Genomic DNA, 56781 nt, shown 5'->3' with positions numbered 1-56781 from the left:
AACTGGTATCAGCGCTATGTCTCGATGGCCTCGCCCAACCAGTTCCTGTTTGGCGACGACGGCAAGCCGATGATCAATTCCGAGCAAGGCATTGCCGCCACCAACGAATATGTCGCGTCGCTCGCGCATCATTCGCCGGATGCGATCTCCTGGGGCTGGCCGGAGCAGTACGGCAATTTCGCCAAGGGCGGCGCGGCGATGACCTGCGCCTTCTCCAACCTGCCGAAATTCCTCGACAATGCCGGCAACAAGGACTCGGCTGTCACGGGCAAGATCGGCTCGATGCTGCCGCCCGGCCGCGAGATCGACGGCAAGCTGATCAGCCGTTCCGTGCTGTGGTTCTCGTTGACCGGCATGGTCTCGTCGCAGTCGAAAAACCAGGAGGTCGCCTATCTCCTGCTGCAATGGCTGGGTTCCGCCCGCATCTACGCCTGGATGAGCGCCAACCCCGGTGGTTATCTGGACCCGTTCCGGCTGTCGGATTTCTCCGATCCGCTGGTGCGCCAGACCTATCACGCCTACCACATGGACGTGGTGCGCGAGACGGTGGCACGCACCGTGCCGACCATCAACTATCCCGGCGCAACCGCCTTCCACAATGCGCTCGACGAGAACCTCATGGCGGCGCTGACCAAGGCAAAGACATCAGAGCAGGCGATGGCCGATACCGAGGCCGAGTGGAAGAAGATCGCCCGGCGCACCGGCGAGGACAAATTGCTCGAAGCCATCAAGACCAACAAGGAGGCCTGGCCGACAGTTCTCGATCCAATCGTCTGATCCTTCTCCCTGGATCACACCGAAGGAGGGGAGGAGCTTGCTTCTCCCCTCCGCCCACAACGCCACCAGCAAAGCCGCCAGATGAAGCGTTCGATTCCTTTCGAGATATTCCGCTACGCCGCGATCTTCGCAGCCATGGCGGTGACGCTGGTGCCAATCCTGTGGATGGTATCGATGGCGTTCAAGCCGATCGCGGAATGGTCAGCGACCGGTGCCGACCTGACATGGTGGCCGAAGAACCCGACGCTCAGCAATTTCCGTTTCGTCTTCGGCGAGTCGACCAACAATCTGATCGTCGCGCTCGACCGTACCGCACTGAAGCCGATCCTCTCATCGCTGCTGTCGGCGGTTTTCGGCACGGTGATCGCCATGTCGGCGGGTACTGCCGCGGCTTATGGACTGTCGCGTTTCGGCTCCGGCCAGAACCTGCCGCTGGCGTTGATCCAGCTCAGGCTGTTTCCGCCGATGGCGGTCATGATCCCGGTGATGATCATGTGGGCCTTTCTCAACTTCACCGACAGCTGGTGGGGGCTGGCGCTGATCTACGGCATCGTCACCTTGCCCTTCGCCTTCTGGCTGATGAAGACTTTCTTCGACGACATGCCGCGCGAGATCGAAGAGGCGGCGCTTGTCGAAGGCTGTTCGCGGCTGCGCGTCTTCACCCGCATCACGCTGCCGATGATGCGCGCGCCGCTGGCCAGTGCAGCGCTCTTCGTCTTCATCCTCAACTGGTCGGATTATCTGATCGCGCTGCTTCTGACGACGCGCGAATGGGTGACGATCCCGGTCTACATGGCTTCGCTGTCGTCCTCGATGACCGGGCAGCTCTATGGCGCCAAGGCAGCGCTCGGCCTGATCGCTGCCGTGCCGCCGGTCATCATGGGCATCGCCATCCAGCGCCATCTGGTGCGCGGGCTGACTTTCGGGGCACTCAAGCAATGAGCGCGGTGACTGCCATGATTTCAGGGGACAAGATGAATGCCGTCGGAGCAAGGCCGGTTTCGCGCGACGACGGCGCAAGGCTGGGTTTCCGGCTGACGCTGCCGGCGCAAATCCTGGTGCTGTTCATCTCGGCCTTCCCGCTGTTGATGCAACTGTACATCAGCGTGACTGATTGGTCGCCGCTCTCAGGCCTTGGCTGGTGGAACGCCTGGTCGCTGTGGAACAGCTTTGCCAACTACACCGACCTTGCCGCCGATGCGCGCTTCTGGAGCGCGCTGAAGCGCACGGCCATCGTCATGATCGTCTGCGTGCCGGCGGAGTTCCTGCTGGGGCTGGCGCTGGCGACGCTGTTTGCCGACGATTTTCCGGGCAAGCGCATATTCTACTCGGTCCTGCTGATGCCGATGATGGTGGTGCCGGCGGTGGCCGGCTACATGTTCTTCATGCTGTTCCAGTCGGGTGGTCCGGTGAACGACATATTGTCGGCGCTCACCGGCTCGACTGTCACCATCGCCTGGCTGTCGGATCCGACCTTGGCGCTGATCGCGGTCATGGTCGCCGACATCTGGCAGTGGACGCCGCTGATGTTCCTCATCCTGCTCGCCGGCCTGGTCGGCGTGCCGGAGGACCAGATCAAGGCGGCGACGCTGCTCGGCGCCAATCCGTGGCAACGCTTCGTCACCATCGTGCTGCCGAAGATGAAGACGATCATCATCATCGCGCTGGCGATCAGGGTGATCGAGAACTTCAAGATCTTCGATACGCTCTACATCATGACCGGCGGCGGTCCCGGCGTCGCCACCGAGACCATATCCGTCTACATCTACAAGCTCACCACGCAGGATCTGATCTGGGGTTATGTGGCGGCGATCGCGCTGGCCATATTGATCGTGCTCTCGATCGTCGCGGTGTTCGCCATGAAGCGCATGGCGCGGGCACGCGAGGTGACGGCATGAGCGCGATCCACCTGCAGAACCTGGTCAAGAAATTCGGCGACTTCACCGCGCTGAAGACGATGGACCTGGCAATATCAGACGGCGAGTTCATGGCGCTGCTCGGGCCGTCGGGCTGCGGCAAATCAACGACGATGAACATGATCGCTGGCATGGAGGAACCGACCGGCGGCAAGATCCTGTTTGGCGAGCGCGACATGGCCGGCGTGCCGATGGGGCGGCGGGGCGTCGGCTTCGTATTCCAGAACTATGCCATCTTCACCCATATGACGGTGCGCCAGAACCTCGCCTACGGGCCGAAGATGCACGGCACAGCGAAAGCCGAGATCGACCGCCGTGTTGGTGCGATCGCCGAAATGCTGCAGCTGGCACCGCTGCTCGACCGCAAGGCCGACCGGCTGTCGGTTAATATATTGCAGCGGGTGGCGATCGGCCGATCCGCAATCATGGAGCCGGCGATCTTCCTGCTCGACGAGCCGCTGTCCAATGTCGACGCCGCTTTCCGGGCTGTCATGCGCACCGAACTGAAGCAGCTGCAGCGTCAGTTCCGCCAGACCATGGTCTACGTCACCCACGATCAGCTCGAGGCGATGACCATGGCCGACCGCATCGCGGTCATGGATCATGGCGTGCTGCAGCAGGTCGGCACGCCGCTCGAGGTCTACAACGATCCGGCCAATGTCTTCGTCGCCCGCTTCATCGGCGCGCCGGGCATGAACCTGCTCAAGGGAAGACCCGCGGAAAGCGACCGCGGGCTGGTCATCGATCTCGGGCCGTTGGGCATCACCCCGCCGCTACCGAGTGATCTCGCGGTGGCTATGCGCGGCGCGCGCGGCGAAGTGCTTTACGGATTCCGGCCGGAACAGGCGACGCTGGTGGAGAATGGTCAGGGTCTCGCCATGCAGGTCACCTTCGTCGAACGGATCGGCGCGCGCACCATCGTTCACCTCGGGCAGAGCGAGGCTGCCGTAAAAACGGTGTTCGACAATGATGTCGGCCTGGCGATCGGCGACACCGCCATCGTCGCACCCACCGTGTCGTCGGTGCGCGTCTTCGACGCCGCTACCGGCCTTGCGATCAAGGCAGGTTGAGATGGCCGATATCGTCTTTCGCAATGTGACCAAGCGCTACGGCAATACGCTCGCCGTCGACGACGCTTCATTCACGGTCAACGACAATGAGTTCTTCTGCTTCTTCGGGCCGCCGCTGTCGGGCAAGTCGACCATCCTGCGTCTGGTGCTAGGGCTGGAGACGCCAGACTCGGGAGAAATCCTGATCGGCGGCAGACCGGTCAACACGGTGTCGCCGGCCGAGCGAAACGTGGCAATGGTTTTCCAGAACCTGGCGCTGTTCCCGCATATGAGTGCGCTCGACAATGTCCGCTTCCCCCTTGTCGAACGCCGGATCGCCGAGGTCGAGATCAAAAGGCGGGTCGCCGACGTCGCGGCGAAGCTGCATATCGGCCATATCCTGCACAAGCCGCCGGGACAGCTTTCTGGCGGCGAGCGTCAGCGCGTGGCGATCGCGCGTGCGCTGGTGCGCGATCCCAACGCCTATCTGATGGACGATCCGATCTCGGCGCTCGACGCCAGGCTACGCGAAGAGACGCGAGTCGAGCTGAAGCGCATCCAGCGCGAGCTCGGCAAGACGCTGATCTATGTCACGCACGACCAGGAAGAGGCCATGTCGGTCGCCGACCGCATCGCCATCCTTGAGGATGGCAGGATCATGCAGATCGGTGCGCCGGCCGAGATCTATGACCGTCCGGCCAGCACTTATGTGGCGCGGCTGCTCGGCTCGCCGATGATGAACATCCTGAAATCGGCGCGCGGCGAGGGCGGTGTCGAGGCGGCCGAAGGCACGATCCGCATTGCCGACAAGGCGGCTCCCGCCGATGCCGTCGAGATTGGGCTCAGGCCGGAAGATATCAAGGTTACACCGTGGGCGGATGGGGGCTCGGGCCGCCCGGCGCGGGTGTTCGAGGTCGAGCCGCTTGGCGGCTATACCGTGGTGACGCTCGCTGCCGGGCAGGCGCGGCTAAAGGCAGTGCTGCGCGGCCAGCCCGACATCCGGCCCGACGCCATGGTGGCGATATCCTGCGAGCCGGCCCGCGTGCATTATTTCGGACAGAGCGGGGGAGCGCTGGCACGATGACGGCGGCCGCAAGAAACGAGCTTCGGGAGGATCAGATGGTACACAAGGGCTTCGAGCCGGACGTGAAGGTCCGCACGAAGGAATATAGGATCGGCTGCGTCGGTGCTGGCATGATCATGGCCGAGTGCCATCTCGCTGCCTACAAGGAAGCTGGATTCCCGGTGGTGGCAATCGCCTCGCGCACCAAAGCCAGTGCCGAAAAAGTGGCGGCACGCTGGGCCATCCCGACCGTGCACGATACACCGGAACAGCTGATCGAGGACGAAAATGTCGAGATCATCGATCTTGCCTTTCCGCCCGACCTCCAGCCGGCGCTGATCCGTCACGCGCTGAAGCAGAAGCACATCAAGGCGATCCTGGCGCAGAAGCCATTGGCGCTGTCGGTCGAGGAGGCGGTCAAGCTGCGCGACGACGCGGCGAAAGTCGGCAAGATCCTCTCGGTCAACCAGAACATGCGCTACGACCAGTCGATGCGCGTGCTGAAGCAGATCATCGACAGTGGCGCGCTGGGCGACATCGTCTTCGCGCAGATCGACATGCATGCCATCCCGCACTGGCAGAGCTTCCTCGAGGATTACGATCGGCTCACGCTTGCCAATATGAGCGTGCACCATCTCGACGTGCTGCGCTTCCTGTTCGGCGACCCGGATGAAATCACCACGCTGACGCGCAAGGATCCGCGCACGAAATTCGACCATTCGGACGGCATTACCGTGTCGACGCTGCGCTTCCCTTCCGGCGTTCTCGCCGTGTCGCTGGAGGATGTCTGGTCCGGTCCGCGCCAGGACGGCTACAAGGACGACCAGCATATCAACTGGCGCGTCGACGGCACCAAGGGGGTCGCCAAGGGCACCATCGGCTGGCCGACGGGAGCGGCCTCGACGCTGACCTACGCCTCGACCGAGACCACAGGCGGCGAGTGGGTCAGCCCAAGCTGGGGCACGATGTGGTTCCCACATGCCTTTATCGGCGTGATGGAACAGCTCCAGCACGCGGTGAAGACCGGCACGCCGCCGGCGCTGTCGGTGGCCGACAATGTCAAGACCATGGCGCTGGTCGAGGCGGGCTACCGCTCGATCGACGAAGGCCGCACGGTCAAGCTTTCAGAAATCGCTACCTGATCACCGCAACTGAAACACCAGACAACTGAATCGCTTACAGGGAGGAATTCACATCATGATGCAGGCAGGTATTTTCACGGGTTATTTCCCGTACGGCCTCGAAGAGACGGCGAAGAAGATCCGCGGGCTCGGTTTCAACACGGTGCAGCTCGACCTCCACTTCAAGGATATCGACCTGTCGGCCGGTCAGATCACCAGGGACAAGGCGAAGACGGTGCGCGACGTCTTCCGCGACCACAATCTGCCGGTCTGCTGCGTGTCGGGCTATACCAACATCATCCACCCGGACAAGGCGGAGCGCGACAAGCGCGTTGGCTATCTCAAGGAGATCATCCGCAACGCTCGCCATTTCGGCTCGCCTTACGTGATCTCGGAAACCGGCACCTACAACACCGAGTCCGACTGGGTGCATCACCCCAAGAACAAGACCGAGGAAGGCTTCGAGGAATGCCGCAAGGTGATCGCTGATCTTGCCCAGACGGCCTATGACCATGGCGCGGTCTTCCTGCTCGAAACCTATGTCAACAACGTTGTCGGTTCGGTCGAGGAGACGGTCAAGATGTTCGCGCAGGTCGATCATCCCGGCCTCGGCCTCTTGATGGACCCGACCAATTATTTCGAGACGCACAACATCGACAGGATGGACCAGATCCTGAACCAGGTGTTCGACACGCTGACCGACAAGATCAAGATTGCCCACGCCAAGGACGTCAAGCGTTCGGGCGGCGACAAGTCCGAGAAGCACGCCGATATTGGCGACGAGGATGCGCTTGAAAGCCACACGTTCCGTGGCGTCGGTGAGATCGAACTGCCGGCCCCTGGCCTCGGTTCGCTGAACTACGACCTCTATCTCCAGCGGCTGGCGGAAAAGCATCCGAACATTCCTGTCATCATCGAGCATCTCTCGGAAGACGACGTGCCGCGCGCCAAGAAATTCCTCGACGGGAAGTTTCGCGCCAACGGTCTGTGACGGTCACCGCGCGCCGTCGGTTTGCGGCGGCGCGGCTGCAAGCAAGGGAGGAAGAAAAATGTTGAAATTCGCATTGAAGCTGACGGCTGCCGCAGCGCTGCTCGCCGGTATCGCGCTGAGCTCGCCGGCGATGGCGCAGGATGGCCAGAAGACCTTCTATCTTCTGTCGCATGGCGGTCCGTCGGATGCGTTCTGGCTTGACTGGAATGCCGGCGCCACCAAGGCCTGCGACCAGCTCAAGGTGACCTGCAAGATCTCTTTCAGCGGCGGCGACATGGCGGCGCAGAAGGAAGCCTTCAACTCCGCCCTTGCAGCCAAACCAGACGGCATCGCCACCACCTCGGCGCAGCCGGGTCTGTGGACGGAAGAGGTGAAGGCGGCCAAGGCGGCCGGCATCCCGATCGTGTTCTTCAACACCGACGATCCGGCGACCGGACGGCAGGCCTATGTCGGCGCCGATCTCAAGGAGGCCGGCGTCATTTGGGCCAAGTATCTCGTCGACCACAAGATGGTGAAGCAGGGCGACAAGGTGTTCCTGCCGGTGGAGGTGCCTGGCGCCAGCTACCAGCAGCTGGAGACCGAGGGCATCGCCAATGTCTTCGATCCGCTCGGCATCAAATATGATGTGGTCGATTGCGGCACCGACCCGGCCGGAATCATCGCCAAGATGACCGACTACATGGTCGCCAACAATCCGCCGGCGATCATCGCGCTCGGCGATTCCGTGGCGGCCAGCGTCAAGCGGGTGTTCGACGGCGCCGGTGTTCCTGCCGGCAAGATCCCGGTCGTCGGCTGGGGCAATTCCAAGGAGACCGCGGAAGCCGTCAAGTCCGGCTTCGTCAATGCGGCCGCCTGGCAGTTCCCTTCGGCGCAAGGCTTCATGCCCGTGGCACTGCTCGGGCTCGCCGCGTCGGGCGAGCCGATCGGCTACGACATCCACACGTTCAGCCTCTACGACGCCTCGAGCGTCGAACCGATCCTGAAACTCTACAACACGAAGTGAAAAACCGGTGTCCGCGGCGCAAGCCGCGGGCGTCTCTTCAAAGCATGGTTCAAGCAGTCATGACGATCGCAGCAGAAGACGAAATGCCTGTCGGGAAACGCAGATCGAGCCTCTTGCGCTCGCCGCAATTCTCCTCGCTCGTCATCCTCATTGTCCTCCTTGCGGTGTTCGCCATCGCCGACGCCAATTTCCTGTCGCCGCTCAACATCTCCAACATGATGGCGTTCCTGCCCGAACTCGGCATCATCGCGCTCGGCATGACGCTGCTGTTGACGGCGGGCGAGTTCGACCTGTCGGTCGGCGCGGTGTTCGGGCTGGCACCCGTGGTAGTGATGCTTCTGGTGCAGAACGGCGGCGTGGATATCGGTGTCGCTCTTCTGGCCGGGCTTCTGCTGTGCATCGCGATCGGCGCCATCAACGGGCTGATCGTCACCAAGATCGGCATTTCGTCCTTCCTGGTCACGCTGTCGATGCTGCTCGTCGTGCGCGGGGCGGCGCTGTATATCACGCAGGGCTTTCCGCTGAAATCCTGGGATCAGCCGGGCTTCTTCGTCACGCTGCTGGCCGGCAGCTTCAATGTCGGTTCTTTCCGGTTTTACACTTCGCTGTGGTGGTTCATCGGCCTGTCGCTGTTGGCGATCTATATCCTGCGCTATGCCAAGCTCGGCAACTGGATCAGCGCCATCGGCAGCAATCGCAATGCGGCAGTAGCGCGCGGCGTGCCGGCCGACGCCGTCAAGGTCTGGCTGTTCATCCTGACCTCGGTTCTGGCGGGACTGGCCGGCATGATCAGCGCCTTCCGCATCTCGGCCGCCTCGCCGGTGGCCGGCACCGGCTACGAGCTCGAAGTGATCGCCATGGTCGTGGTCGGCGGCACGGCGCTGACCGGCGGGCGCGGCACCATCCTAGGCACCATCGTCGGTGCGCTGATGCTGCGCGCCATCCGCAACGGCATCGTGCTGATCGGTGTGCCTGGCCTGGCCTACAACATCTTCGTCGGCGTCATCATCCTGGCGATGCTCATCCTGCACGCTTTGCTGCAGAAGAACGCCGCAAGGAGCTAATGATGGAAGTGCTTCGGCTGCAGAACCTGCAAAAATCCTTCGGTAGCGTGCGCGCGCTGAAGAACGCGTCCTTTGCCCTCAACGAGGGCGAGGTGGTGGCCTTGCTCGGCGACAATGGCGCCGGCAAATCGACCCTTATCAAGACGATCTCCGGCGTGTTTCCCGTCGACCGTGGCGATATCTTTGTGCGTGGCGAGAAGGTCTCGATCCGCTCGACGCGCGATGCAATGGATCTCGGCATCGAGACCATCCATCAGGACACGTCGCTGGCGCCGGACCTCAGCATCGCCCGCAATCTGTTTCTCGGCCGTGAGCCGGTCAAGCTGAAATGGCTGGGCGTGTTCGCGCCGCTCGATCTCGCCAAATTACGCGATGCCGCCTCGGCACTGCTGAAGCGCGTCGGCATCTCGAAAAAGCTCGATGCCGATGCGCTGGTCTCAACGCTGTCGGGCGGCGAGCGCCAGTCGATCGCGATTTCGCGCGCCATGCAGTTCGCCGCCAAGGTCATCATCCTCGACGAACCGACCAACAATCTCGGTGTCGAGGAAACCCATGGCGTGCTGCGCTTCGTCAAGGAGGTGCGTGACGCCGGCCATTCCGTGCTTTTGATCACCCACAACATCCATCACGTGTTCCAGGTCGCCGACCGCATCATCGTCATGCGCAGGGGCGAGATCGTCGCCGAGCAGACGGTTGCCGATACTGATCTTCTGACCGTGGAAAGCATCATCACCGGTGCCGACATGTCGGCCCTGCTGAAAGAGACGAGAGCGAAGTGAAGAAGTTGGCCGTCACATGGTAGAACTTTACGGCAAGACGCTTTCGCGCCGGCAGGTGTCGGAACGTTCGGGCATGCTGTCGCAATTTGCCGGCGTGCGGCTGATGACGCTTGGTGACGGGGTGGAACGCGGCATCCGCATGCTGGAGTTCCGCACCGGCTCGGGCCTGCGCTTCACGGCGCTGGTCGACCGGGCGCTCGATATCGCCGACTGCGACTATAGGGGACAGGCGATCGGCTGGCATTCGCCGAGCGGCTTTCGAAACCCCGGCCTGCACGATTACGAGGGGGAAGGCGGGCTGGCCTGGGCGCGCTCGTTTTCCGGGCTGCTGGTCACCTGCGGCCTCGATCACATATTGGGCCGGGAGGAAGTGCCGGTCGATAGCTACAATTATCCGGGCAGGAAGACCGTGGTGCATTCGCTGCACGGCCGCGTCGGCACCATTCCGGCGCGGCTGACCGGTTATGGCGAGGCCTGGGACGGCGACCGCTGCGTGCTGTGGGCCGAAGGCATCGTCCAGCAATCGGCGGTGTTCGGCGAGGACCTGCATTTGTTGCGGCGCATCGAGGCCGATGTCGGCGGCAACGAGATCCGGCTGTCGGACCGCGTCGTCAATCACGGCTTCAACCGTACGCCGCACATGTATTTCTACCATGTCAATGTCAGCCACCCCTTGCTCGATGAGGGCGCACGCTATCTGGCGCCGATCCGCGACGTCGTCTGGGCCGGCCATGATGGCGAGCGCTACGAGGCGCAGAAGGTCGGCTACCGCACAGTGCCCGCGCCGCGACTGGGTTTCAGCGAACAGGTTTGGCAGCACGACATGGCGGCGGACGGCAATGGCGAGGTGCCAGTGGCTGTTGTCAACGACCGTCTCGGACTTGGCTTCGAGGTCGTGACCCGCAAAGAGCAGCTGCCTTGCGCCTATCAATGGCAGAATTTCCAGGCCGGGCAATATGCGCTGGGCATCGAACCCTCGACGCATCATGTGCTCGGCAATCTCGCGGCGCGCGAGCGCGGCGAGATGATCTGGCTGGAGCATGGCGAAGGCCGCTCTTATGATGCGGTATTCCGGGTGATCGACGGAGCCAGCGCGATCGCTGCTGCCGAACGGAGGATCGTCTCGATCGCCAGGCAACCGCAACAGGATTATCCTGCGCCGTCGCGCAACTTTCCGAGACTGGCAGGCAGGGCATGATGCGAAACGAATGCTCCGGCTGGCGGGTCGGATATCGGAGGTCGATGTGATGGGAAAAAAGCGCGACTACAGCCTGGTCGGCGAAAGCACACGCATCGCTATCGAGACCGGATTGGCCTCGGCGGAGTGGTACCACACCGACGTTCCTCGCAAGGCGATGAAGGAGCTGATGCAGCGCTCGGACGGGCCGGCGATCCGCGACACGATCATCTGGATATCAACCATACTGGGCTCCGCCGCCGGTATGATCTGGTTCTGGGGCACGTGGTGGGTGGTGCCGTTCCTGGTCGTCTACGGCGTGCTCTACGGGTCCTCCAGCGACTCGCGCTGGCACGAGTGCGGTCACGGTACCGCCTTCCGCACCCGCTGGATGAGCGATGTCGTCTACCAGATCGCCAGTTTCATGCTGATGCGCAATCCGGTGACCTGGCGCTGGAGCCATGCCCGCCACCACACCGACACGATCATCGTCGGCCGCGATGCCGAGATCGCTGTGATGCGTCCGCCGGACCTCTTGCGCGCCGCGCTTGCCTTCACCGGCATTCTCGATTTCCGCTATTCGCTGCCCACACTGGTGCGCAATGCGTTCGGCAGCATCTCGCCCGACGAGAAGAGTTTTATCCCCGAGATGGAGCTGCGCAAGGTGGTCACCGCCGCGCGCTGGCATATCGCCATCTATGTCGCGGCGATCGCGCTGGCGCTCTATTTGTGGTCGTTCCTGCCGCTGGTGCTGATCGGCTTGCCGCGCCTCTACGGCAGCTGGCACATGGTACTGACCGGCCTGCTGCAGCATATCGGGCTGGCCGACAACGTCACCGACCACCGGCTGAACACGCGCACCGTCTACATGAACCCGATCAGCCGCTTCATCTATTGGAACATGAACTACCATGTCGAACATCACATGTTCCCGATGGTGCCCTATCACGCGCTGCCGAAGCTGCACGAACTGATCAAGCATGACCTGCCGGAGCCCAATCCATCGATGTGGCATGCCTATCGCGAGGTCTGGCCGGTGCTGATCAAGCAGCTCCAGTACGAGGACTACTTCCTCAAGCGCGAATTGCCGCCGACGGCGCGGCCGTACCGCGAGGAGTTCCACGCGCTGACCGTTCCGGCGGCGGCGGAATAGAGCTGCAGGAGACAGAGATGGGCGACTGGGTTGAAGCGTGCGCCGTCGACGATATCGAGGAAGAGGACGTCATCCGTTTCGACCACGGCGGACGCACTTTCGCCATCTATCGCAGCCCGGATGACGAGTACTTTGCCACCGACGGCTATTGCACGCATGAGAAGGCGCATCTGGCCGACGGGCTGGTGATGGACGACATCATCGAATGCCCCAAGCACAATGGCCGCTTCAACTACAAGACAGGTGTCGCCAAAGGCGCGCCGGTGTGCGTCAATCTCAAGATCTATCCAGTGCGCATCGAAGCTGGCAAGGTCATGATCGAGATCGGCTGACCTGCCGCACCAAGTAACAGAGGGAACCCCTTTCGATGAGCCGAAAAAGACCGACCGTCGCCGACCTGCGCGCCATGAAGGGCAAGCGCCAGTTGACCATGCTACGCGTGCTGACGATGGACGAGGCCGAGGCCGCCGAGCGGGCAGGTGTGGACATCGTCTCGGTGCCGCCCGAACTGGTGCTAAACCCGCAATACCGCGATGCAGCACCCAGCCTGTTCACCATGCCGGGAGACAATTTCTACGAGATCGGCACATCGGATGATTTCCTACGCTGGGCCTTCCGGCTCTACAGGGCTGGTGCCGACGCGGTCTATTGCAGCGCCGGCTATGCCACGATCAAGCGGATGGCGGATGATGCCATTCCGGTTATCGGCCATGTCGGCCTGATCCCGTCGCGGGCCACCTGGACCGGTGGCTTCAAGGCGGTCGGCAAGACAGCCGACACCGCCATCCAGATATTCGAAGCGGTAAAGCAGCTGGAGGCCGCCGGCGCCATCGGCGCCGAAATCGAGGTGGTGCCGGTCGAGGTGGCGAAAGCGATCTCGGAGCGGACATCACTGATCATGCTGTCGATGGGGGCGGGCACCGGCTGCGACGCGCAGTATCTGTTCGCCGACGACATTCTCGGTCAGAACAGGGGCCACATGCCCCGCCACTCCAAGGTCTATCGCAACTTCGCCGCCGAATATGACCGGCTGCAGGCCGAGCGCATCGCCGCGTTCTCGGAATATGTCGCCGACGTCAACAGCTTGGCCTATCCCGAGGACAGGCATGTCGTGCATATGGATCCGGGCGAACTACGCCTGTTCCTGGACAAGGTCGGCCGGGCTTGAGGCCGTCTGCCAATTTCCACCCGCGAGCACCGCGTAGAGCGCTTCGGCGTCGATGCCGAGCGGCCGATCCTCCTTCAGGGTCGGGATCAGCTTACGTATCGCCGCGTGAATAGCGGCGGTGCGTGGCGCCAGGGCGAGCCCTTCACGCAGGTCAACCGCCTGTGCCGCTGCCATCAATTCGAAGGCGATCAGCCGCCGCCACAGCACGATCATCCCGGCGCATTTCGCAACCGCCAACGGCGTCTGCGTGGCGTGATCCTCTACGCCTTCCGACACTGGCAGGAAATCGAGCATGACCGGATTGGCCTTGTGGCGGATGGCGGCCAGAATCGATGTCGCCGTCTTCTGCAGCGGCACGAAGCCGGCCGAAGCGCCGCCGATCGGCGACAGATATTTCGGCAGGCCGTTGCGGCCCGAGCCAGTGAGCTGAATGAAGCGGGCGGCACTGGCGGCGGCACATTGCGCGATTGCCAGGCCGAGTGTCTCGAAGGCGAGCGAGAGTGCGGCGGTGTGGAAATTGCCGGTCGACAGCACCAGCTCGTCGTCGCCAAGCACCAGCGGGTTGTCGGCGGCGGCGTTGAGTTCGATTTCGACGGCATGTCTCGCCTGACCGATTGCCTCGATCAGGGCGCCGTGGATCGACGGCATGCAGCGGATCGACAGCGGGTCCTGCAAGGTGGTCGGCGCTGGCGCCTCGTCGCGGGCGAGCAGATCGTGAAGCGCCTTGGCGGCTTCAGCTTGTCCGGCTGCCGGGCGAGCTACCTGCAGGCGCGGATCGAGGATGGTGCGGTTGGCACCAAAACCTTCCATGGTCAGGGCGCCGGCCTGCTGCTGCTGGGCAAGGGCCGACAGCGCGGCCGTCATCGCAAGCGCGCCGCTGCCGGCGGATACAGCCGAAGCGTTGATCAGCGACAGCCCGTCCTTGGGCGCCAGGCTGACGGGGGCGAGGCGGGCCATCATCAACGCCTTGGCCGCCGGCATGCGACGGCCCTGATAGTCTGCCTCGCCTTCGCCGGTGAGCATGCGGGCGAGTGCCGTCATCAGCACCAGATCGCCGGCGCCGATCGAGCCGAGCGACGGCATGACAGGATGGACGCCGGCATTGAGCGCGTCGACCAGAGCGATGAAGACGGAAGGCGAAAGGCCGGAGCCTCCGGCTGAAAGCATCGCTGCGCGAGCGACCATGGTTGCCCGCACGGCTTCGACCGGCAGTGCTTCGCCGACGGCGCCGCTGCGCCCTTCCAACAGCTGGCGCTGGAAGGCGCCGGCGTCGCCCTCGACCGCCGTGCCGAGATTGGCGCCGAGCCCGGTGTTGAGGCCGTAGATCTGCTGACCGGACGCGGCAGCCTGGTCGAGGGCGTTTCGTGCTTTTTCAAGCCTGCCGATGACATCAGGTCCGATTTCCACCTTGCGCGCTTCGCGGGCGACCGCAGCGACATCGCCGACGCTGACACCGGCTCCGGTGAGGACGAGCGTACTCATGCGAAGCGCAGCCTCTGGCCGACGCCATGCGCTTGCGCCTTGGCCAGCATCGCCTTGCCCAGTGCGATGTCGGACAGCGACAGGCCGCGGTGCCAGAACAGGATCGTTTCGTCGTCGCTTTCGCGACCGGCCTTGAGGCCGGCGGCGATCTGGCCGAGTTCGGCGTGCAGCGTCTTTTCGCTCAGCCGTCTGGTCTCGACATGAGCGCGCAGCGAGCCGAACTTGCCGCCCTTGCACTGGCCCCAATCGTCAACGACCATCTTCTGCATGATATCGGTCAGCGACAGCTCGACGGCACTCATCGTGCCATAAGGCACAACCAGCGCGCCGGGCTTGATCCATTCGGTTTTCAACAACGGTTGCGGCTCCGGCAGCCGCGATGCCTCGACGACGATGTCGGCGCCCTCGATGCAGCTCTTCCAGTCGGCCGCCGACGTAACCTTCTTGCCGAGATCGGCGGAGAGTTTGGCGGCAAAACCGTCGCGGCTTTCCGGCCGGCGCGAATGGACGCGGATCTCGTCGAAGTCGAAGAGATGGTCGAGCAGGCGCACATTCCAGTAGGCGGTGCCGCGCGCGCCGATATGGGCCAGCACCCTGGAATTCTTGCGCGCCAGATGCTTGGCGCCGATTGCGGTGACGGCGCCGGTGCGCATGTCGGTGATGACGGTGGCGTCGAGGATGGCGCGCGGCGTGCCGGTACGCGGATCGAACAGATTGAGGATACCGAATTCGGAAGGGAGCCCGTGCAGGTAATTGTCGACGTAGTCGCCGACGATTTTCACGCCCGCCGTGTCGAGCGGCGCGACGTAGCCGCGCAAGACGTTGAAATGACCGTGGAAGGCCGGGTCCGGCTCGAGATGGACGCGCGGCTCGATCACCGTCTGGCCCTTGCCTTGCGCCACCAGGCCAGCCTCGACGGCGGCAATGATTTCACCATCGGTCATGGCAAGGGCGTCGATGTCGAGGGCATTGAGGTAGTCGATGTAGATGGGCTTCATTTGACGCGCACACTTTCCTCGGCCACCCCGCTCATCCCATAGCAGGCCGCCGCGCGACACGAAAGTTTGTTGCCCTGTCTCTGGACGCGGCCGGCCAAATGCTGTTCAAACCGGTTCCGTCATGACTGCCATTCCCGAGACTGAAGCCTTACCCGAAACGGCCACCAATGCGCGGCGCGTGGCGCTGATCGTCGCCATCGCGTTCTTCATGCAGTTGCTGGATTCGACGATCATCTCGACCTCGCTGCCACAGATGGGCGAGTCGTTCGGCGTGTCGGCGGTGGCGATGAGCATCGGCATCACCGCCTATATGCTGACCATGGCGGTGTTCGTGCCGCTGTCGGGCTGGCTCGCCGACCGGTTCGGCGCCCGCAACATCTTCCTGCTGGCGATCGTCCTGTTCACGCTGGCATCGCTTGCCTGCGGCTTCTCTGAAAATCTGACCCAGTTCGTTGCCGCACGTGTCGTGCAGGGGCTGGGCAGCGCGCTGATGACGCCGGTCGGACGCATTCTCGTCTTGCGCAACGCGTCGAAGTCCGAGCTGCTCAACGCCACGGCGCTGATCACCTGGCCGGCGCTGTTTGCGCCGGTGGTCGGGCCGGTGCTCGGCGGCTTCATCACCACCACTCTGTCCTGGCACTGGAATTTCTTCATCAACATCCCGCTCGGTGTGGTCGGGCTGGCGCTGGTCGCCCGCTTCATTCCCGGCGACCGTGAGGCCGACCCCAAACCGCTGGACTGGCCGGGCTTCGCGCTGACATCGGCCGGGCTCGCCTTGCTGCTCTACGGCCTCGAGCGCATCGCGCATCCGGAAGATGGTGTTCTGCCGACCGTAACGCTGATCGCCGCCGGGATCGTCATCGGCTGGCTGGCGGTGCGGCATCTCAGGCGCGCGCCGCATCCGCTGCTCGATCTCTCGTCGTTCAAGGTGCTGACCTTCGCCATATCGACGCTTGCCGCCGGCACCATCTTCCGGGTGGCGGTCAACGCCACGCCATTCCTGCTGCCGCTGCTGTTCCAGGTCGGCTTCGGCCTCAGCCCTGTCGATGCCGGCATGATGATCCTTGCCTACTTCCTCGGCAATCTCGGCATGAAGACTGTGACGACGCCGACGTTGCGCCGCTTCGGCTTCCGCTCGGTGCTGGTCGTCAACGGCCTGATCGCCTCGGCGGCGATCATGCTCTGCGCTGCAATCTCACCGCAGACGCCGCAAGCGCTGGTGGTGGCGCTGATGCTGATCGCCGGCCTGTCGCGTTCGATGCAGTTCACCGCGCTCAACACACTGGCCTTCGCCGATATCGATGCGGCGCAGCGCAGTTCGGCGGCGACGTTGTCCTCGATGCTGCAGCAAGTGGCGATGCTGTTCGGCGTCGCGGTGGCGGCGGCGATCCTCAATCTGTCGCAGATCGTCAGGGACCGGCCCGCTCTCGACCTCGTGGATTTTCGAATCGCCTTCCTGGCAATCGGTGCCATCGGGCTGGTGGCGGCGTTGCGTTTTCTCGCGCTGCCGCCGGGTGCGGGCGCCGAGGTTTCCGGCCACGCATCGGGGAATTGAGATCGATTTTTTGCGCCTGATGCGGAGATAAATTCCGCCTTGTGCTTTCGTCTTGAAGCGGACCTTTCACCGGCAGCCGCAATGGCGGAACCGATTGCCAAAAATGCAGAGTTTTCCATGCATTGCGCCAGCTTCGGCAATCGATGCGTCCACTCGGTGAATATCGCTGCCAGCCCGGGTTCTGAACGCGGATTCATTTGACGAACCGCCGCTGAGCCGATTAGCTTTCTTCCCAGGGATGGCCGCGCTGCCATCGGGGCAAACGCAGACATGAACACGATCGGCTGGCCGAACTTCAGGAGCCTTAATCAGGAAGGCATTGTCTTTGCCATCGCCGTGGTGCTATTCGTTGCCGCTGCCATCGGCCTGCCGGGCTTCATCGATCCCAACAACCTCGTCGCCATCATCCGCTCCGTGTCGGTGCTTGGCATATTGGCGCTTGGCATGGCCGTCGTCATCATCGGCCGCGGCATCGACCTCTCCGCTGTGGCAATCATGGCGATGTCGGTCGCCTGGTATCTGCAACTGCTGAATTCGGGCACGCCGGACGGGCTGGCCTTCGCCTATGTGCTGGCCGGTGTGCTGGCCATCGGCCTGCTCAACGGCTTTCTCGTTGCCTATGCCGATGTGCCGGCGATTTTCGTGACGCTGGCCACCGGCTCCTTCGTCTTCGGCTATGTGCGCTCGCAGCTGATCACGCAGGACGCCGTGCCGGTGCCGCAGGGCCACTGGGTCGAGCTGCTGGGCGGCCTGCGCTTCCTCGATATTCCCATTGAGGTGTTCGTGTTCGCCGGCCTGGCGTTCCTGTTTTTCCTGTTCCTGCGCTACACCAAATGGGGCCGCTACATCTATTTCGCCGGCGACAATCCGGTGGCGGCGCGCAACATCGGCATTCCGGTGCGGCCGATGCTGGTGCTGCGCTATGTGCTTTCGGCCTTCGTGGCCCTGATCGCCGGCTTGCTGACGGCAGCCAGCCTGCATTCGATCAACACCCGCGTCGTCAATTCGACGCTACTCTATGACATCGTGCTGGTGGCGGTGATCGGCGGCATCGGCCTGTCCGGTGGGAGGGGCGGCGTGCGCAACGTGCTGGTCGGTGCGGCGCTGATCGGCATCCTGCTCAACGCCATGACCATCATCGACATTCCGTTGCTCTACCAGAATTTGATCAAGGCGGCGATCCTGCTGGGGGCGATCATCGTCGACGGCATCATCAATCCACGTGACGAGCAGACCGCACAGCAAGGCGACATTTAGGGGTACCCGGTCCGATCCATCCCGACTGGCCGGCAATGAAAATCGAAACGAGAGGATCTGACATGAAATTCATCAGGACATTGATGGCCGCCGCCACGGCGCTTGCCGTTACCGCCTTCGTGGCGCCCACCTTTGCCGCCGACGATCCCGGCCCGGCCGCCTACGCACAGGCACTCAAGGGCAAGCGTGTCATGCTGGTGCCGCTGGCGATGGGCTTCGACCTGGCGCAGGGTTGGGCGCACTATCTGAAGACCGAAGTCGAGGCCTGGGGCGGCGTGTTCGAAACGCGCGACCCGAACTGGGTCGTCGATGCCGGCGCGCAGGCGATCACCGACGCCATCTCGTCGGACACCAGGCCGGATGTGCTGATCATTCACGCGCCTGACCTCAATTCCTATTCCAAGCTGATGAAGAAGGCGCAGGCCGCCGGCACTTATGTCATCCTGGTCGACAATCCCGCCAACTTCCCGGCCGACGCCTTTATCGGCAGCGACTGGGATCGGCTTGGCCAGCTCGAGGCCGAAGCGGCGATCAAAGGCTGCGGCGAAAACTCGTCGAAGAAGATCGGCTTGGTGCAGGGCGATCAGGCCAATTCGTCGAGCCTCTATCAATATGCCGGCATCATGAAGGTGCTGGACAAGCATCCCGACTTCAAGGTGGTGGCCAAGCCGGATTCAAACTGGGACGCGACGACGTCGCGCAACGTGACGACGACGATGCTGCAGCAGAACCCGGACATCTGCTCGATCATCGACTTCTGGGATGGGGACGCCACCGGCGCATCCGCCGCGATCCGCGATGCCAAGCTCGACGGCAAGGTGTTCCTGGTCACCACCGGCGGCGGCGAGAAGGCGGCCGACTGCGACAAGCTGCAGGACGGCACCTACGGCGCCGTGGTGATGACCGATCTTGCCCGCCAGTCGGGCGACATGAACGCCATCATCAAGTTCCTGCTGCAGAGCGGCCAGCCGGCCGGCACCTCGCACACCTACATCTACACGCTGGAGAAGGCGACGACCAAGGCCGACCTCAAGCCCGACAGCTGCTGGGACCTGAAGGCGCTGCAGGCGCAAGCGGCGGCTGCAAAGTAAGCCGAACTTTTTGACTGAAGTATCAACGAGGTGGCCGGAACGACCCGGTCACCTCGTTCCCTCATGGAATAGCAGCAGCCGATGTCCTTTCGCGAACGCCTCCAGTCCTGGCGCTACAATCTCGTGCCCGACCATGTCGTCGGCGAGATCCTGACCAAACGCTGGACCGACAACGCCATTCCGTTCCTGGCGCTGGTGGCGACGCTGGCAACTTTCGGCTCGATCATTCCCGGCTTCTTCAAGCTGACGGCGCTGCAGGAATCGACCCGGCAGCTCGGCGAATTCTCGATGGTGGTTACCGGCATGACAGTGGTGATGCTGGGCGGCGGCATCGACCTGTCGGTCGGCTCGATCTTCGCGCTGTCCTGCTTCTCCGCCGTCTATGTCTTCTTCATCCTCGAACAGTCGATCTGGCTGGCGATGGCTGCTTCGCTCGCCACCGGCCTCGTCTTCGGCGCCATCAACGGCTATCTCGTTGGCTATCTCAGGCTGCGCGCCTTTCTGACCACGCTGGTCACATTCATCTTCGGGCGGGCGCTGTTCGACATCCTGATCACCACCTACGCCGCCGATGTGCAGCTCTCGACCGCCACATCGGACGTGCTCGACTTCATCGGAGACAGCACCTTCTGGGGGCTCTCCGTTTCGGTGTGGCTGGCGATCATCCTCGCCATCGTCACCCATATCGCGTTGACGCGTTCGCGGCCGGGCTGGCACGTGCTGGCTGTCGGCGGTTCCAGGCGCTCGGCGCACAATGCCGGCATCCGCGTGCGCCGCACCGTGTTCATGACCTATGTCTTCTCCGGCTTCTGTGCCTCGATCGGCGGTTTCCTCATCGCCTGCCGGCTGAGTGGGGCAGGGCCGGGCACCGGCCTCAACCTCGAGATCATGGCGCTGACGGCGGCGGTGGTCGGCGGCGTCAGCCTTGGTGGCGGCCGCGGCTCGGTGATCAAGGGGCTGATGGGCGCCATCATCGTCTTGACCATGACCAACGGGCTGATCCGGCTGGGCTACGGCACCGGCACCAACCAGATGGTGCTCGGCATCATGCTGGCGGTGGCGGTGACCATCGACATCCGCTGGCTGAAGAACCGCCACAAGGTGCTGAACGAGGTCTATGTCGCGCCGGTCTATCTGAAGATGGGCGAAACGCAGTCGGCCGCGCCCGGCTCCGGCACATCATACGAACTCGACAACAGGCTGTCGGCCGCCGACCATATCGGGCTTGGCGAGCTGGAGGGGCCGGAAGACGTCATCCTCGACCGCGACGACAATCTCTATTGCGGGACGCGCCATGGCGAAATCGTCCGCTTCTTCGCGCCAGACTATGTCAAATCGGAAGTATTCGCCCACATCGGTGGCTTCCCGCTGGGCCTCGCCTTCGACAAATTGGGCAATCTGATCAGTTGCGTCGGCGCGATGGGGCTCTATTCCGTCTCGCCTGACCGGGAGGTCAAGCGCCTGTCGGCCGAAACGTCGCGCTCGTGGACCTCGATCGTCGACGATGCGCGGCTGCGCGATCCCAATGACTGCGACATCGCACCCGATGGCCGCATCTATTTCACCGACTCGACCAAGCGTTACGACGCCCATGACTGGGCGCTGGATTCGATCGAAAACCGCGCCACCGGCAGGCTGCTGGTCTACGATCCCAGGGATGGTTCGACGAAGACTTTGCTCGACGGCTACCGCTATACCAATGGTGTGTGCATGGCGCATGATGGCAAGTCGCTGTTCTTCGCCGAAAGCTGGGCCTGCCGGGTGCATCGCTACTGGCTGGAAGGGCCGAAGGCTGGTACCGCCGAGTGCGTCATCCGCGACATGCCGGGCTACCCCGACAACATCAACCGCGCCTCGGACGGCAATTACTGGATGGCGTGGCTGGGCATGCGCACGCCGAGCTTCGACCTGTCGCTGCGCCATCCCGATATGCGCAAGCGCATGACGCGCCGGTTGCCGCAGGACGAATGGCTGTTCCCCAACATCAACACTGGCGGCGTGGTGAAATTCAACGAGAAGGGCGGCATCGTCGAGGCGATGGGCGACCTCACCGGCGGCGCGCACCCTATGGTCACCTCGATGCGCGAGCACAAGGGTTTTCTGTTCGTTGGCGGTATCCTCAACAACCGCATCGGCCGCTACAAGATTGCCGGCGCCGACCCGAACTGGACCAGCCCCGCTTCTTATTGGGGGGCAAGGCCATGATCCTTGATCCCGTGCTCGACCTGTTTCGCGGCAAGGCGGTGACCATCCCGCCGCTCGACGGCGCTTTTCGGCCCAATACGCGGCTGGACGATGCGCCGGCTTTTGCCGAACTGACGGAGCCGGACAATCTGCTGGTTTCTGGTGGTGGGCTGCTGGCCTCCAGCGGCAACGCAATCTATTCGCTTGCTGCCGGAACCGAGCCCAAGGTTGTCGAAACCTTTCCGTCTCCCGTCACGGCGCTGGCGCTGTCGCCATCCGGCGAACCGACCGTGGGGCTTGAAAGCGGCAAGCTGCTGATATCAGGCAAGGAGGTTTCATTACCGGCTGATCTCAGCTGCATCACCGCACTTGCCTATGCGGATGATGGCACGCTGTGGCTGGCCAATGGCTCGGCCGAGCACGCGCCCTCGCAATGGGCCGCCGACCTGATGAGGAAGGGAGCGTCCGGTTCGCTTTGGAAGCGGGATGCGGCAGGTGGCGGCTTCCGCAAAGTGGCCGGCGACATCGCCTTCCCCTATGGGCTCTATCCCGTCGGCAGGGATGTCCTGGTCAGCGAAAGCTGGCGCCACCAACTTGTCCGCTTCGATAGCGCGGCGGGCAAGCGCTCGACGGTGCTGACGCATCTGCCAGGCTATCCCGCGCGCCTGTCGCCCTCCGCCGATGGCGGCGCCTGGCTGACCCTGTTTGCGCCGCGCAACCGGCTGATCGAATTCGTGCTGCAGGAGACGCACTACCGCCAGGACATGCTGAGCCAAGTGCCGCCGGCCTACTGGATCGCGCCCGCGCTGGCCTCCAGCCGCAGCTTTCTCGAACCGCTGCAATGTGGCGGCATCCGCACCATGGGAATCCACAAGCCATGGTCGCCGAGCCGCTCCTACGGGTTGGTGGTAAAGCTCGACCAAGACATGCAGCCGCAATTCAGCCTACACAGCCGCGCCAACGGCACGCGCCATGGCATCTGCAGCGTGGCGGAAAAGGACGGCATCCTGTTCATCGCCTCCAGGGGCGGCGATTGCGTGCTGGCTGTCGACCTCGCGTCGGGAGGTTTTTGATGGAACCGATCGTTCGGCTGGAGAATGTCACCAAGAATTATCGCGGCGTGCCGGCGGTGAAGAACGTCAGCTTTGAGCTGCGCAAGGGAGAGATCCACGCGCTGCTCGGCGAGAACGGCGCGGGAAAATCGACGCTGACCAAGATCATTGCCGGTGTCGTCGACGCCACATCAGGCAAGATGTTCCACAAGGGCCAGGAGATCGCCTACGCATCGCCGCATGCGGCCCTGGAGGCCGGCATCGCGATGGTGTTCCAGGAGACCAGCCTGGTGCCGTCGATGACGGTGGCGCAGAACCTTTATCTCGGCACCGAAAAGTTCCTCAACCGGTTGCGCGGCACCTATATTTCGGCCCAACAATTCCTGCAGTCGCTGAACTTTCCGGTCGACCCGAACGCCATGGTGGCGACGCTGGGTGCCGCCAAGCGGCAGATGGTCGAGATCGCGCGCGCCGTCCACCACAATGCCGAGATCATCATCTTCGACGAGCCGACGGCGACGCTGACGCCGGAGGAGAAACGCCATTTCTTCGCGCTGATCCGCCGGCTGAAAGCGAACGGCGTCTCCATCGTCTTCATTAGCCACGCTCTGGAAGAGGCGCTGCTGATTGCCGACCGCATCACCATCCTGCGCGATGGCGAACTGGTGATCACAGATGACACATCGGCCTTCGACCGCGACCGGATCGTTGCCGCAATGGTCGGGCGTACCCTGTCGGGGCAGATCTACCGCCAGCGCGACGAAGCCAAGCTGCGCAAGGCAGGCAAGAAAGTGCTGTCGGTGCAGGACATCTCGATGAGCAATGTCGTGCGCAACACGTCGTTTTCTATCTTCGAGGGGCAGATCACCGGCGTGTTCGGGCTGATCGGCTCCGGCCGCACCGAGACCTTCAAGATCGTTTCCGGCATCTACAAGCGCGATTTCCTGCGCGGCGGCGCCATCGAGCTGGACGACAGGCCGGTGCGCTATCTCGTGCCGAGCGAAGCGGTGGCCGACGGCATCGTCTATGTCACCGAGGACCGCAAGAGCGAAGGCATCTTCGAGACGATGGGCATTGCCGAGAACCTGTTCGGCGGGCTGCTGGCGGCGGGCCGCGAAAAAGCGTGGGTGATCAACGCGCAAGAGATGCGCGTGCTCTCGGCGGAATGGACGAAGACGCTGAACATCAAGGCGATCAACGACAATGCCCGCGTGGTCGAGCTGTCCGGCGGCAACCAGCAGAAGGTGGTGATCGGCAAGGGCCTGGTGCAGAAGCCGCGCATCGTCATCTTCGACGAGCCGACGCGCGGCGTCGATGTCGGCGCGATCGCCGAGATCCACCAGATTATCAACCGTCTGGCCGACGAGGGCCTCGCCGTCGTCGTCATCTCGTCCTACCTGCCGGAGATCATGAACCTGTCCGACCGTATTCTTGTCTGCAGGCAAGGGCGTATTGTGGAGGAGTTTTCGCCGGCCGAGGCCACGGAGGAGAAGATCATGTACGCGGCCGTGCATTAGGTTTCTGGCTGGTGCGTACGTCGATAATTGGCCAAAACGTCCATCCCTTCGTCATCCACGGGCGAAGCAAGGAGCGTAGCGACGCGGCGCAGACCCGAGGATCCATGCCGGGACTCCGTAGCGCTGCTGCGGTGCAGAATTCTGCTCCGCTGCACTCTTCGGCAGAGGTCACGGAATGGATCCCAGGGTCTTCGCGACGGCGCTTCGCGCCTGCTTCGCCCTAGGATGACGAAGTTTAGGTGCCTCGGCTAATCTTCAACGCTATTGCGCGCCAGAAACTGAGTCAAAGAAGCGGTTAGCCGCCTTTGCTCGAAACTTGATTTAACGTTCATCGATCGAAACGAAAGGATCACGCATGGCCACCACAAGACTTCTCAGCGATGCCGAGGTGGAGAAAATCCCGGCGGTGAAGGCCGTGTTCGACGACATCCGCGCGACGCGCAAATCCGATTTCGTCAACAATTTCTGGCGTGGGCTGGCCAATGATCCGCCGGCGTTGAAGCGGATCTGGGAACAGCTGAAGGTGGTGATGGTCGCCGACAGCGCCATCGATCCGCTGACCAAGGAAATGATCTACATCGCGGTGTCGACCGCCAATGGCTGCTCGTACTGCGTTCACTCGCACACCGCCGCTGCTCGTGCGAAAGGCATGACCGATGCGCAGCATGGCGAGCTGGTGTCGATCATCGGACTCGCCGGCCAGACCAACCATCTGGTGACCGCGATGCAGATTCCGGTCGATCCGCAGTTCGAGGTGAAGTGAAGGGTGCCTATACCGGCTGGTAAACCTTCTCCGCCGTGTTCCAGAAGATATCCGCCTCCGCCGCCGCACCATGTTTCGCCACCGCATTGCGGTGCGCCTTGATCAGTTCGGCGTGGCTGGTCCACAGCTTTTCAATCGGGAAGTTCGAGCCGAACATCAGATGGTCGGCGCCCAGTTTCTCGATCGCATTGTCGACGATATAGGCAATCAGAGCTGGGTCGTTGCCGTGGACGAAGGTGCCGAGGCCGGAGAGCTTGGCGTAGAGATTGGGCGCCGCCGAGAGCGTGCGCAGGCCTTCCTTCCAGGCTTCGGTGGTTTCCGGCTCCATGCCGGTCAGCATTCCGGCATGGGTGAGGATGAAGTTCGTCTCCGGGTTCTCGCCGACCAGCGTCAGGCCGTCCTTTATCTGAGCAGGGAAAAGCTGCAGATCGAAGGACAGGTCATAGTCCTTCAGGCGCGCTACATTCGCTCGCACCTTGCGGTCTATGACCTGATCGGCCGAGGCGGCGAAACGGAAGGCCGGCGTCTCGTGCCAGTGTAGTTGCATGCGCACGCCGCGCAGCAGCGGATATTTTTTTAAGCGATCGATCTGGGGCCTGATGTCGTCGACGGTCATGTCGGTATAGCCGACGATGGCATGCGGCCAGCCGGTCTCGTCAGCGGTCTTCTGCAGGAAGGCGACTTCCTTCTCGAAATCCTCCTTGGCCCAGTTGGTCTGGACATAGACGGCCTTTTCGACGCCGGATCCCTTCTGATCGGCCAGAAACTCCTCGATCGGATAGTCGCGGCGGATCGGCTCGTAAGGGCCGAAGATGCGCGGCACCATCGGGCCGACCAGCCACGGCTGATCCTTTTGGCGCCAGATGTGGAAATGCGCGTCGATTGCTTTCTGCATCACGAAACCCTCTTCCAGATTGCAGCCGCCGCCGGGGCAGGGCGGGCGAGCGACAGGATGAAATCGGTGAGGCCGGCAAGCGACGAACCGTCGACCAGATCGTCGAGGTCAGGCAGGATGGCACGCAATGCCGCCGTCGCCGGCCGGAAGCGCGGATCGCCGGCCAAAGGTGTGGCCAGCGACAGCCGGAAGGCGCGGGCCCTTAGCCGCCGCATCGCCATCTCCAGCTCGCCATGATCGCCGCGCTCCAGCGCGTCGGACAGGATGACGACCGCTGCACCGCGCGCGAAGGCGGAAAAGCGCGGCACCGACAGGAAAGCGAGCAGCGTCGGTCCCATGCGGGTGCCGCCGCCCCAGTCGTCGACCTGGGCGGCGGCGCGGGCCAATGCCTGGTCGCGGTCGCGAATGCGCAGCGCCGACGTGATGCGGGTCAGCCGCGTGCCGAAGGTGAAGATCTCGGCCCGGTCCGCGCCTTGCACGGCGGCATGCGCGAGCTTCAGATAGTCCGCGGTGTGCAGCTTCATCGAGCCGGACACGTCGATCAGGATCAGCAGCTTGCGCGGCACGGTCTGGCGGCGGCGCAGCAGCGGTGAGGGGACATCGCCATCGGCGCTGACGATTTCGCGCAGCGATCGGCGCAGATCGAGCTTGCCGCGCGAATGGGTGCGCACGGTGCGGAACGAGCGGCGGGCGGGCAGGGCCGAAGCGAGCTTGTGGCGGAAAGCGGCAAGGCCGTCATCGTCGCGCTGGAAGTCGCGGCTGCTCAGTTGCTCCAGGGCAGAGGACAGCTCGCCGCCCTCTTGCTGCCGGTCGGCTTCGATCTGCTGTTCGTCGGCGCCGCCATCGTCCTTGATGCGGGTTTCCTCGTCCGCGTCGCCTTCGACCACCGCGGATATATTGCCGTAGAAATGGCTCTGGAAATGCGCCTCGAATTCGTCGCGACGGTCGGGCGGCGGCGCTAGCGTCGCGAGCGCTGCCTCGCGGATGTCGGCCATCGAGCGCGGCCCGAGCAGCGTCACCGCCTGCATGAAGCCGGAGACTTGTTCGGGCGCTACAGCAAAGCCGTAGCGGCGCAGAAGGCGGCCGAAGCCGAGCAAGGGGGTGGCCGCGCGGGGTAAGCTCTCCTCTCCCCGTTCACGGGGAGAGGATGCCGGCAGGCAGGTGAGGGGCGGCGCCAACGTTCGAGGTTCGCGCTGCCCCTCATCCGCCCCTTCGGGGCACCTTCTCCCCGTGAACGGGGTGAAGGGGTCGTTGAGGTCCCGGCTCACGCCAGCGCCTCCTCGACAATCCGGCCAAGTTCCGGCGCTATGTAGGACAGATCCTCCTCGTCCTTGATGAGCACGCCGATGGCGCGGCGGAAGGCTTCCGGCCACGGGCTGCCGCCTTTTTCGAGGATGGTGGCGGCATTGGCCCATTCGACCGCTTCGGCGATCCCTGGCGGCTTTGCCAGCGGGCGAGCCCGGATGGTCTGTACGGCTGCCGTCACCGCGCGTGCGGTGGCTTGCGCCACATTGCCGGCGCGCAGCATGATGATGGCGGCCTCGCGCTCGGCGTCGGGATAGCCGATCCAGTGATAGACGCAGCGGCGGCGCAGCGCCTCGGCGAGTTCCCGAGTGCGGTTCGAGGTCAGGATGACGATCGGCTGTGCTGCGGCGCGGATGGTGCCACGCTCGGGAATGCTGATCTGGAAATCGGAAAGGAATTCCAGAAGCAGCGCTTCGAATTCATGGTCCGAGCGGTCGATCTCATCGACCAGAAGCACGCGCTGCTCGGGCGCCTTCAGCACCTGCAGCAGCGGCCGGGCGATCAGGAAACGGTCGTCGTAGATGTCGATCTCATGCTCGCCGGCATGGCGGATGGCGAGCAGCTGGCGCTGGTAATTCCATTCGTAGAGCGCATGCGCGGCGTCAATGCCTTCGTAGCATTGCAGCCGCACCAGATCGCGGCCGAGCAGCGCGGCGATCGCCTTGGCCGCTTCCGTCTTGCCGACACCCGGCGCGCCTTCGAGCAGCAGCGGCTTGCCCAGCCGGATCGCCAGAAAGATGGCGGTCGAAAGGCTTTCATCGGCCAGATAGCGCGAGGCGGCCAGATGCCGCGCCACCACCTCCGGCGAGGTCGCGACAGTCTCGGCGCTTGTCCCGGTCATTTCGGCCCTCAGCTTACCGCTTGCGCCTTCAGCGCGCGCAGGATGCGCTCCGGCGTGATCGGCAGCGTGTCGATGCGCACGCCGACGGCGTCGAAGACCGCATTGGCGACGGCGGGGATTTGCGGGTTGGCGCACATTTCGCCCGGTCCCTTGGCGCCATAGGGTCCGTCCGCCGAGGGACGCTCAAGAACGATGATCTCGGTTTGCGCAAGATCGCCGGGGCCGGGCATCAGATATTGGTTGAAGTCGGTGCCGCCATGGTCGCGGTTGGGGTAGTAGGGTTCGGTGGTCTCGTAGAGCGCGTGGCTGATGCCCATCCAGGAGCCGCCAACCAGCTGCTGCTCCACCATCTTCGGGTTCAACGCGCGGCCGATCTCGAAGATGTTCTTGACCGTCAGCACGGTCACCTCGCCGGTCTCGTCATCGACCTCGACCTCGGCCACGGTGCAGGCATGCGCGTAGCAGGTCGACGGCTTCATCGCGCCGGTTTCCTTCTCTGGATAGGAGCGCGGGATCAGGAACATGCCGCGGCCGGAGATCGAGCGGCCGCGCTTGAAATGCGCCGACAGCGCGACATCGAAGATCGAGATCGACTTCTGCGGCGCGCCCTTGACCAGGATGTTGCCTTGGCCGTCGGTCTCGAGGTCGGAGGCATTGACCTCCAGTTCCTCGGCCGCCACCTCCAGCATCACCTGGCGGGCTTCCCTGGCGGCCTGGATGACGGCATTGCCGGCGCGGTGCGTGCCTCGCGAGGCGAAGGTTCCCATGCAATGCGGGCCGGTGTCGGTGTCGGCGGTGTCGACGACGACGCGGTCGGTCGGCACGCCGATCGTCTCGGCGCAGATCTGCGCCATGATCTGCTTCATGCCCTGGCCGAGATCGACGCTGGACAGCGTCACCATGAAATTGCCGGTCGGCGTCGAATGCACCAGCGCCTGGGTCGGGTCGCCGCCGAGGTTCATGCCTGTGGGATAATTGATCGCGGCGACGCCGCGTCCGCGCCTGATCGCCATCTCAAACTCCCTTCACGTAGGAGGACATCGCCATGAATTTCTCCGCCACCGGCCAGTTGGCGGCGCGCGAGGCTTCCTGCATGCACTCGATCAGCGCTGCGCCCTCGGTCGGCTGGCGGTGCGCCTTCATGTCGCCGTCGCGATAGGCGTTGATGAAGCGGAATTCGAGCGGGTCCATGCCGATCAGCCGCGCCAGCTTGTCCATCTGCACCTCCAGCGCGAAGTCGCCAATGGTGACGCCGAAGCCGCGCATGGCGGAGGAGGGCGTGCGGTTGGTGTAGACGCAGTAGGTATCGATCCAGACATTGGGGATCGTGTACGGGCCGGGATAGTGCCCGGCGCCTTTCTGCGCGCCGTAAGGCGAATGGCGGGAATAGGCGCCGGCATCGGTGTAGCCGGTGACCTTGCGCGCGACGATACGGCCGTCCTTCATGACGCCGTCCTTGATGACGACCTTTTCGGCCGCGCGAGGTGACGATATCTGCATCTCCTCCTCGCGGCTGTAGATAAAACAGACCGGTCGCCCGGTTAATTTTGCGCCGAGGATGGCGATCGGCTCGACGATGACGTCGACCTTGCCGCCAAAGCCGCCGCCGACGGTGCCGCCGACGAAATGCAATTTGCTGCCGGGCATCTGCAGGATGATCGAGGTGTTGTCGAGGGTGAAGAACATCGCCTGCGTGTTGGTGTAGCAGGTGAAGCGGTCATTGCCTTGGGGCGCGACGACGCAGCCCGTCGTCTCGGTGGGCGCATGCTCGATCGGCGAGGACTGGTAGCTCTGCTCCAGGATGTGGTCGGCGCCGGCGAAACCCGCCTCGACATCGCCGAAGCGCACCTTGCGGCACTCGCCGCTGTCATAGAGGTAGTAGTTCTGGCCGTGGTACTCATTGACCAGAGGCGCGCCGGGCTTCAGCGCCTCTTCCATGTCGAAGACGGCTGGCAGCACCTCGTAGTCGACCTTGACCTTGGCGGCAGCCTCTTGCGCGGCGCGCTCGGTCTCGGCCAGCACCGCCACCACGGCCTCGCCCTTCCAGCGCACCTTGCCGTCGGCCAGCACGGTTTCGTCCTCCGGCCCGATCTGGATCAGGATGAGGATGGTGTAGACATTGTGCGGCACGTCCTTGGCGGTCAGAATTTTCACCACGCCCGGATGCTTTTCCGCCTCCGAGGTGTCGATCGAGCGGATGCGGGCATGGTGATGCGGGCTGCGCACCATCTTCAGGTGCAGCATGCCGGGGAAGTTGCGGTCAGCGAAAAAGGCGGTCTTGCCGGTGACATGGCCGGGCGAATCCGAGCGTGGCCTCGGCTGGCCGATCTCGTGCAGATCGTCCTTGCGGACATCGGCGAAGTAGCTCTTGCGCAGTTCCATTCTTTTGTTCCCTCAGAGCATGATGCCGAAAAGTGTGAAGCGGTTTTCGGACGACATCATGCTCTATCTCTTTGATTTAGAGGCGGATTCAGATTTCAGGTCGAATCGACCTGAAATCATCCGGCTCTAGGCCGCGTTCTGAGAGTTGGAACGCGCGGCGGTCAGCACCGCCTGGATGATCGGCTCGTAGCCGGTGCAGCGGCAGATGTTGCCCGACAGCGCCTCGACCACCTCATCGCGGCTGGGGTCGGGCGTGTGGCCGAGCAGCACCTTGGCGGCCATGATCATGCCCGGCGTGCAGAAGCCGCATTGCGTGGCGAAGGCGTCGAGGAAGGCACGCTGCAGCGGGTGCAGCACGCCGGCTTCCGAAAGCCCCGACGTCGTGGTGATGGCGGCACCGTTACAGGTCTCGGCCAGCGTCAGGCAGGAGAGCCTGAGTTCGCCGTCGATGATGACCGAGCAGGCACCACAAGTGCCCTGATGGCAGCCGCCCTTCGGCGAGGTGTCGCCAATCTTGTCGCGCAAGGCGTGCAGCAGCGTCGTGCCGCTGTCGACGAATTCGGCCGTTTCCGCGCCGTTGAGCGTGAACTGAACCGGAACCTTTGCCATATTTTCCCTCCCAGCGCGCCTGCCCGAACCATCGGACAGACGCGGGCCCCCGAACGAAATATTATGCGATCAACAGCCGGCCGAGATGGACCGGCAGCACTTCGTTGCGATACCAGGCGCTGGCAATCGGATCGGTGATCGGCGAGGTGCCCTCGACCGCGACGGCCAATGCCGGCGCGATGCCGTCCCTGGTCAGGCTACGGCCGATCAGCGCTTTTTCCGCCGCTTTGGCACGCATTGGCCGGTCCGCCATGCAGCCCAGTGCAATCCGCGCCGAAGACACGGTGCCACCCGGCGCCAGTTCCAGAACGCTGGCGATACTGAGCACCGAGACGCCCTTGGGCTTGATCCGCGACACTTTCAGGAAGCGGAAACTGTCGGCCTTCGGAAGCGTGAAGCTCACGGAAGTGATGATGGCGCTGCTGCCTTCCCGATTGGCCAGGAAGGTCTCGATCGGCGTTTCGCCGTCATCGGCGCCGACAATGGCGTCGAGCGCCAGCAGGACAACAGCGAAATCGCCATAGGGAGCCGGCGCGAACAGATTGCCGCCGACGGTCGCCATGTTGCGGACTGCCGGGCCACCAACGGCGCGGGCGGCCTTGGCAAGGTCGCCGAGGTCCGGATGGCGGGCGATCGCCGCCATGGTCACCGAAGCGCCGATGCGGACCTTGCCGCCAGCGACAGCGATGGTGGACAGCGACGGCTCGGTCGACCTGACAAGGCCGGAGACCGAAACATCGCCTTCATTGGCGGCGCGGACCACGAGTGTACCGCCACCGAGATAGCGAGTGCCAGCGGCTTTCAGCGCCGCGTTGGCGTCCTTAACCGTTGCAAAAGTCTGCAGTGCTAGCGCCATGGCTTGGCTCCTGTCAGCTCTGGCCGGCAAAATGGCTTTTCAGGGCGTTGAAGCCGCCCTGAAAAACATTGGCGCCCATGCCCTCGGCCAGCTTGTCGGCTTCCTCGGGTGCTGCGTCGAAGCTGGCGGTCCATTCGGCATAGGTGCGGTCGCCATCGGTGACGCGACGCAACTGCAGCGTCGCCTTGTGGTTGGTCAGCGGTTGCGGAGTTTCCAGGATTGAATAGCTGACGAGGAAATTCTGATCGGAGAAGTCGAGCAGCTTTTCGCGGATACGTGCTCCGCTGGCGAGCTGGAAGTTGCGCACGCAGCCTATCGTCGAAGCGTCCTTGCCGTCCTCGATATGGCTTTCCACCATGCGCGGATGCCAGCCAGGCAGACCGTTGAAATCGCGTACGCGCGCCCAGACCTTTTCGACCGGCGCGTCGATAACGCTGGAGATGGTGACTTTCGCCATATGGATATTCCCTTGCAAATGCGACAGCTGGGCAAGGGTAGGGCGGCCATTTCAGGGACGCTTATCAATGCGTCTTGAACGCCTATCAAGGAGTCTGAAAAAGGGTGGCGGCGGTCGGTTCAGGCGATCGCCCGCGCGGCCTCGCGGTAGAGCGTCGGCGGCACGCCGACATGGTCGCGGAAGAAGCGCGAGAAATTGCCCTGTGTGGTGAAGCCGAGATTGCAGGCGACCGAGATCAGCGGCTCCTGCGACCACTGCAACTGCCGCACTGCTTCCTCCATGCGCAACGTGTTCCAGTACACATTGGGGGTCAGATTGGTCTGCTCCTTGAACAGTGCGAAGAAATGCGGCCGCGACAGGCCGACACTGCGCGCCACGTCGTCGAAGCAGATGCGCTCGCAGACATTGGCCTTCATCAACTGGATCGCCTTGCGGACACGGAAATCCTGCATCGTGTTGATGCGAACACGGGCCTCCTGCGGCGCCGAGGCGTCGTCGGCGTCGAGCACTGAGTCGATGAAACGCTCGATCTCGTAATTGGCAATATCGTCGACGCTCTCATTGTCGCTGAGATGGTCGAGCAGATTGGCGGCGGCCTGATGCAGCCAGGGCTCCAGCGTGATCGCGGCTTGCGCAAACAGCGGCGCGGACGCAGGCAGGTCGCGGCGGCGCCGCGCCCAGTCCGGATCGATGTAGAAGGCGAGAAACAGACCGGGCGTCCCGTTTTGCGACAGAACATGGCTGTGCGGCTGGAAGGAGTTGATGCCGGCGGCTGTGTCGGGTCCGAGCCGCACGGTCTCGCGGCCGATGGTCATCTCCCCGGCCGTGCCTTCCAACCAGATGATCAGATGCGCCTCGACATGGGCATGGGTGACGAAGTCGCTTGCGACATTGAGGACAGAAACATGTCCGAACCGGCCCCAGTAGAGCCTGATCGCTTCCGTCATGGGTATTCCTCCCGCAGACGACTGGCCTCCCTTCGCCTGCAACGGGGATAGTGCGGCTGAGTTTGGGCCTGCGTCAAGACGGGCGTTCGTGCCGAGCGTGGAGGACGGCTGATGCGGGCGGATTTTCAGACTGAGCGATAGGTTTCCCCTTCTCCCACAAGAAGGGGAAGGGAAGAGCGCCCCCTCAAACAGAAGCCGTCATGCCGCCATCGACGTAAAGCGTATGGCCGTTGACGAAGGAGGATGCGTCGGAGGCGAGGAACACGGCGGCGCCGATCAGTTCGTCGACATTGCCCCAGCGCCCGGCGGGCGTGCGCTTTTCCAGCCAGGAGGAAAATTCCGGATTGTCGACCAGCGCCTGGTTCATCTCCGTGCGGAAATAACCGGGCGCGATCGCGTTGATCTGCAGGCCGTGTTTGGCCCAGTCGGCGCACATGCCCCGGGTCAGGTTCCTGATCGCGCCCTTGGTGGCGGTGTAAGGTGCGATGTTGGGCCGGGCCAGCTCGCTCTGCACGGAACCGATGTTGATGATCTTGCCCTTGCCGCGCGGGATCATGTGGCGGGCGACCGCCTTGCCGGCATGGAAGGCGCCCGACACATTGGTCTTGAACAGCCGCTCCCATTGCTCCTCGGGAAAATCCTCGAGCGGGGCGCGGAACTGCACGCCGGCATTGTTGATGAGGATATCGATGGCGCCGATCTCGGACTCGATTCGGGCAATGTCCGTGTCGACCGTCTGAAAATCGGTAACGTCGAAGGTCGAGGCGTGCGCCTTGAAGCCGGCGGCACGCAGCTTTTCGACGGCGCCGTCGATCCTGGCGGCATCGCGGCCGTTCAGCACCACGCTCGCCCCGTGTTCAGCGAGACCGCGAGCCAAGGCAAAACCTATGCCTTGGCCAGAACCGGTAATCAGCGCAAGCCGCCCATCGAGGCTGAAAAGGGAGCTTGTCACGGACTGTTTTGTCGTTTGACCATGATCTCTGGGCAAACGGTTCCGTTTGTCCGAGAAAACCGGTTTCCACTTTTCGGGATCATGGTCTTAATCGCTGCGGCGGAAATTGCGGATGCGGTCGAACAGCACCGCCAGCAGGATGGCGCCGCCGATGAATACGCCTTGCCAGAAGGCATTGATGCCGAGAAGGCCAAGACTGTTGCGGATCACTTCGATCAGGGCGGCGCCGACGATGGCGCCGAAGGCAGTGCCGACGCCCCCGGCCAGATTGGCGCCGCCGATGACGGTGGCGGCGATCACCTGCAACTCCATGCCGGTGCCGAGATTGGTGGTGACGGCGCCCAGCCAGCCGGTCTGGATGATGCCGGCAATGCCTGCCGACAGCGCCGAGATCATGTAGACGGCAACCTTGATCTTGCGCACCGGGACGCCGGTCAGCGTCGCCGCATGTTCGTTGCCGCCAATGGCGAAGATATGCCGGCCGAATTTGGTCCAGCGCAGGATGAAGCCGGTGATCAGCGCCAGAACGATCATGTAAAGAACCGGATTGGCGATCCCGAACACCCAGGCGCCGCCGCCCAATGCCAGCAGTTTGGCGTGGTCTGGCCCGAACTGGAAGACGACGGTGTTGTTGGAGGCGACCATCGCCAGGCTGCGGGCGATCGACAGCACACCGAGCGTCACCACGAACGGTGGAAAGCCAAGGTAGGCGATCAGGACGCCGTTGAAGGCGCCGATGGCGAGCGCGGTTGCGATAGAGGCCAGAATGCCGACCTCGATCGAGTAGCCGGCATGCATGGTGACGGCCAGCACCATCGATGACAGGCACAGCACCGAGCCGACCGACAGGTCGATGCCGCCGGTGATGATGACGAAGGTCATGCCGAGCGCGATGATAGCGACGAAGGTGATGTTGCGGGTAATGTTGTAGAGGTTTTTCGACGTGGCGAAGGCGTCGGTGGCAAACGATAGGAACAGGCAGGCGAGGATGACGGAGATCACCACCCAGAAAGTCTGGCTGGCAAACAGCCTTGCCAGCAAGGATTGCTGCTTGTGCTCGATCGGCTGGTCAATTGTCAGTGCCATCGTTGACCTTCATCTGCTGTCATAGTGAAAACGCTTGAAATCAAACCTGTTCGATGGCGCCGGTAATCAGCCCGGTGACTTCCTCGGGCGAACTCGACGCAATCGTCTTGTCGGCGACCTTGCGGCCGCGCCGCATGACGATGACGCGGTCGGCGACGGTGAAGACATCCGGCATGCGGTGGCTGATCAGCACCACGGCGATGCCCTGGTCGCGCAAATGGCGGATCAGGTTCAGCACCTCGGCGACCTGGCGCACCGAAATTGCGGCCGTCGGTTCGTCCATCAGCACGATCTTGGCCTGCGACAGCATGGTGCGGGCAATCGCCACGGCCTGGCGCTGGCCACCCGACATCTGCTTGACGAGGTCGCGCGGACGGGTCTCGGACTTCAATTCGGCGAAGAGCTGGCCGGCGCGCTTGTACATCGTCGCATAATCGAGGATGCGGAGCGGCCCTAGGCCGCGGCGCAATTCGCGGCCGAGATAGACATTCGCCGCCGCGGTCAGATTGTTGCAGAGCGCCAGATCCTGATGGACGATCTCGATGCCGTGCTGGCGGGCTTCCGCCGGCTTGTGCAGGATCAATTCCTTGCCATCCATGTGCATGGTGCCATGGCTCGGGCGGAAATTGCCGGCGATCATCTTGACCAGCGTCGACTTGCCGGCGCCGTTGTCGCCCATCAGGCCGACCACCTGTCCAGGCTCGATCGACAGCGAAACGTCATTGACCGCCTGGATGGCGCCGAAATGCCTTGAGATGTTGGTGAGTTCGAGAACCGCCACCAGCCTTTACCTCCCGTGCCTTGCCTGCTTTTCCGGTGGACCGGGCGCAGCTTTCGCCACGCTTTTCCAGCTCCTCCCGGAAACAGCGCTGACCTGCATCTACGCGAATGCCTGCGCAGGCGTCAATTGTCAGACGAATAAGAATTGGCGATAGTCACGGAAATGCGGCCGGGGGCTGTTGCGAGACGGGGTTGAATCTTTCGAAAAATCAGTTTTGTAGGACAAATGGCATTGACGTTGGCCGCGAGCCGAGATTAGCTGAGCTTCGGAGGATTAAATCAATATACCGATCCCATGCCGGCCTGCCGCGCGGGATTATCAGAGGATTGTCGGTCGTTGCCAGTCAGTTTTCGATCTGGCTGACCGAAATGAAAATACTTATCGGCCTGGCGTATGACATGAGCGCTCGCACAACGACCCTCTGTCATCACGCATCCGGTCGATCTGTGTGGCGGGCACGCCGTGTCCGTCTGTTTCCAAGGGAGGACTGACATGAGGAAAACACTTTTGCTCGCCGCCGTCGCCGCCATGGCGCTTGGCGCCGGGCCGGCTTTGGCCAAGAAACAGCTCGTCATTGTCGTGAAAGGTCTCGACAATCCGTTCTTCGAAGCCATTCACCAGGGTTGCGAGAAATGGAACAAGGAAAACGCCAGCTCGGAATATGAGTGCTTCTACACCGGCCCGGCGTCGACTTCCGATGAAGCCGGCGAGGCGCAGATCGTCCAGGACATGCTGAGCAAGGCCGACACCGTGGCGATGGCGATTTCGCCGTCCAACGCCCCACTGATCGCGCAGACGATCAAGACCGCCAATCCGACGATCCCGATCATGACGCTCGATGCGGATCTCAGCAAGGAAGATGCAGCCCTTCGCAAGACCTATCTCGGCACCGACAACTATCTGATGGGTCACAAGATCGGCGAGTACATCAAGAAGGGCAAGCCGAACGGCGGCACGATCTGCACGATCGAGGGCAACCCGGCCGCCGACAACATCCTGCGCCGCGCCCAGGGCATGCGTGACGCACTGTCGGGCAAGGAGGGCCTTGCCGCACTTGCCGGTGAAGGTGGCTGGACCGAAGTTGCCGGCTGCCCGGTATTCACCAATGACGACGGCGCCAAGGGCGTGCAGGCGATGACCGACATCCTCGCCGCCAACCCCAAGCTCGACGCCTTCGGCATCATGGGCGGCTGGCCGCTGTTCGGCGCGCCGCAGCCCTATCGCGATCTGTTCGGACCGCTCAAGGACCGGATAGCCAGCAACGACTTCGTCGTCGGTGCCGCCGACACGATCGGCGACGAGGTGGCGATCGCCCGTGACGGCCTCGTGACCGCGCTTGTCGGTCAGCGGCCGTTCGAAATGGGCTACAAGGCACCGTCGGTGATGATCGACCTGGTCGAAGGCAAGGCCGTCGCCGATCCGGTGTTCACCGGCCTCGACGAATGCACCAAGGACACGGTCGACACCTGCATCCAGAAGTAGGTTCTCGATTTCGGGGCGCCCGGCAACGGGCGTCCCGTCACTCCTGAACGGGACGCAATGGTTGGGGCAACAGGCTCCGGCTTTCGCGCGTCCATGGTTTGGATTTTTCGGCAACGAGATCGGCGCGCCGCGTAAAGTTCGGACCTGTCCGGATGATAGGCGGCCGACGCATTGGAATGTGGATGCCGGACGAGAAGTCAAACAAACGCGCCGACCGGCCCATGGCACACGCCAGCCGCCATCCGGGCGTCATGCGGGTTACTGGTGCCGCGCACTTTCCGGGAGCGAGCGTTCATGTCTCGCTGGCCGGTGAAATTGGGCTGCGGATCGTGCGTGGCGACTATCCGCCCGGCACCATCCTGCCCAACGAAGCCAAATGGGCCGAGATCTTCAATGTCAGCCGTTCTGCGGTGCGCGAAGCCATCAAGATGCTGATGGCGAAAAGCCTGTTGGCATCGCGGCCCAAGATCGGCAGCTGGGTCGAGCCTAAGGAGCGCTGGAACCTGCTCGACCGCGACGTGCTTGCCTGGTACGCGACGGCGCCCGACCGCGAGGCTTTCCTGCGCACCGTGCAGGAGTTTCGTCACATCATCGAGCCGGAGGCGTCGGCCTTTGCCGCCACGCGGCGCAACGACGAACAGATGGCGGAGATCAGCCAGGCCTGCCGCGAAATGGGCGAGGCCTTGAGCCTGCAGGAGCGTATCCGTGCCGACACGCGTTTTCATCTGGCCATCCTTCGCGCCTCCGGCAACGACCTTCTGGTGCCGCTCGGCGTGTTGATCGAGTCGGCGCTCGATCATCTCTTCGCGTTCACGACGCAGCAGGTCAGCGACCAGCGGCAGGCGCAGAAGCTGCATGAAGCGATCGAGAAGAACATCCGCCTGCGGCGTCCAGCCGCGGCGCGCAACGCTGTGCACAAGCTGCTTGAAAACACCGACGATGGGATAGGACGGTGGAGGCGGTGATCGGCACCTGCGCCTGGCAAGCACTCAGATCGTTTGCTTCTTGCCATCCTTCATTGGCATCAGGTCGACGCCGTTGACCTTGCCGATATGGGTTGCCAGCATCGGCACGAATTGCTCGGCCGGGCCGGTGGCATGGGCGCCGGCGAAGGAGTTCTTGGTCGCGTTGCCGAGCGGGTTGGCGATGCCGGCCGCACCCGCCATCGATTCCAGATAGGTCAGGTCCTTGAAGGCATTGGCGATCGAGAATTTGTGGGCGTCGCGCTCGCCCTCCAGCGTCCAGCGCATGAAGGTCTGGTAGAAGCCGCAATCCATGCGGCCGTTGCGGATGACGCTGTCGAAGCGCGGCGGCGAGATGCCGACTTTCTGCGCAAGCGCCAATGCCTCGGCATAGATCGCGGCGTAGCCGAGCGAGATGAAATTGTTGAGCAGCTTCATGCGGTGGCCGTCGCCGGTGTCGCCGATATGGACGATGCGGCCGGCCCAGGTTTCGATCACCGGTTTCACCCTGGCAAAGAGAGCGTCCGGCGCGCCGACCATGGCGTCGAGCGTGCCTTCCCAGGCTTCCTTCGGCGTGCGGCTCAGCGGCGCGTCGACGAAATCGACGCCGAGCGCCTTCAGTTCCGCTGCCAGTGCCACCGTCGAGACTGGATCGGCGGTCGAGCAATCGACGACGACCGAGCCCTTCTTCAAACCCTCCTTGAGGCCGCCTGGGCCACGAATGATCGCTTCGACCTCGCGTGAGCCGGTGACGCAGATGAAGACGATTGTCGATGCCGCCGCCACATCGCGCGAGGTCGATGCTTCAGTGGCGCCGCGGCCAATAAGGTCTTCCGCCGGCTTGCGGTTCTTGCGGCCGAGAAAGGTCAGGCTGTAGCCCTTGTCGACGATGTTCTTGGCGATCCCGTGCCCCATCAGACCAAGGCCGATGAAGCCGATCTTTTCGCTCGCGGCAGTCGTATTCATGTCTTCAAGTCCTGTTGCAATGATTGATGTCAGGCGCTGCCGTTTTGCAGGCGAGGTGGTTGCGGATGGCGATATTGTCTGACAATACACATAAATCCCAGATGATGTGGAGAGCAAAATGACGAAGCGGATCATGTTCACCGGCGGCAGCGGCAAGGCCGGACGCCATGTCGTGCAATATCTGGTGGAGCAGGGCTGCCAGGTGCTCAACATCGACACCAAGCTGCTCGACAATCCCAAGGTGCGTACGCTGATCACCGACATCACCGACAGCGGGCAGGTGTTCAACGCGCTGTCGAGCTATATGGGCCTGCATGAATTCGACCCGTCGCTGCGCCCGCAGCCGGTCGATGCGGTGGTCCACTTTGCCGCCATCCCGCGCATCATGATCACCACCGACAACGAAGTGTTCCGCATCAATGCGCTCGGCACCTACAATGTCATCGAGGCGGCGGTGAAGCTCGGCATCCGCAAGGTTATCATCGCCTCGAGCGAGACGACCTATGGCCTCGTCTTCGCCAATGAGCCGCGTGATCCCAAATATTTCCCGCTCGACGAGGAGTACGATGTCGATCCGATGGACAGCTACGCGCTGTCCAAGGTCGTCAACGAGAAGACGGCTCGCGCCTTTGCGCAGCGCGATGGCACCGACATCTATGCCTTGCGCATCGGCAACGTCATCGAACCGCACGAATATTCGCTGTTTCCGAAATGGTTCGCCGACCCGGGTTTCCGCAAGCGCATCGCCTGGAGTTATGTCGATGCGCGCGACCTCGGCCAGATCACGCTGCGCGCCATCGAGAAGGACGGCCTCGGCTATCAGGTGTTCAACGCCGCCAACGACGATACCTCGTCCGATTTGCCGACCGCCGAACTCTTGAAGCGGTTCTATCCCGGCGTGCCGGTCAAGGCCGAACTCGGCGAATACGAGACGCTGCTCTCCAACCGCAAGGCGCGCGAGGTGCTCGGTTTCCGCCCGGAGCACAGCTGGCGCAGATACGTCAAGCAGGCCTAGGCATGTCGATATTCAGGTGATCTCGACATGCCAATCAAGCAGCGGATCGGGGCTGATCTGTGCACAGCGGCCGGCTTTGCGGCCCAAGCCGCTTGCCGCGCTTGACAGCACCCTCAATCCAGACTTTCTGGAGCCTATGCGGGACGCGAAGCCGAACAAGGAAAAATCGTCAGCGAAATCGGCCTCCACCGAGCGTCCCGCTGGCGTTCGCCGACCTGATGCGGCGCGCATTCCAGGGTCGAGCGTCCATGCCTCTCTGGCCAGCGAGATCGGCCTCAGGATCGTGCGCGGCGACTATCCGCCCGGAACCATCCTGCCCAACGAAGCGAAATGGTCGGAAACCTTCAGCGTCAGCCGCTCGGCGGTGCGCGAGGCGATCAAGATGCTGATGGCCAAGAGCCTCTTGGCCTCACGTCCCAAGATCGGCAGCTGGGTCGAGCCGAAGGAACGCTGGAACCTGCTCGATCGCGACGTGCTGGCCTGGTACGCGACGTCGCCGGATCGGGAAGTGTTTTTGAAGACCGTGCAGGAGTTCCGCCACATCATCGAGCCGGAAGCGACCGCCTTTGCCGCCATGCGGCGCACCGACGAACAGATGGCCGAGATCAGCCAGGCGTGCCAGGAGATGGGCGCGGCGACCAGCCTGCAGGAGCGCACCCGCGCCGACACGCGGTTTCACCTCGCCATTCTGCGCGCTTCGGGCAACGACCTTCTGGTGCCGCTCGGCGTGCTGATCGAATCCGCCTTCGATCATCTCTTTGCCTATACGACGCGGGAAATCGACGATCTCAACCACGCTCAGAAGCTGCACGAGGCGATCGAGAAGAACATCCGCCTGCAACGGCCGGACGCGGCGCGCAACGCCGTGCGCAAACTGCTCGCCAACACCGACGGCGTCATCCGCGCCCGGTAGGGTCTATCGGGTCGCAGCTAATCGTCCTTCTCACGCCCGAAGGCGGCGCGCAGCTCGTCCTTGGCGTCCTCAAGCATTTTTTTGCGCGCGGCAGGCAGGTTCTTGCCGGCGCGATTGATGTAGAAGTTCAGCATCGACATGGCTGACTGGAACGGCTCGGCCTTGCGCCGGTGGCTGTGTTCGGCGGATCGCTTGAGCGAGGCGGCGATCTTCTTGGCGTCGTCGGATTCGAAGACGTGATCCTCGAGATCCAGCGCGTCGCTGTGCTCGGTCACCTCGGCCGACCATTTCTTCTTGGTGGCGGTCATGGCTGGACTCCTTTGCCGGTTTGCTTGTTGGGAAACTCCGCATATTGGCATCGGTTCCGGCATTCGCCCCTAGAGCGGTCCATCGTTTAACGGAAACGTTGAACCGCTCTACCTCTTTGTCTTGACGCAATTCCGGACGGAAAACCGCTTCACACTTTTCCTGGAATTGCTTTAGGGCCTGGAGCCACGGATTTGCCCGCTGTGGCGCTGCTGCGGCCTGAGAATGCGCCGATAGTGGCGCGAACGGCAGCCGATTGTTGAGACCGCCGACAGGAAACGCCTTGACCCGAACCGACTTGAGCCGGCCAAGTCCCGGCATCGACAGCTCCTATGCCTGGATGCGGCTTGCCATCTCGATGCTGCTGGCGACGATCGGCGCCGTCGGCATGTGGGCGGTTGTCGTCGTGCTGCCCGCCGTGCAGGCCGAATTCGGCGTCGACCGTGCCGCGGCTTCAATGCCCTACACCGCGACCATGGTCGGTTTTGCCGCCGGCAACGTGCTGATCGGCCGCGCCATCGACCGTATGGGCTACTGGATCCCGGCGCTGCTCTCTTCGATTGCGCTCTCCGCCGGCCTCCTGCTCGCGGCGCTGTCGACCTCGATCCTGCAATTCACCCTTGCTCAAGGGGTTCTGATCGGCGTCGGCACGTCCGTGATCTTCGGGCCGCTGATTGCCGACATCTCGCACTGGTTCAACCGCCGGCGCGGTGTCGCAGTGACCGCGGCGGCTGCCGGCAACTACCTTGCCGGAGCGATCTGGCCGACCATCATGCCGACACTGATGAAGGCGGAAGGCTGGCGCTTCACCTATGCGGCAATCGGCATCTTCTGCCTGGTCACCATGGTGCCGCTGGTGCTGATGCTGCGGCGCGGTGCCCCGGCCGCAGCCGCTGCCGGCTCGCCGGGAAGCCGGCCGGTGCAGCCGATCTCGCTGTCGCCGGCGGCGTTGCAGGTGCTGCTGGTCGTCGCCGGGCTCGGCTGCTGCGTGGCGATGTCGATGCCGCAGGTGCATATCGTCGCCTATTGCATGGATCTCGGCTACGGCGTGGCGCATGGCGCCGACATGCTGTCGATCATGATGGCCGGCGGCGTCGTCAGCCGGTTGGCGTCGGGCTTTCTCGCCGACCGTATCGGCGCTGTGTGGACACTGATGATCGGCTCGATGCTGCAGTGCCTGTCGTTGCTGTTCTACATCCCGTTCGACGGACTTGCCTCGCTCTATGTGGTGTCGCTGGTATTCGGCCTGTCGCAAGGCGGCATCGTGCCTTGCTACGCCATCATCGTGCGCGACTACATGCCCGCCAAAGAGGCCGGCCAGCGCATCGGCATCGTCATGATGGCGACCATCTTCGGCATGGCGATCGGTGGCTGGATGTCGGGCTGGATCTACGACTTGACCGGTTCCTATGCGGCTGCGTTCCTCAACGGCATCGCCTGGAATTTGCTGAACATACTGGCGATCGGACTGTTGTTCTGGAAGGCACGGCGCAGCACTGCGGTGATGGCCTGAAGGTTGGCAGGATTGTTGCCGTTGCTTGACAAGGACAACAGGCTGCGCGACGCCAGGAAGGCGATTGGGTGCGGCAACGCGGGGCCGGTAGGATGGCGACAGCAAAAACGATCGTATCGCGACCTACGGGGTGCATTCCCGAGCGAGCGCGTCCGTGATCAAGCCGCGCTCGCGCCGTGGCGGCGGCCGCCCGACCATATCAGATGTGGCGCGCAAGGCCGGGGTCGGCGCCATCACCGTGTCGCGCGCCTTGCGCGAGCCGGAGCGCGTCTCCGAAGAGCTGCGCCGCCAGATCCAGACCGCCGTCGACGAACTCGGCTATGTGCCGGACCCGAATGCGCGGGCGCTGGCCTCGGCGCGCGCCGAAGTGTTCGGCGTGCTGGTGCCGTCGCTCACCAACAACGTCTTTGCCGAGGTGGTGCGCGGCATCTATGACAGCCTGTCGGCCAGCCCGTTCCGCATCCAGCTCGGCAACACCCATTATTCCGGCCTCGAGGAAGAGCGGCTGCTGCAGCTGTTCGGTTCGCAGCGGCCGGCAGCGCTGATCGTCGCCGGCATCGACCAGACGCCGGCCTCGCGAAAGCTGCTGGAGAATGCCGGCTGCCCGGTGGTGCAGGTCATGGAGACTGGACCTGATCCGGTCGACATGATGGTCGGCTTCTCACATCTCGACGGCGGCAGGACGGCGACCGAACATCTGATCGAGGCGGGCTATCGCCGCATCGGCTTCATCGGCGCGCGCATGGACCCGCGCTCGCAGCGGCGCCTTGCCGGCTATCGCGCGGCGATGGAGGCTGCCGGCCTGTTCGACCCGCGCCTTGTCACCACCACGCCGGTTCCGTCCAGCGTATCGCTCGGCCGCGAGATGTTCCGCGACGCGCTGGCCAAGGTGCCGACACTCGACGGTGTCTTCTGCAACAATGACGACATCGCGCTCGGCGTGTTGTTCGAGTGTCATCGCGCCTCGATCGCGGTGCCGAAGACGATCGGCATCGTCGGTTTCAACGACCTCGACATGATGCAAGTGGCGTTTCCGTCGATCACCAGCATCCGCACCCATCGCTATGAGATCGGCCGGCGTGCGGTCGCCATGGCGCTGGCGGCGATCACCGGCAACAGGCCGGAGCAACGGATTGTCGATCTCGGTTTCGAGCTCAAGCGCCGCGAAAGCACCGCCCGTTGAAACGCACAGAGGCGACTGTGCGAATGCCGGTTTACACGCCAATTTGGTAGCGCTACCATATTTGCTGAACGGGTGGACGAGCAACAGGTCGCGACTGTTTATTATATATAAGCGACAACTAAAACTTGTTTATTATGGATAATATGATAATTTTCGCCCGCCTGGCGGTGACAAGGGGGAGGAACCAGGTCGGCCGTCACGGGCAACTAAACCGCGTATGCCAAGGCAAGGAGGTGCCAGGCCCATCGCGTCAAAAAACTTCGCACAGCGAAACCACAATCAGAACTGCAACTGGGAGGAATATCGATGATCAAGTCACTTGTTGGTGGCATCGTTGCCGCCACTGCATTCGTCATGTTGAGCTCGTCGGCAATTGCCGCGGGCCCTGAAGTCGTCAAGGGTCCGGCGGCGGAGCCGGATTGCTTCGCACCCTGGGCTGCGGATACGCAGTTTTTCAAGTTTCCCAAGAAGGACGGCCCATACCGCATCGCGCTCGCCAACGGCTATATCGCCAATACCTGGCGTATCCAGATGGTGCAGACCGCAAAGGCCTATGCGGCACAAAAGGACGTTGCCGCGAAGCTGAAGGAATTCAAGGTCGTCTCGACTGGTGAAGATGTTCCGGCGCAGATTTCGGCGATCAACAACTTCATCGATTCCGGCTATGACGCGATCGTCGTCAACGCGCAGAACCCGACAGCCTTCGGGCCGGTGATCAAGCGTGCCAAGGAGGCCGGCGTCGTGCTGGTTGCCTTTGACAACATTCTCGACACCAAGGACGCCATCAACGTCAACGTCGACCAGAAAGGCCTTGGCGAACTATGGGGCAAATGGTTGGTCACGCATGTGCCGAACGGCGGCAAGGTGCTTGAGGTGCGTGGCGTTGCTGGAACGTCGGTCGACACCGACCGGCACAATGGCATCCATGAGGCTCTCGACGCTTCCGGCAAGAAATGGGCCGTCACCGAGGTTGTCGGCAAGTGGGATGACGGCGTTGCGCAAAAGGCCTCGGCCGACGCGATTGCCACCAACGGTCCCTTCGACGGCGTGACCGGACAAGGTGGCGACACCGGCATCGTGCAGGCGATGATCGATGCCAAGCATCCCTTCGTGCCGTTCGGCGGCGAGACCGAGAACGGCTTTCGCAAATTCTGCGCTGCCCATGCAGGCGACGGGTTGAAATGTTCGTCAGCCGGTACTGGCCCAGCGCAGGTTGCGGTCGCCATCAAGACGGCGATCTCGGCACTTGAAGGCAATGTCGTCCCGCAATCGGTCAAGCTGCCGCTGGCGATCGTCGAAGATCCGAACTTCAAGGCAGGCGAGGATTTCTTCCCAGACCAGTCCGACAATTTCTTCGTCGGCAATTCCTTCCCGACCTGCGGCATCAATTTCACGGCGCAGGAAATCATGGGTCAGACCAAGGCTGACCAATAGGCTGCACAACGGCGCCGTGGGACCCCGCGGCGCCGACCACTCGATAGGTCTGATCGTTAAACTGCCTGGGGAGGGCCGATGGACGGTGCGGTTCCGCTCTTCCGGATGGAAGGCATATCCAAGCGCTATGGGGGCGTGCGGGCGCTGGAGAAGGCCGAGCTTTTGGTCACGCCAGGCAGCATCCACGCCATCCTTGGCGAAAATGGCGCCGGCAAATCGACGCTGATCAAGGTCATGGCAGGCGTCGTCGCGGCCGACGAAGGCCGGATGATGCTGGATGGCCGCGAGGTAACTTTCGCCTCTCCGGCTGCCGCCAACAAGGCGGGCATCGTCTGCATCTTCCAGGAGCTGTCGCTGGTTCCCGAACTCAGCGTCGCCGACAACATCGTCATTTCCGATCCACCCAAACGCTTCGGCATGATCGACCGCAAGGCGCAACGCCGCATCGCCGAGGAGGCGCTGGCGCGCGCGGGCGCGGCTGACATCCACCCTTTGGCCCTGGTCAAGGACCTGCCGCTGTCGCGCCGGCAGATGGTCGAGATCGCCAAGGCGCTGGCCAGGAAGCCGCGCATCCTGATCCTCGACGAGGCGACTTCGGCACTGACCGCCACCGACGTCGCCAAGATCTTCAGCGTGCTCAAGCGATTGCGCTCGGAAGGGCTGGCGCTGCTTTATATCTCGCACCGCATGAACGAGATCGCCGAGCTTGCCGACCACTGCACGGTGTTTCGCAACGGCCGCAATGTCGCCAGCTATAAGGCAGGCACAAAGAGCGACAACGAAGTCGTCGAACTGATGATCGGGCGCGAATACAGCCACATCTTTCCGCCCAAGCCGGCGGCCGTACCAGCCACCGCCGCCCCCAGGCTCGAAGCCCGTAAGCTTTCCTGGGCCGACCGGCTGCACGACATCTCGCTGACGGTCGGGGCAGGTGAGGTGGTCGGGCTCGGTGGCCTCGATGGCCAGGGCCAGCGCGAATTGCTGCTCGCCTTCTTCGGCGTGCTGCGCGGCCTGTCCGGCCAGATCCTGATCGACGGCAAGCCTGTGTCGATCACCAGTCCATCCGTCGCGCGCGACGACGGCATCGGCATGGCGCTCATTCCCGAGGACCGCAAGACCGAAGGCCTGATGCTGCCGATGACGGTGCGCGAGAACCTGTCCTTCGCCGCGCTCGACCGGCTGTCGAAAACCGGCATCATCGACCGCGCCGCCGAGCAGCGGCTGATCGACGACATGGTCGGCCTTTTGGCGATCAAGACGGCAGGCCTCGACATTCCGGTCGGCGCACTGTCGGGCGGCAACCAGCAGAAGGTGGTCATCGCCAAATGGCTGATGCGGCAACCGCGCATCATCCTGCTCAACGATCCGACGCGCGGCATCGATGTCGGCACCAAGCAGGAGCTCTATCAGCTAATGCGCAAGCTCGCCGATGCGGGTGCGGCGATCCTGTTCTATTCGACAGACTATGACGAACTGATCGGCTGCTGCGACCGCGTGCTGGTGCTCTATGACGGGGCGGTCAAGCGCGAGCTGGTCGGCGCGGAGATCACCGAGCGGGCGCTGATATCAAGTGCGCTCAACATCCATGGCGAGGAGAGCCCGGTGGGCCTGGGAGCAGACGCGTGAGAGATTGGCGCTACTGGCTGGCCGAGCAGCGCGGAACGCTGCTGGCGTTCGGCATTTTCATCGTCATGTTCGTCATCTACACCTCGAACCATCCGGCCGGCTTCACCGCCAACGTCGTGCAGACAGCCTCGAACAAAGGCGTGCTGCTCGCCTTTGTGGCGATGGCCCAGACGCTGGTGGTGATCACCGCCGGCATCGACCTCTCCATCGGCATGATCTTCCTGCTCACCAATTGCCTCGCCTCCTGGCTGGTGGTGGGCACGCCGATGCAGACGACGCTGGGCGTCATCGCCGTGCTGGCGGTGGGCCTTTTATGCGGCGCCATCAACGGCGCCATCGTCATCTATGGGCGGCTGCAGCCGATCGTTGCCACGATTGCCACAGGGGCCGTCTATTACGGCATCGGCCTATTGCTGCGGCCATTTCCGGGCGGTTCGGTCAATGAGGATCTGGCTGACGCGCTGACCGGCCGCGTGTTTGGGGTGGTCCCGGCGAGCCTCGTCGCGCTGTTGGCAATCGTGCTGGTGATCTGGGTGCCGTTCAGCCGCTCGGTACTAGGCCGCGCTGCTTACGCGGCCGGGTCGTCGGAAACGGCGGCCTACATGTCCGGCGTGCCGATAAGGCGCGGCAAGTTCGCCGCCTACACGCTGGCCGGGCTGCTGGCTGCGATCGGCGGCCTGTTCCTGACCTTCTTCACCTATACGGGCGAGGCGGCCTATGCCAGCGGCAACGCCTACACGCTGTTTTCGATCGCCGCCGTGGTGCTCGGCGGCGTCTCGCTGTTCGGCGGCAAGGGCAGCGCCATCGGCGCGATCTTCGGTGCGCTGGCCTTCCGCACCATTGGCGACCTTTTGTTCGTCTTCGATTTCGATCCGCTCTGGCAGCCGCTGTTCCAGGGCGTTATCCTGCTGGTCGCCGTCAGCCTCGGCGCCTTCGCCCTGTTTCGGGTCCGCAACCGGCTGGAGTGGTTCCTGTGAGCGAAACGACGCTTGGCGGCATTGCCGGCCGCATGCCCAGATTCATCCGCCGCGCCGATCCGGCGGTGCTGACGGCCTTTGCCTGCATCGTGCTGTTGCTGTTCCTCGGCAGCCTCTATTCCAGAAGCTTCCTGTCGCCTGAATATCTCTTGCAGCAGCTCAAAGTGGCTTCGTTCCTCGGCGTCATCGCCACCGGTATGATGCTGGTCATCCTGCTTGGCCAGATCGACCTGTCGGTGCCTTGGGCGGTGGCAGCGGGCGCGATGATGGCCTGTGCGGCGGCGGCCTATGGTCCGGTCGGCGTGGCGCTGGCCATTCCGTGCGGCATCGTCTGCGGCATGCTGATCGGCGTCGTCAACGGCATCGGCGTCGCCTATCTGCGCATCCCCTCGATGATCATCACGCTGGCCACCAACGCCGTCGCGCAGGGGCTGATGGTCGTCTACACCGGCGGCTTCTCACCACAGGATTCGGCGACGGGCGCGATGCGCTACCTGGCGACAGGTTTCACCATTCCGGGCGTGCCCAACGCGGTCATCATCTGGGCGCTGATCGGGGCTGCGATGGTCTTCGTGCTGACCCGCACCAGCTTCGGCCGCACCGTTTACGGCATCGGCAACCGCGAGCGCGCGGCCTATCTCTCTGGGATCGACACACGGCGCGTCGTGATGATCGCCTTCGCCGTCTCCGGCGGTCTTTCGGCCTTCGGTGGCGTGCTTTTGGCCGGCTATGCCTCCAAGGCGGCGCAGTCGATGGGTGATGCCTATCTGTTGCCGTCGATCGCCGCCGTGGTGCTTGGCGGTACTTCGATCCTGGGCGGGCGCGGCTCTTATCTCGGCACCGTCGCCGGCGTCATCCTGATCACGCTGCTGCAATCCATCCTGTCGGTCATGCAGATGCCGGAAGCGGGGCGGCAGATCATCTACGGCGTCGTCATCGTCGCCATGCTGCTTGTCTACGGCCGCGCGCCGGCAAGCCGCTGACAGTGGACGAAAAGGCAGCACAGGCGCCGACGGGCGCTCCCGGCTCAGTGCCGGTCATCGTGGTGATGGGCGTCGCCGGCTGCGGCAAGTCGGCCGTCGGCACGGCGCTGGCGGCCGAATTGGGCGTAATCTTCATCGAGGGCGACAGGCTGCACCCGCCGGAAAATGTCGCGCGCATGGCAAGCGGCGAGCCGCTCACCGATCAATTGCGGGAAGGCTGGCTCGACGCGATCGGCGAGCGCATCGCTGAGTCCGTGGACAACGGACAGGGCGTGGTTGCCGCCTGCTCGGCGCTGAAGCGCAGATATCGCGCGCGCTTGAGCGGTTTCTGCCCGCGGATAGTCTTCCTCTATCTGGAGATCGACCCTGCCACGGCGATGCAGCGTGTCGGCAACCGCAAGGGCCATTTCATGCCGGCGAGCCTTGTCGACAGCCAGTTCGCCATCCTCGAGCCGCCAGCAGCGAACGAGCGGGCATTGACGCTCGATGCGACGCGCCCGGTCAGCGAACTCGTCGCTGCCGCCGTCCACTGGATACGCCGGTCATGAGCCTTTGCACCTGCGATCTGCTCAAGCAAACGCGGTGCATTTGGTATTGATTTAAATCTGCGACGTCAATTCGACCGGGAAATCATCATTGTCGGCATCGCGCATGGCGGCGAGGCTGCGGTTATCAAGCACTTCGGCGATCGCCTGCCGCACTTCCAGCATCATGTGCCGGACCTGGCAGGTCGCCTCATCGCAGTCGTCACAGCGCTGATACTGCGTGCGGCTGGCGCAGGGAATCGGCGCCAGCGGCCCGTCAAGCACGCGCACGACATGGCCGATCTTGATTTCGGATGCGGGCCGGGCGAGGCGATAGCCGCCTTCCTTGCCCTTGCGGCTCTGGACGAAGCCTGCATTGCGCAACTCGCCCAGGATGGCATCGAGGAATTTCTTCGGGATGTTGTTGGCCACCGCGATGTCGTTGACGAAGGCCAGTTGGCCCACCGGCAGGCCGGACAGATGCACGAGGGCCTTGAGGCCGTATTTGCCTTTTTTTGTCAGCATGCCCAGATCAACCCATTGAAGCCCCAACCACTCGCATCTGGCGACTGTTTGTGTGCAAATAATGACGTTTTCGCTGTGCGATGATATTTCGCGAAAACGAGCCGCCGAATGGCACGTTAGGCACAAACACGTTGATTCTTTGTAACGTTTTGCACTGACGACGCCGATATTCCGCTGAAAACCGGGTTGCCGGCGCATAAACGAAAAAAGCCGGCAAAGCGCCGGCTCCCTCGCTTACCCCGGATGTTGCTGCCGTCAGCGGCTACCATAGGTCTGGTCGAGCAGGCCGCCGGCGGCGAAATGCTCCTTCTGCACCTTGTCCCAGCCGCCAAAGACACCTTCGACGGTCAGCAGGCGGACATCGGGAAACTGGGCTTTGTATTTGGCCTCCACTGCTGCATCGCGGACCCGGGTGCCGTTCTGGGCGAGGATGTCCTGGCCCTCCGGCGTGTAGAGGAAGTCGAGATAGGTCTTTGCCAGCTCGCGCGTGCCATGCTCGTCGGCGACCTTGTCGACGATCGCGACCGGGAATTCGGCGAGCAGACTGACCGAGGGTGTGACCTGCTCGAATTTGTCGTCGCCATACTCTTTGCGGATGCCGCGCGTCTCGGACTCGAAGGTGATCAGCACGTCGCCGATCTCGCGCTGCACGAAGGTGGTAGTCGCGGCGCGGCCGCCGGTGTCGAAGATCGGCACGTTGTTGAACAGCTTGGTAATGAACTCCTTCACCTTGGCATCGTCGCCCTTGAAAGCTTCCTTGGCATAGGCGGTAGCCGCCAGATAGGTATAGCGCGCATTGCCGGAGGTTTTCGGGTTGGGGAAGATCACCTGCACGTCGTCGCGCACGAGATCGTTCCAGTCCTTGATGTGCTTGGGGTTGCCGGCGCGTACCAGGAAGGACGGCAGCGAATAGAAGGGCGAGGCGTTGTCGGGGAAATCCTTCTGCCAGTCGGCCGAGACGAGGCCCTTCTTGACCAGAAAATCTATGTCGGTGACCTGGTTGAAGGTAACGACATCGGCGCCAAGGCCCTCGGCGATGGCGCGCGCCTGTGCCGAAGTGCCGGCATGCGACTGGTCGACGGTGACGCCCGGATGTTGCGCGATGAAGGCTTTGTTGACCTGCACGAACAATTCGCGGCCGACATCATAGGACGCGTTGAGCAGTTTGTCGGCCGACCAGGCCTGGGAGGATGCGAGGAACAGGCCGGCGACGGTGGCGACGCCAAGGAAAAATCGCTTCATGAAACAGGCTCCGATGCAATGCGTTATGCTGGGCGTTATGCTGGGACCATAGCCGTGGCGCATCATGCGCGACGAGGCACGCACTGTAGCTTCATGGCCTTGCTGCGAGAAAAGATATCGCTGAAATGGTCAGTTATTGGAATTCTGTTCCAACGGATGGCTGTCGTCGTCGTAGTTTTTCTGTGCCTTGTACCGCAGCGTCGTATGGCATATACAAATGGCATATACAAGGAGTCGCGACCATGCCCCAGAAACGGCATTCAACGACACCGCCGAAGGAGGCGAAGCTGTTTCGCAACAATCGCAGCCAGGCGGTGCGCATTCCCGTCGAGTTCGAACTTCCAGGTGATAAGGTCCTGATCAGTCGCGAAGGCGACCGCCTTGTCATCGAGCCGGTTCGCAAACCCGGCCTCACCGCGCTGCTCGCTCAATGGGCGAAAGAGCCGCCGCTCGGTCCTGAGGACGACTTCCCCGAGATCGACGACGCGCCGATCAAATCCGAGGAAATTTTCTGATGCGGTTCATGCTGGACACGAACATCATCAGCGACATGATCCGAAACCCCGCTGGCAAGGCCGCAAGTGCAATGGCGCGCGCGGGAGATGCCGCCGTGTGCACCAGCATCGTAGTCGCCGCGGAATTGCGATATGGCTGCGCCAGGAAAGGGTCGGCCAAGCTGCTGAGGAAAATCGAGGAACTGCTGGCCGAGATCCCAGTCCTGCCGCTCGATGTACCGGTAGATGCCGAATATGGCGCCCTTCGCGCCGAGATGGAAAGCGCTGGCCAGACCATTGGCCACAATGACCTTTTTATTGCTGCCCACGCTTGCGCGCTGGGCACTACGCTGGTGACCGCCAATACGGGAGAGTTCAACCGGATCAAAGACTTGAAGGTCGAGAACTGGCTGGAATAGCGCTCGACAGAGTATCAAGCCGCCGGAAACAGCTTCCAGCGTCCGGGACGGAACGCCACCCGGCTTTTCTGTGCCGCCGGGTGATCGACCGGCAATTCGATTTCGACCCGCTGGCGCTCGCCGCCAATCTCGAGTTCCACCCGGCGCGTGCCGGCGACACGCCGGCTGGCGGCGACCGTGCCGGCGATGCAGCCGCTGCAGCCGTCCAGCAATTCGACATCGTGCGGGCGGAAGTAAAGCATCGCATCGCCCGAGGGCTCGTTGGGCGCGGCAAGCCCGATCGGACGGTCGGCAAGCCAGATCTCGCCATTCTCGACCTTGACGGGAAGCGAACTCGATTCACCGATGAAGCCGTAGACGAAGGGCGAGTTCGGCGTGTCGTAGATGTCGTCGGCGGTGCCGACCTGCTCGATGCGGCCTTGGCTCATCACCACAACGCGGTCGGCAAGTTCCAGCGCCTCTTCCTGGTCGTGGGTGACGAAGACGGTTGTGTGGCCGGTGGCGTCATGGATTTCGCGCAGCCAGCGGCGCAACTCCCGGCGCACCTGCGCGTCGAGCGCGCCGAACGGCTCGTCGAGCAGCAGCACCTTGGGCTCGATCGCCATGGCGCGCGCCAGCGCCACGCGCTGCCGCTGGCCGCCGGAGAGCTGTGCCGGATAGCGCTTCTCCAGCCCCGAAAGCTGGACGAGATCGAGCAGCTCGGAGGCGCGGCGGCGGATCTCCTGCGCCGGAGGGCGCGACGGCCCGTGCCGGACCTTCAGGCCGAAGCCGATATTGTCGGCCACCGTCATGTGCCGGAACAGCGCATAGTGCTGGAAGACGAAGCCGACATTGCGGTCCTGGATCGACTTTTGCGAGGCGTCCTCGTCGCCGAAGAAGATATTTCCCCGCGTCGGCAGCTCCAGTCCCGCGATCAGCCTGAGCAGCGTCGTCTTGCCGGATCCGGACGGGCCCAGCAACGCGATCAGCTCGCCCGACTTGATGTCGAGCGACACGTCGTGAAGGGCCGGAAACCGGTCAAATTCCTTGCGCACGTTGGCAACGCGAACTTCCATGCAAACCCCTCTATCAGTGTCCGCGCGTCGCGGCGATCTCGGCGCCGTAGCGCATCTCGAGCAGTGTTTTCAAGACCAGCGTGACGAGCGCCAGGCCCGCAAGCAATGAAGCGACGGCAAAAGCGCCGACGGCGTTGTACTCGTTATAGAGGATTTCGACATGCAACGGCATGGTGTTGGTCAGGCCGCGTATATGGCCCGACACCACGGAGACCGCGCCGAACTCACCCATGGCACGCGCATTGCACAGGAGCACGCCGTAGAGCAGCCCCCATTTGACGTTGGGCAAGGTCACGTACCAGAAGGTCTGCCAGCCATTCGCGCCGAGCGAAAGGGCTGCTTCCTCGTCGCCATTGCCCTGTTCCTGCATCAGCGGGATCAGCTCGCGGGCGACGAAGGGGAAGGTGACAAAGACGGTGGCCAGCACGATGCCCGGCACGGCAAACAGAATGACGATGCCATGCGCGTTCAGCCAGGTGCCGAGCAGACCCTGGGCGCCGAACAAAAGCACATAGACCAGGCCCGAAATGACGGGCGAGACCGAGAAGGGCAGATCGATCAGCGTGGTCAGGAAGGCCTTGCCCTTGAACTCGAACTTGGCGATCGCCCAGGCGGCGGAGATGCCGAAGACGATGTTGAGCGGCACCGAGATCGCCGCCACCAGCAGGGTCAGCCGGATCGCCGAGCGCGTGTCGGCGTCACTCAGCGATTGCGTATAGGCACTGACGCCTTTTGCCAGCGCCTCGTGGAAGAGGACGATCAGCGGCAGGAGCAGAAAGATGCCAAGGAAAGCGAAGACGATGGCCATCAGGATGGCTTGCGCCGGCCGGCTCTCGGTCACCGCCGCCGAGCGGCTCTCATGATAGGGTTCGTAGGATTTGATCTCGGGATCAGCCATAGCGCTTGCGACTCCATGACTGTGCGAGATTGACGATCAAAAGCATCAAGAACGACAAAAACAGCATGACCGCCGCGATCGCGGTCGCTGCCGGATAATTGTATTCCTCCAGCCGGATGACGATCAGAAGCGGCGCGATCTCGGACTTGTAAGGCAAATTGCCGGCGATGAAGATGACCGAGCCGTATTCGCCGACGCCGCGCGCGAAGGCCAGCGAAAAGCCGGTGATGATGGCCGGCGCCAAGCCCGGAAACAGGATGCGGGTGATGATCTGGAAGCGGCTGGCGCCAAGCGTGGCGGCGGCTTCCTCCACCTCCTTGTCGATCTCCTCCATGATCGGCTGCACGGTGCGCACGACAAAGGGCAGGCCGATGAAGATCAGCGCGATGACGATGCCGAGCGGCGTATAGGCGACCTTGATGCCAAGCGGCATCAGCAATTTGCCGATCCAGCCGTTCGGCGCATAGAGCGTGGTCAGCGCGATGCCGGCCACCGCCGTCGGCAGCGCGAAGGGCAGGTCGACCATGGCATCGACGATGCGGCGGCCGGGAAAGCGGTAGCGCACCAGCACCCAGGCGACGAGCGTGCCGAAGACGACGTTGACGCCAGCCGCGATGAAGGCGGTGCCGAAGCTGATTTCAAGCGCGTTGATGGTGCGACGGTCGGTGGCGATCGCCCAGAACTCGGGCCAGCCAAGGGCGGCCGAGCGCCAGATCAGCCCGGACAGCGGGATGAGGATGATGAGGGTGAGGTAGGCAAGCGAGAAGCCGAGCGTCAATCCGAAACCCGGAATGACACTCGGCTGTCTGAACCGCCACCCCGCCTGCGCGGGTGCTATGGTCATATCGTCCTGATCTAGATTTAGCTCACTGGGCCGGCTTGTAGATCTGGTCGAATATACCACCATCGCCGAAATGATAAGGCTGTGCCTTCTTCCAACCGCCAAAAAGCGGATCGTCGATGGAGATCAGCTTGATTTCAGGTGTCTTGGGCAGATCCGCCGGAGCCACAAGTTCGGGCTTGGCCGGACGATAGTGGTTCTTGGCGATGATCGTCTGCGCTTCCTTGGAATAGAGCCAGCCCAGATAGGCTTCGGCGACCTTGCGCGTGCCCTTGGCGTCGACATTGGCGTCGACAATCGCCACCGGCGGCTCGGCCAGGATCGATGTCGGCGGGTAGACGATGTCGAAATTGTCGGCGCCGAATTCGTCGAGTGCCAGATAGGCATCGTTTTCCCAGCCGATCAGCACATCGCCGATGCCCTTTTGCGCGAAGGTCACGGTCGAGCCGCGAGCGCCGGTGTCGAGCACCGGGGCATTGGCGTAGAGCTTGCCGACGAATTCCTTGTTCTTGGCCTCGTCGCCGCCATCATTGGCGTTGGCGTAAGCCCAGGCGGCGAGGTAGTTCCAGCGTGCACCGCCGGAGGTCTTGGGATTGGGCGTGATCACCTGGACGCCGTCCTTGACGAGGTCGCTCCAGTCGTGGATGCCCTTGGGATTGCCCTTGCGGACAAGGAAGATGATGGTCGAGGTGTAAGGTGCTGAATTGTTTTCAAATTTCTTGCGCCAGTCGGGATTTATCTTCTTCGACTTCGAGACGATCGCATTGATGTCGCCTTCGAGTGCCAGCGTTACCACATCGGCATCGAGGCCGTCGATCACGGCGCGGGCCTGGGCGCCAGATCCGCCATGCGACTGCTGGACGGTGACCGTCTCGCCGGTCTCGGCCTTCCAATGGGCGACGAAAGCTTCGTCATAGGCCCGGTAGAGCTCCCGTGTCGGATCGTACGACACGTTGAGGATGGTGGTATCGGCAAACGCGAAACCGAGCGTGCCGAACTGGACAGATGTGGCGACCAGTGCGCCGAGCAGTTTCCTGAAATGAGGTTTGGTCATTTCTGCCTCCGTTGAACCCACGTCAAATCTACCGAATTGATAGAAATTAGATGCAATCAATGTTGCCTTTTTTGCCCCCTTGGAGAAAATATTAGACG

The 56781-nt window shown here is 63.1% G+C and carries 56 protein-coding genes (1 of these 56 only partly in view); 34 read left to right on the top strand and 22 right to left on the bottom strand.

Annotated elements, in window-relative coordinates; translation table 11 throughout:
- From NKJ06_RS01820 to NKJ06_RS01755, 14 genes are all read left to right on the top strand, one after another.
- On the top strand, window positions 1–777 hold the 3' end of the coding sequence (locus tag NKJ06_RS01820) for an extracellular solute-binding protein (protein WP_352808719.1). It extends 837 nt beyond the left edge of the window; the window shows 777 of its 1614 coding nt (coding positions 838–1614); its start codon lies beyond the left edge, outside the window; its stop codon occupies window positions 775–777.
- Window positions 778–858: 81 nt separating this feature from the next.
- Window positions 859–1719 carry a carbohydrate ABC transporter permease gene (locus tag NKJ06_RS01815; RefSeq protein ID WP_352634079.1) on the top strand — a complete coding sequence of 287 codons (861 nt, stop codon included), beginning with the start codon at window positions 859–861 and terminating at the stop codon, window positions 1717–1719.
- Window positions 1716–2675 carry a carbohydrate ABC transporter permease gene (locus NKJ06_RS01810; protein ID WP_352634078.1) on the top strand — a complete coding sequence of 320 codons (960 nt, stop codon included), beginning with the start codon at window positions 1716–1718 and terminating at the stop codon, window positions 2673–2675. The genes NKJ06_RS01815 and NKJ06_RS01810 overlap by 4 nt, the downstream gene beginning before the upstream one ends.
- Window positions 2672–3763: an ABC transporter ATP-binding protein gene (locus tag NKJ06_RS01805; protein WP_352634076.1), complete on the top strand. Its 1092-nt coding sequence runs from the start codon at window positions 2672–2674 to the stop codon at window positions 3761–3763. Before NKJ06_RS01810 ends, NKJ06_RS01805 begins: the two co-directional genes overlap by 4 nt.
- 1 nt (window position 3764) lies before the next feature.
- The gene (locus tag NKJ06_RS01800; protein WP_352808715.1) at window positions 3765–4826 is read left to right on the top strand and encodes an ABC transporter ATP-binding protein; all 1062 of its coding nucleotides are present in this window, start codon (window positions 3765–3767) and stop codon (window positions 4824–4826) included.
- 35 nt (window positions 4827–4861) lie between these two features.
- Window positions 4862–5947 carry a Gfo/Idh/MocA family protein gene (locus NKJ06_RS01795; RefSeq protein ID WP_352634073.1) on the top strand — a complete coding sequence of 362 codons (1086 nt, stop codon included), beginning with the start codon at window positions 4862–4864 and terminating at the stop codon, window positions 5945–5947.
- A 55-nt stretch (window positions 5948–6002) separates the two neighbouring features.
- Window positions 6003–6917, top strand: a complete 915-nt coding sequence (locus NKJ06_RS01790; RefSeq protein ID WP_352634072.1) for a sugar phosphate isomerase/epimerase family protein — start codon at window positions 6003–6005, stop codon at window positions 6915–6917.
- A gap of 58 nt (window positions 6918–6975) precedes the next feature.
- A complete protein-coding gene (locus NKJ06_RS01785; RefSeq protein ID WP_352634070.1) occupies window positions 6976–7920 on the top strand; it encodes a sugar ABC transporter substrate-binding protein in 945 nt (314 codons plus the stop codon).
- A 59-nt stretch (window positions 7921–7979) separates the two neighbouring features.
- Complete coding sequence (locus NKJ06_RS01780; RefSeq protein WP_352634068.1) at window positions 7980–8984, top strand: ABC transporter permease; 1005 nt, start codon at window positions 7980–7982, stop codon at window positions 8982–8984.
- A gap of 2 nt (window positions 8985–8986) precedes the next feature.
- Complete coding sequence (locus NKJ06_RS01775) at window positions 8987–9763, top strand: ATP-binding cassette domain-containing protein (protein WP_352634107.1); 777 nt, start codon at window positions 8987–8989, stop codon at window positions 9761–9763.
- Between the two features lie 16 nt (window positions 9764–9779).
- Window positions 9780–10961 (top strand): aldose 1-epimerase family protein, encoded by a 1182-nt coding sequence (locus tag NKJ06_RS01770; protein WP_352634066.1) that lies wholly within the window; start codon window positions 9780–9782, stop codon window positions 10959–10961.
- 49 nt (window positions 10962–11010) lie between these two features.
- Window positions 11011–12093 carry a fatty acid desaturase family protein gene (locus NKJ06_RS01765; RefSeq protein ID WP_352634065.1) on the top strand — a complete coding sequence of 361 codons (1083 nt, stop codon included), beginning with the start codon at window positions 11011–11013 and terminating at the stop codon, window positions 12091–12093.
- A gap of 17 nt (window positions 12094–12110) precedes the next feature.
- Complete coding sequence (locus NKJ06_RS01760) at window positions 12111–12425, top strand: MocE family 2Fe-2S type ferredoxin (protein ID WP_352634063.1); 315 nt, start codon at window positions 12111–12113, stop codon at window positions 12423–12425.
- Between the two features lie 35 nt (window positions 12426–12460).
- Window positions 12461–13261, top strand: a complete 801-nt coding sequence (locus NKJ06_RS01755; protein WP_352634062.1) for a 3-methyl-2-oxobutanoate hydroxymethyltransferase — start codon at window positions 12461–12463, stop codon at window positions 13259–13261.
- Here the strand turns inward: NKJ06_RS01755 and NKJ06_RS01750 are convergent.
- Window positions 13226–14743 carry an HAL/PAL/TAL family ammonia-lyase gene (locus NKJ06_RS01750; protein WP_352808711.1) on the bottom strand — a complete coding sequence of 506 codons (1518 nt, stop codon included), beginning with the start codon at window positions 14741–14743 and terminating at the stop codon, window positions 13226–13228. The two genes, NKJ06_RS01755 and NKJ06_RS01750, sit on opposite strands and share 36 nt — an antisense overlap.
- A complete protein-coding gene (locus NKJ06_RS01745; RefSeq protein ID WP_352634058.1) occupies window positions 14740–15741 on the bottom strand; it encodes an ornithine cyclodeaminase family protein in 1002 nt (333 codons plus the stop codon). The genes NKJ06_RS01750 and NKJ06_RS01745 overlap by 4 nt, the downstream gene beginning before the upstream one ends.
- Window positions 15742–15862: 121 nt before the next feature.
- Here NKJ06_RS01745 and NKJ06_RS01740 point away from each other — a divergent pair, with 121 nt between their 5' ends.
- From NKJ06_RS01740 to NKJ06_RS01710, 7 genes are all read left to right on the top strand, one after another.
- Window positions 15863–17296 carry a DHA2 family efflux MFS transporter permease subunit gene (locus NKJ06_RS01740; protein WP_352634056.1) on the top strand — a complete coding sequence of 478 codons (1434 nt, stop codon included), beginning with the start codon at window positions 15863–15865 and terminating at the stop codon, window positions 17294–17296.
- A 270-nt stretch (window positions 17297–17566) separates the two neighbouring features.
- Complete coding sequence (locus NKJ06_RS01735; protein ID WP_352634055.1) at window positions 17567–18553, top strand: ABC transporter permease; 987 nt, start codon at window positions 17567–17569, stop codon at window positions 18551–18553.
- A 62-nt stretch (window positions 18554–18615) separates the two neighbouring features.
- Complete coding sequence (locus NKJ06_RS01730; RefSeq protein ID WP_352634053.1) at window positions 18616–19644, top strand: sugar ABC transporter substrate-binding protein; 1029 nt, start codon at window positions 18616–18618, stop codon at window positions 19642–19644.
- Between the two features lie 81 nt (window positions 19645–19725).
- Window positions 19726–21849, top strand: a complete 2124-nt coding sequence (locus NKJ06_RS01725; RefSeq protein ID WP_352634051.1) for an ABC transporter permease — start codon at window positions 19726–19728, stop codon at window positions 21847–21849.
- Window positions 21846–22901: an NHL repeat-containing protein gene (locus NKJ06_RS01720; RefSeq protein WP_352634050.1), complete on the top strand. Its 1056-nt coding sequence runs from the start codon at window positions 21846–21848 to the stop codon at window positions 22899–22901. Before NKJ06_RS01725 ends, NKJ06_RS01720 begins: the two co-directional genes overlap by 4 nt.
- On the top strand, window positions 22901–24397 hold the full coding sequence (locus tag NKJ06_RS01715) for a sugar ABC transporter ATP-binding protein (RefSeq protein ID WP_352634048.1): 1497 nt from the start codon (window positions 22901–22903) through the stop codon (window positions 24395–24397). The genes NKJ06_RS01720 and NKJ06_RS01715 overlap by 1 nt, the downstream gene beginning before the upstream one ends.
- A gap of 355 nt (window positions 24398–24752) precedes the next feature.
- Window positions 24753–25160: a carboxymuconolactone decarboxylase family protein gene (locus NKJ06_RS01710; RefSeq protein WP_109661016.1), complete on the top strand. Its 408-nt coding sequence runs from the start codon at window positions 24753–24755 to the stop codon at window positions 25158–25160.
- Window positions 25161–25167: 7 nt separating this feature from the next.
- On the opposite strand, the gene NKJ06_RS01705 is transcribed toward NKJ06_RS01710, so the two are convergent.
- The 12 genes from NKJ06_RS01705 to NKJ06_RS01650 all read right to left on the bottom strand — a co-directional run bounded on the left by NKJ06_RS01705 (window position 25168) and on the right by NKJ06_RS01650 (window position 36271).
- On the bottom strand, window positions 25168–26055 hold the full coding sequence (locus tag NKJ06_RS01705) for an amidohydrolase family protein (RefSeq protein WP_352634105.1): 888 nt from the start codon (window positions 26053–26055) through the stop codon (window positions 25168–25170).
- A complete protein-coding gene (locus tag NKJ06_RS01700; protein WP_502905578.1) occupies window positions 26055–27152 on the bottom strand; it encodes a vWA domain-containing protein in 1098 nt (365 codons plus the stop codon). The genes NKJ06_RS01705 and NKJ06_RS01700 overlap by 1 nt, the downstream gene beginning before the upstream one ends.
- A 167-nt stretch (window positions 27153–27319) precedes the next feature.
- Window positions 27320–28201 carry an AAA family ATPase gene (locus NKJ06_RS01695; protein ID WP_352634046.1) on the bottom strand — a complete coding sequence of 294 codons (882 nt, stop codon included), beginning with the start codon at window positions 28199–28201 and terminating at the stop codon, window positions 27320–27322.
- 8 nt (window positions 28202–28209) lie between these two features.
- Window positions 28210–29214, bottom strand: coding sequence for a xanthine dehydrogenase family protein molybdopterin-binding subunit (locus NKJ06_RS01690; protein ID WP_352634044.1), 1005 nt, complete (start codon window positions 29212–29214; stop codon window positions 28210–28212).
- A 1-nt stretch (window position 29215) separates the two neighbouring features.
- Window positions 29216–30583, bottom strand: a complete 1368-nt coding sequence (locus tag NKJ06_RS01685) for a xanthine dehydrogenase family protein molybdopterin-binding subunit (protein ID WP_352634043.1) — start codon at window positions 30581–30583, stop codon at window positions 29216–29218.
- Between the two features lie 126 nt (window positions 30584–30709).
- Window positions 30710–31192 carry a (2Fe-2S)-binding protein gene (locus NKJ06_RS01680; protein ID WP_352634042.1) on the bottom strand — a complete coding sequence of 161 codons (483 nt, stop codon included), beginning with the start codon at window positions 31190–31192 and terminating at the stop codon, window positions 30710–30712.
- A gap of 61 nt (window positions 31193–31253) precedes the next feature.
- Window positions 31254–32048 carry an FAD binding domain-containing protein gene (locus NKJ06_RS01675; RefSeq protein WP_352634040.1) on the bottom strand — a complete coding sequence of 265 codons (795 nt, stop codon included), beginning with the start codon at window positions 32046–32048 and terminating at the stop codon, window positions 31254–31256.
- Window positions 32049–32061: 13 nt separating this feature from the next.
- A complete protein-coding gene (locus NKJ06_RS01670; RefSeq protein ID WP_352634039.1) occupies window positions 32062–32505 on the bottom strand; it encodes an SRPBCC family protein in 444 nt (147 codons plus the stop codon).
- A 119-nt stretch (window positions 32506–32624) separates the two neighbouring features.
- Entirely contained in the window at window positions 32625–33452 is an 828-nt protein-coding gene (locus NKJ06_RS01665) for an AraC family transcriptional regulator (RefSeq protein WP_352634037.1), read from the bottom strand.
- Between the two features lie 184 nt (window positions 33453–33636).
- The gene (locus NKJ06_RS01660) at window positions 33637–34404 is read right to left on the bottom strand and encodes an SDR family oxidoreductase (RefSeq protein WP_352634035.1); all 768 of its coding nucleotides are present in this window, start codon (window positions 34402–34404) and stop codon (window positions 33637–33639) included.
- 87 nt (window positions 34405–34491) lie between these two features.
- Complete coding sequence (locus tag NKJ06_RS01655) at window positions 34492–35490, bottom strand: ABC transporter permease (protein WP_352634033.1); 999 nt, start codon at window positions 35488–35490, stop codon at window positions 34492–34494.
- Window positions 35491–35530: 40 nt separating this feature from the next.
- Window positions 35531–36271 carry an ATP-binding cassette domain-containing protein gene (locus NKJ06_RS01650; RefSeq protein ID WP_352634031.1) on the bottom strand — a complete coding sequence of 247 codons (741 nt, stop codon included), beginning with the start codon at window positions 36269–36271 and terminating at the stop codon, window positions 35531–35533.
- A gap of 492 nt (window positions 36272–36763) precedes the next feature.
- On the opposite strand from NKJ06_RS01650, the gene NKJ06_RS01645 reads away from it, so the two are divergent.
- Complete coding sequence (locus NKJ06_RS01645) at window positions 36764–37753, top strand: sugar-binding protein (RefSeq protein ID WP_352634030.1); 990 nt, start codon at window positions 36764–36766, stop codon at window positions 37751–37753.
- Between the two features lie 221 nt (window positions 37754–37974).
- Window positions 37975–38718: a FadR/GntR family transcriptional regulator gene (locus tag NKJ06_RS01640; RefSeq protein WP_352634028.1), complete on the top strand. Its 744-nt coding sequence runs from the start codon at window positions 37975–37977 to the stop codon at window positions 38716–38718.
- 24 nt (window positions 38719–38742) lie between these two features.
- On the opposite strand, the gene NKJ06_RS01635 is transcribed toward NKJ06_RS01640, so the two are convergent.
- The gene (locus NKJ06_RS01635; protein WP_352634026.1) at window positions 38743–39681 is read right to left on the bottom strand and encodes an NAD(P)-dependent oxidoreductase; all 939 of its coding nucleotides are present in this window, start codon (window positions 39679–39681) and stop codon (window positions 38743–38745) included.
- 118 nt (window positions 39682–39799) lie between these two features.
- On the opposite strand from NKJ06_RS01635, the gene NKJ06_RS01630 reads away from it, so the two are divergent.
- Window positions 39800–40696, top strand: coding sequence for an NAD-dependent epimerase/dehydratase family protein (locus NKJ06_RS01630; RefSeq protein ID WP_352808701.1), 897 nt, complete (start codon window positions 39800–39802; stop codon window positions 40694–40696).
- 136 nt (window positions 40697–40832) lie between these two features.
- Complete coding sequence (locus tag NKJ06_RS01625) at window positions 40833–41609, top strand: FadR/GntR family transcriptional regulator (protein ID WP_352808699.1); 777 nt, start codon at window positions 40833–40835, stop codon at window positions 41607–41609.
- Between the two features lie 17 nt (window positions 41610–41626).
- Here NKJ06_RS01625 and NKJ06_RS01620 read toward each other — a convergent pair whose 3' ends face one another.
- A complete protein-coding gene (locus NKJ06_RS01620) occupies window positions 41627–41917 on the bottom strand; it encodes a DUF3175 domain-containing protein (protein ID WP_352808697.1) in 291 nt (96 codons plus the stop codon).
- Between the two features lie 281 nt (window positions 41918–42198).
- Here NKJ06_RS01620 and NKJ06_RS01615 point away from each other — a divergent pair, with 281 nt between their 5' ends.
- The 7 genes from NKJ06_RS01615 (at window position 42199) to NKJ06_RS01585 (ending at window position 50179) form a co-directional block, all read left to right on the top strand.
- The gene (locus NKJ06_RS01615; RefSeq protein WP_352808695.1) at window positions 42199–43428 is read left to right on the top strand and encodes an MFS transporter; all 1230 of its coding nucleotides are present in this window, start codon (window positions 42199–42201) and stop codon (window positions 43426–43428) included.
- Window positions 43429–43582: 154 nt separating this feature from the next.
- The gene (gene gntR / locus NKJ06_RS01610) at window positions 43583–44611 is read left to right on the top strand and encodes an HTH-type transcriptional regulator GntR (RefSeq protein ID WP_352808693.1); all 1029 of its coding nucleotides are present in this window, start codon (window positions 43583–43585) and stop codon (window positions 44609–44611) included.
- Between the two features lie 306 nt (window positions 44612–44917).
- Window positions 44918–46045, top strand: a complete 1128-nt coding sequence (locus NKJ06_RS01605; RefSeq protein ID WP_352664669.1) for a sugar ABC transporter substrate-binding protein — start codon at window positions 44918–44920, stop codon at window positions 46043–46045.
- A gap of 78 nt (window positions 46046–46123) precedes the next feature.
- On the top strand, window positions 46124–47671 hold the full coding sequence (locus NKJ06_RS01600; protein ID WP_352808691.1) for a sugar ABC transporter ATP-binding protein: 1548 nt from the start codon (window positions 46124–46126) through the stop codon (window positions 47669–47671).
- Window positions 47668–48648, top strand: a complete 981-nt coding sequence (locus NKJ06_RS01595; protein ID WP_352808688.1) for an ABC transporter permease — start codon at window positions 47668–47670, stop codon at window positions 48646–48648. Before NKJ06_RS01600 ends, NKJ06_RS01595 begins: the two co-directional genes overlap by 4 nt.
- Window positions 48645–49631: an ABC transporter permease gene (locus NKJ06_RS01590; RefSeq protein WP_352808686.1), complete on the top strand. Its 987-nt coding sequence runs from the start codon at window positions 48645–48647 to the stop codon at window positions 49629–49631. Before NKJ06_RS01595 ends, NKJ06_RS01590 begins: the two co-directional genes overlap by 4 nt.
- A 2-nt stretch (window positions 49632–49633) precedes the next feature.
- A complete protein-coding gene (locus tag NKJ06_RS01585) occupies window positions 49634–50179 on the top strand; it encodes a gluconokinase (RefSeq protein WP_352808684.1) in 546 nt (181 codons plus the stop codon).
- Window positions 50180–50230: 51 nt separating this feature from the next.
- On the opposite strand, the gene NKJ06_RS01580 is transcribed toward NKJ06_RS01585, so the two are convergent.
- On the bottom strand, window positions 50231–50680 hold the full coding sequence (locus tag NKJ06_RS01580; RefSeq protein ID WP_136622569.1) for an RrF2 family transcriptional regulator: 450 nt from the start codon (window positions 50678–50680) through the stop codon (window positions 50231–50233).
- A gap of 255 nt (window positions 50681–50935) precedes the next feature.
- Window positions 50936–51922, bottom strand: coding sequence for a sulfate ABC transporter substrate-binding protein (locus NKJ06_RS01575; protein ID WP_352808682.1), 987 nt, complete (start codon window positions 51920–51922; stop codon window positions 50936–50938).
- 242 nt (window positions 51923–52164) lie between these two features.
- On the opposite strand from NKJ06_RS01575, the gene NKJ06_RS01570 reads away from it, so the two are divergent.
- Window positions 52165–52437 carry an antitoxin gene (locus NKJ06_RS01570; protein WP_352808680.1) on the top strand — a complete coding sequence of 91 codons (273 nt, stop codon included), beginning with the start codon at window positions 52165–52167 and terminating at the stop codon, window positions 52435–52437.
- Window positions 52437–52835: a type II toxin-antitoxin system VapC family toxin gene (locus NKJ06_RS01565; protein ID WP_352635685.1), complete on the top strand. Its 399-nt coding sequence runs from the start codon at window positions 52437–52439 to the stop codon at window positions 52833–52835. The genes NKJ06_RS01570 and NKJ06_RS01565 overlap by 1 nt, the downstream gene beginning before the upstream one ends.
- A 14-nt stretch (window positions 52836–52849) precedes the next feature.
- On the opposite strand, the gene NKJ06_RS01560 is transcribed toward NKJ06_RS01565, so the two are convergent.
- The 4 genes from NKJ06_RS01560 to NKJ06_RS01545 are packed head-to-tail and all read right to left on the bottom strand — an operon-like array spanning window position 52850 to window position 56683.
- Window positions 52850–53890, bottom strand: coding sequence for a sulfate/molybdate ABC transporter ATP-binding protein (locus NKJ06_RS01560; RefSeq protein ID WP_352635683.1), 1041 nt, complete (start codon window positions 53888–53890; stop codon window positions 52850–52852).
- Between the two features lie 13 nt (window positions 53891–53903).
- Window positions 53904–54788, bottom strand: a complete 885-nt coding sequence (gene cysW / locus NKJ06_RS01555) for a sulfate ABC transporter permease subunit CysW (protein ID WP_352635681.1) — start codon at window positions 54786–54788, stop codon at window positions 53904–53906.
- Window positions 54781–55632, bottom strand: a complete 852-nt coding sequence (cysT, locus tag NKJ06_RS01550; RefSeq protein ID WP_352635679.1) for a sulfate ABC transporter permease subunit CysT — start codon at window positions 55630–55632, stop codon at window positions 54781–54783. Before cysT ends, cysW begins: the two co-directional genes overlap by 8 nt.
- 22 nt (window positions 55633–55654) lie before the next feature.
- Complete coding sequence (locus tag NKJ06_RS01545; RefSeq protein WP_352635678.1) at window positions 55655–56683, bottom strand: sulfate ABC transporter substrate-binding protein; 1029 nt, start codon at window positions 56681–56683, stop codon at window positions 55655–55657.
- Window positions 56684–56781 lie beyond the last annotated feature (98 nt).

This window comes from Mesorhizobium sp. M0293 (assembly GCF_040321735.1).
Classification (GTDB): domain Bacteria; phylum Pseudomonadota; class Alphaproteobacteria; order Rhizobiales; family Rhizobiaceae; genus Mesorhizobium.
This window is presented reverse-complemented; position numbering and strand designations above follow the sequence as displayed.

Bases quoted from the DNA above. Each gene is read 5' to 3' on its own strand.
- NKJ06_RS01815 (WP_352634079.1), top strand. From the start codon at position 859: ATGAAGCGTTCGATTCCTTTCGAGATATTCCGCTACGCCGCGATCTTC.
- NKJ06_RS01810 (WP_352634078.1), top strand. From the start codon at position 1,716: ATGAGCGCGGTGACTGCCATGATTTCAGGGGACAAGATGAATGCCGTC.
- NKJ06_RS01805 (WP_352634076.1), top strand. From the start codon at position 2,672: ATGAGCGCGATCCACCTGCAGAACCTGGTCAAGAAATTCGGCGACTTC.
- NKJ06_RS01800 (WP_352808715.1), top strand. From the start codon at position 3,765: ATGGCCGATATCGTCTTTCGCAATGTGACCAAGCGCTACGGCAATACG.
- NKJ06_RS01795 (WP_352634073.1), top strand. From the start codon at position 4,862: ATGGTACACAAGGGCTTCGAGCCGGACGTGAAGGTCCGCACGAAGGAA.
- NKJ06_RS01790 (WP_352634072.1), top strand. From the start codon at position 6,003: ATGATGCAGGCAGGTATTTTCACGGGTTATTTCCCGTACGGCCTCGAA.
- NKJ06_RS01785 (WP_352634070.1), top strand. From the start codon at position 6,976: ATGTTGAAATTCGCATTGAAGCTGACGGCTGCCGCAGCGCTGCTCGCC.
- NKJ06_RS01780 (WP_352634068.1), top strand. From the start codon at position 7,980: ATGACGATCGCAGCAGAAGACGAAATGCCTGTCGGGAAACGCAGATCG.
- NKJ06_RS01775 (WP_352634107.1), top strand. From the start codon at position 8,987: ATGGAAGTGCTTCGGCTGCAGAACCTGCAAAAATCCTTCGGTAGCGTG.
- NKJ06_RS01770 (WP_352634066.1), top strand. From the start codon at position 9,780: ATGGTAGAACTTTACGGCAAGACGCTTTCGCGCCGGCAGGTGTCGGAA.
- NKJ06_RS01765 (WP_352634065.1), top strand. From the start codon at position 11,011: ATGGGAAAAAAGCGCGACTACAGCCTGGTCGGCGAAAGCACACGCATC.
- NKJ06_RS01760 (WP_352634063.1), top strand. From the start codon at position 12,111: ATGGGCGACTGGGTTGAAGCGTGCGCCGTCGACGATATCGAGGAAGAG.
- NKJ06_RS01755 (WP_352634062.1), top strand. From the start codon at position 12,461: ATGAGCCGAAAAAGACCGACCGTCGCCGACCTGCGCGCCATGAAGGGC.
- NKJ06_RS01750 (WP_352808711.1), bottom strand. From the start codon at position 14,743: ATGAGTACGCTCGTCCTCACCGGAGCCGGTGTCAGCGTCGGCGATGTC.
- NKJ06_RS01745 (WP_352634058.1), bottom strand. From the start codon at position 15,741: ATGAAGCCCATCTACATCGACTACCTCAATGCCCTCGACATCGACGCC.
- NKJ06_RS01740 (WP_352634056.1), top strand. From the start codon at position 15,863: ATGACTGCCATTCCCGAGACTGAAGCCTTACCCGAAACGGCCACCAAT.
- NKJ06_RS01735 (WP_352634055.1), top strand. From the start codon at position 17,567: ATGAACACGATCGGCTGGCCGAACTTCAGGAGCCTTAATCAGGAAGGC.
- NKJ06_RS01730 (WP_352634053.1), top strand. From the start codon at position 18,616: ATGAAATTCATCAGGACATTGATGGCCGCCGCCACGGCGCTTGCCGTT.
- NKJ06_RS01725 (WP_352634051.1), top strand. From the start codon at position 19,726: ATGTCCTTTCGCGAACGCCTCCAGTCCTGGCGCTACAATCTCGTGCCC.
- NKJ06_RS01720 (WP_352634050.1), top strand. From the start codon at position 21,846: ATGATCCTTGATCCCGTGCTCGACCTGTTTCGCGGCAAGGCGGTGACC.
- NKJ06_RS01715 (WP_352634048.1), top strand. From the start codon at position 22,901: ATGGAACCGATCGTTCGGCTGGAGAATGTCACCAAGAATTATCGCGGC.
- NKJ06_RS01710 (WP_109661016.1), top strand. From the start codon at position 24,753: ATGGCCACCACAAGACTTCTCAGCGATGCCGAGGTGGAGAAAATCCCG.
- NKJ06_RS01705 (WP_352634105.1), bottom strand. From the start codon at position 26,055: ATGCAGAAAGCAATCGACGCGCATTTCCACATCTGGCGCCAAAAGGAT.
- NKJ06_RS01695 (WP_352634046.1), bottom strand. From the start codon at position 28,201: ATGACCGGGACAAGCGCCGAGACTGTCGCGACCTCGCCGGAGGTGGTG.
- NKJ06_RS01690 (WP_352634044.1), bottom strand. From the start codon at position 29,214: ATGGCGATCAGGCGCGGACGCGGCGTCGCCGCGATCAATTATCCCACA.
- NKJ06_RS01685 (WP_352634043.1), bottom strand. From the start codon at position 30,583: ATGGAACTGCGCAAGAGCTACTTCGCCGATGTCCGCAAGGACGATCTG.
- NKJ06_RS01680 (WP_352634042.1), bottom strand. From the start codon at position 31,192: ATGGCAAAGGTTCCGGTTCAGTTCACGCTCAACGGCGCGGAAACGGCC.
- NKJ06_RS01675 (WP_352634040.1), bottom strand. From the start codon at position 32,048: ATGGCGCTAGCACTGCAGACTTTTGCAACGGTTAAGGACGCCAACGCG.
- NKJ06_RS01670 (WP_352634039.1), bottom strand. From the start codon at position 32,505: ATGGCGAAAGTCACCATCTCCAGCGTTATCGACGCGCCGGTCGAAAAG.
- NKJ06_RS01665 (WP_352634037.1), bottom strand. From the start codon at position 33,452: ATGACGGAAGCGATCAGGCTCTACTGGGGCCGGTTCGGACATGTTTCT.
- NKJ06_RS01655 (WP_352634033.1), bottom strand. From the start codon at position 35,490: ATGGCACTGACAATTGACCAGCCGATCGAGCACAAGCAGCAATCCTTG.
- NKJ06_RS01645 (WP_352634030.1), top strand. From the start codon at position 36,764: ATGAGGAAAACACTTTTGCTCGCCGCCGTCGCCGCCATGGCGCTTGGC.
- NKJ06_RS01640 (WP_352634028.1), top strand. From the start codon at position 37,975: ATGGCACACGCCAGCCGCCATCCGGGCGTCATGCGGGTTACTGGTGCC.
- NKJ06_RS01635 (WP_352634026.1), bottom strand. From the start codon at position 39,681: ATGAATACGACTGCCGCGAGCGAAAAGATCGGCTTCATCGGCCTTGGT.
- NKJ06_RS01630 (WP_352808701.1), top strand. From the start codon at position 39,800: ATGACGAAGCGGATCATGTTCACCGGCGGCAGCGGCAAGGCCGGACGC.
- NKJ06_RS01625 (WP_352808699.1), top strand. From the start codon at position 40,833: ATGCGGGACGCGAAGCCGAACAAGGAAAAATCGTCAGCGAAATCGGCC.
- NKJ06_RS01620 (WP_352808697.1), bottom strand. From the start codon at position 41,917: ATGACCGCCACCAAGAAGAAATGGTCGGCCGAGGTGACCGAGCACAGC.
- NKJ06_RS01605 (WP_352664669.1), top strand. From the start codon at position 44,918: ATGATCAAGTCACTTGTTGGTGGCATCGTTGCCGCCACTGCATTCGTC.
- NKJ06_RS01600 (WP_352808691.1), top strand. From the start codon at position 46,124: ATGGACGGTGCGGTTCCGCTCTTCCGGATGGAAGGCATATCCAAGCGC.
- NKJ06_RS01580 (WP_136622569.1), bottom strand. From the start codon at position 50,680: ATGCTGACAAAAAAAGGCAAATACGGCCTCAAGGCCCTCGTGCATCTG.
- NKJ06_RS01575 (WP_352808682.1), bottom strand. From the start codon at position 51,922: ATGAAGCGATTTTTCCTTGGCGTCGCCACCGTCGCCGGCCTGTTCCTC.
- NKJ06_RS01570 (WP_352808680.1), top strand. From the start codon at position 52,165: ATGCCCCAGAAACGGCATTCAACGACACCGCCGAAGGAGGCGAAGCTG.
- NKJ06_RS01565 (WP_352635685.1), top strand. From the start codon at position 52,437: ATGCGGTTCATGCTGGACACGAACATCATCAGCGACATGATCCGAAAC.
- NKJ06_RS01560 (WP_352635683.1), bottom strand. From the start codon at position 53,890: ATGGAAGTTCGCGTTGCCAACGTGCGCAAGGAATTTGACCGGTTTCCG.
- cysW (WP_352635681.1), bottom strand. From the start codon at position 54,788: ATGGCTGATCCCGAGATCAAATCCTACGAACCCTATCATGAGAGCCGC.
- cysT (WP_352635679.1), bottom strand. From the start codon at position 55,632: ATGACCATAGCACCCGCGCAGGCGGGGTGGCGGTTCAGACAGCCGAGT.
- NKJ06_RS01545 (WP_352635678.1), bottom strand. From the start codon at position 56,683: ATGACCAAACCTCATTTCAGGAAACTGCTCGGCGCACTGGTCGCCACA.